Raw genomic sequence first — 49,833 nt, 5'->3', positions numbered from 1 at the left:
GTGCAGGAGGCTGAGGTCTGGGAGGCTGGGGCCGTGGAGGTTCGGGCCTGGGCGGCTGGGGCCTTGGAGGCTGAGGTCTGGGAGGCTGGGGCCTTGGAGGTTCGGGCCGTGGAGGCTGGGGCCTTGGAGGTTCGGGCCTTGGAGGCTGGGGCCTTGGAGGTTCGGGCCGTGGTGGCTGGGGTCTTGGCGGCTGAGGCCGGCCTGGCCTGTCAGGCATAAACGGAGGCGCAGGGCGTCCCATTCCTTCCTGGGCAGTGAATTCCATGGTATCCTCAGAATCATCAAAGACGGTATCGTCAAAATCTTCTAATATGGTGTCCTCAGCCTCTTCCAGGATATCGTCAACCTCATCAAAGACATCATCAGGGTAAGGTATGATAGGTTCTAATTCCTGTGAATACACCCACTCAACGGAGTCTTCTGCCTGGGGATGAGATTCAGAATAGGCAGTGGGATAGTAGTAAGGATCTTCCGTCAGCGAAGGGTTGTAAGTGTTGTTGTACATAAGGTTACCTTTCAAAGTATTCTTTGCCATATCTTATGCGGCAGAATGAGATTGGTGTGTGGCGGACAGGGATAACCTGTATGCACCGGCATTTTGATTTAGAACAGTACAAGGGATGAAATATAATGAAAATGTAACTGTTCAGACGGCGGGAGAATGAAATGAATAAATCCATGGGGAGTGGCAGAAGATATAAGGGAAATAAGGAGACAGAAAATGCAGTCAAACAGCAACACGGAAAATGAGATCCAAACAAATGAGATCCTGGACTACTATGCAGGTCTGCAAAACCGTTCCTCCCAGGAAATGATCGTGGAAATGCTGCGGGAACTCCAGGAAGTGAACGGTTGTATCGGTCCCGGACTCCGGGAAATGGCGGCGCAGGCAGCAGATGTAAAGGTATCCACCATACAGGCCATCATAAAGCGGATTCCCAGTTTAAAGGAATCCGCTTATAGGCATGAGATCGTCTTCTGCATCGGAAAAAACTGTGCAGCAAAGGGCAGTCTGGATGTCCTGCAGAAGCTAAAACAAAAGCTGGGAATCAACGGGGATGGGATATCCAGGGATGGGACCGTGTATCTGAAAACCAGGTCCTGCTTAAAGCATTGCCGTACGGCTCCCAATGTGATGGTGGACGGATGCCTCTGCTGCGGAAAAAGTGCGGAGGAGATCGCAAAACTGGTATCCGGTTAAATCAGGTGCTGCAATTACTTTAGGGCATGGATGATCCTCTTTTGTATGCCGGCAGGCAGGTGGGATCTTCCTTTTGCCCCCGCAAATGCAACCGTTCCCAGTTTTTTCATGCCGGAAGTCTTAAAAAATTCATTCATAGCCCGGATGGCCCCCCTGCTCTGGCCAAAGATCCATGAAAAAGGATAGGGAGTGTTACAGGCTGTCAAAAGCAGATAGCCCTGGCCGGGGGAAAGCCGGGGGCGGGGAAATGCAGCGGTTTCTTCCATGGCGGTTCCAAGGAGACGGTCAAACAGGTTCTTGACAACCGCTGGTACATTGGCCCAGTAAGTCGGGGCAGCCAGTACAACACGGTCGCAGGATTTGATAAGTCCGGCGATTTCCTGCAGGTCATCATGATGTACACAGATCCCGGTACCCATACACGCCCGGCAGCCCTGACAGTACCCGATCTGCTTCTCATACAGATGGATTACCGTGACCTCCCATCCATTTCCCATTGCTTCTTTTACGGCACAGTCTAACATGGATGCGGTTGAGCCGGTTTTATGGGGGCTTCCCAAAAGCGCGACCATTCTTTTTTTCATATCACACCATTCCTTTCAATCATCCGGTACAACTTATCAAATCCAAAATCCAAAAACTGCTGCTTTGACAATTGCATGGCTTTCTCAAGATAAAACTGTTTGTTTGAGGCAACCTGGACCAGGCCTGACAGCGCTGACCAGAATAAAAAAACAGTTTCCGGAACCGGCAGATCGGGCAGAAAGTCCCCGGTCTCCATCCCTTCACGTATAAATGAGGCAATGATTTCGATGATCTGTTCCCCGGCCTGGTAAATCTCCTTTTCCACCGGAAGAAAGTCACCGTGATCAAAATCCACATTGATCTCGCTCAGGGTAAAGGAAAAATACAGAGGATACTGTTCATGGTACTTCCACAGTGCGGTACATATGCTGTTGTACCTATCCCTTATGGTTCCCTGCCCTAAAGCGCTGTCGGAAAGGCTTTGACAGAGAAGTTTCATGCTTTTTAGGGCAAGATATCCCACGATTTCCTCCTTGTTTGCAAAATACACATACAGGGTTGCCTTGCTGTAGCCGGATTTTTTAGCAATGTCATCCATGGTGGCAGCCTGTATCCCTTTGTGCACGAACAAGTCTTCGGCGGCAGAGGCAATGGCCTCACGGTGCACATGCTCCGGTTCTTTTTTTCTTCGTCCCATCTTTTCCTCCCGGCGGGGATTTTCCATACAGTTAATTAATTAAACTAATAGTTTAATTAATTTTATCACAAACCTGCGCACAATACAAGCCAGATGACGCAATGTTACAGGAAAAATTTAGAATAACGTAAATAAATAGTAATATTGTGGAAGCAGCCATATGGTAATATTTAACCATATGCGGGATCATTAATTTTGCAGCAGGAGGTGGATGGATCATGTATATGGATTCGTTCTTTTGGGGAGGCGGGTTTGATATTCTGTTTTTCCTTATATTCACCATTATTATTGTAATGTTTGTGGTTGGAGCCGTTCGGGGGATCGGGCAGTGGAATAAAAACAACCATTCTCCCAGATTATCCGTGACAGCCCGGGTAACGGCAAAACGCACCAACGTGGTCCGCCGCCAGCATGCCAATGCAGGGGATATGACAGGAGCCCACGGATTCCATTCCTCCTCATCCACCAGTTATTATGTTACATTTGAGGTGGAAAGCGGTGACCGGATGGAACTGTCCGTGAGCGGTTCGGAATATGGGATGCTGGCAGAGGGAGATACCGGGACATTGAAGTTTCAGGGGACCAGGTATCTGGGGTTTGAGAGACATAATAGTTGAGGGACGGAAGGCAGGATCCGTAGAATTAACAGGCAGGACGTACAGGCAGAAGTAAAACAATCTGTCTGTACGTCCTGCTTTCTGTCATATATATTTCCCGATTCCATACAGGCAATGTAGAATATGGGATAAAAATGTGGTAAGCTAAGAGCGTACGTTCGGATTCTCCTCCACACCCATGGCTGCGGCTGATTTTTGGCCGGCTGCATACCCGGATGAGATTCAAAAGCTTCCCCCAACCGTATGCCGGGACGGAAGCTGTGTTGTGCATCCCTATGGAATTTGATGTCTGGGGGCATTATGCAAGACCTGACGTGCTTGAACTGAAGAGACATGAATAATACAGCTGGCTAAGCGGGGAGGTGTATGGTCATGCCGGCATATTTTAATTTGAGTATCCAGTTTCAGAGAGAGGACCTCTATCCCTTGTTTGTAACGGATTTTCATACGGCTTTGGAAAAGGCCGGCCTTATATTTAAAAGCGGTTACTGGAATTCGGAGGATAACAGCTTTGCGGAGATAGCCGCCTTTAACCAGAGGCTGTTGGAGCAGGATTTTAAACTGGGGTTCACGGAAACATATCTTCATAATTACAAGCAGATCTTGTTTGATTACAGGGGATTTTCCCATGTCAGGGGATTTTGGATGAACCGTTATCCGGAAGACGGACAGTTCAGTTTTGAAATCATCATCCCTGAAAGTGAAGTGCTGAAAGCGGAAGGACCCTGTTCCTTTATAGGTGACAGGGTACAGGATGTGGTCGAATGTGCAGGGGAAATCTGGAAATTTGATCCGGTAAAGGCTATTCAGACAGGCCTTGAAGCAGATGATGCCAGTGTGGGGCTTACAGCCATAGAGCAGGGGAAGGTCCCTAAGACCATACCCTTTGCCATTGTGGACCGAAGGCTTGCAGAGCATATGGATCTTTCGGAATACACAAAAGAACAGATAGGAACGTCCGGCATCCTGATTCAGGATTTTCACCGGTGGGATTATTAGGAGGAAAGTGGGGAAGTGGAGGAGAACAGGGAAAAGGAAGTCATGGAGGTGTCGCTTCAGGCAGGTCATCTGCTGCTGGAAAATGGAGCCGAGATCTCCCGGGTGGAAGAAACCATGGACCGGATCTGCAACTATTATGGTGTCCGTTCCGGAAATGCATTTGTGCTTTCCAATGGTATATTTACAACGGTAGGGGACAGGAACGAGTCGTTTTTTGCAAAGGTGGAGCACATTCCGGTCAGCGGAACCCATCTGGACCGTGTGGCGGCTGTAAACCAGCTTTCCAGAGAGATAGAGGAAGGAAGATATACCATAAAAGAAGTGGGGGAAAGGCTGGAGGATATAAAAAGAATGCCGGGTAAGACCCGGCTTATGCAGGTGATGGCATCCGGCTGCGGAAGTGCCGCATTCTGCTATCTGTTTGGAGGGAGTCCCTGGGACAGCACTGTTGCACTTTTAGCAGGGCTGGCCCTGTATCTGTATGTGCTGTATGTCAGCGGCCCTCATCTGTCCAAGATCGTGGCAAATATCAGCGGCGGGGCACTGGTCACCATCCTGTGCAGCGCCATGTATCTTCTGGGGGTGGGGCAGCATCTCAACTATATGGTGATCGGCTCCATCATGCCGCTGATACCCGGAGTGCCCTTTACCAATGCCATCAGGGATATTGCCAATGGTGATTATATATCAGGATCGGTCCGTATGCTGGACGCCCTTTTGGTGTTTTTCTGCATTGCCATAGGTGTGGGCGTGGGATTCACCGTGATCGGATGGCTGAAGGGGGGTACGCTGCTATGATACTGCAGATTTGTGTTGCCATGGTGGGGACGGTGTCGTTTTCTCTTCTGTTTGGAGTCCCAAGGGTATTCTACCCATGGTGCGGGGCCATTGGAGGAGCCGGATGGGCCGTATATGTGCTGACAACATCCGGCGGCTGCGGACCGGCGGGGGCATCCTTTATTGCCACGGTGGTGGTGATTTTCCTGTCCAGGTCCGCCGCTGTGCGAAACAGGTGTCCGGTTACCATTTTCCTTGTATCAGGCATCTTCCCTCTGGTGCCCGGGGCAGGTATTTACTGGACCGCGTACTATCTGGTGACAGAACAGCTCCGCCTGGCCGTATATACGGGATATGAGGCGGTGAAGGTGGCGGTTGCCATTGTGCTGGGGATTGTATTTGTGTTTGAACTGCCCCAGGGAATGTTTCGGTGGGCGGCAAAAAAGGGATATCATGTCTGATGTCCCTTTTTTATAAGTCCCTTTTTATAAGACAGGAATTTTAATCTTGACGTATCTATATTCAGATGCTACCCTCAGTGGACAAGGGGATCTTATACACATGATTTCAAACGGCGTTCTGCCAATGATGATCAAACGGGCTGGCAAAGGCGCAGTTGGTTCAATGGGCCCCGGAGGGCGGTCCGCTGATTACCAGCGGGCCGCATATTTATTCAGCATAAAGGCCGGATAATAGGACTCCTTTGCCTTTCTCAGGTTTTCCATGCCCATATCTTCTTCCCGGTTGATATAGCGAAGCCCCGGATGGGTCTTAAGAAGATGGCGGACAAATTCCCGGTTGATCATCTGGTATGTGCCGTGGACTGAGATGTCGGCTTTTTCAAACCTTACATCAAACCCGTTCCTGCCAACAGGCTCCCCCAGTGTAAATGCCAGCAGACGGTCCCCGCCATAGATGACGCCGCCTTCCAGCCCCAGCTGGTCGTAATGCTTAAAGGCTGTCAGAATGGCTTCTTTTTCCGCCTCGGCCATACCGCCTTCCTGCCCACTGTGATCTTCTTCCCAGCTGTTTAGCAGATCAAGGCAGGATTTGGCATGTTCTTTGCCGAGCTGTTCAAAGCGCCAGTCCGGGCACTCCTGTTCAAACCGGTTGCAGTGGTTGCGCTTATTGTGCAGTTTTTTGCCGCCCAGCCCTGCAAGGACTTCTGCTTCGTAAATATAATCCGCACTGCTGCGAACCTCCTCAAAGGTGAACTGGGCCGGGAACTCTTTTTCCAGGCGGTTTTTCTGCTCTTCGGTCATGCCCCTGATCAAAAGGGGCTGTCCCTGCTGTTCTGACAACCGTTTCATCTGAAGGATTGCCGGTTTGAGGGGACCGCTGCCCGATGGAAAGGAAAAGAACAGCCCCTCCTTTGTGCTATACTTTGGGATCATCCTGTTGTCGATCCTGGCTGCCGTCATTCCATATGCGCTGCCCCAAAGAAAGAAGGTCCCAAAGCATCCATCGGATGCCAGACTGTCTTCCGCTGCCAGAATGGGAGCAGCCCAGGTGCGGTCATGTATGGTCAGTTTCCTGAATTCCAAAGGACTGGTATGGATGATGCTGGGAATATTCAGTTCCCATTCCTTAGAAAGAGCCGTATTTCCTGAAACCGTGTATTGTCTGCTTTGTGTGTCGTGCATGTCCGCCTGTGTCGTGGTGTGCTTTTTAGATTGTACTGTATTCATAAATCTCCTTTTTAGTGTTAATACTGGAATCGTCTGCTTTATGGTCCATTGACTTTTCCATTACAACATATTATAATTTTAACAGTACCATTATAAAAAGCAAGTACGAACATTCAGGTGAGATACTAACTTTAAAGTTAGATACTAAACTAAAAGTTATATACTTACCTAGAGGAGAGTGTGAAATGGAAAAATGCCGTATATCCCAGGCATGTCTGGGAGACACTGGTTTCAGCTATACCCTGTCTCTGATCAATGGAAAATATAAGATGACGATCCTCTACACTTTAATGGAATTTGGTGTGGTGCGCTTTAATGAGATGAAAAAGTATATTGGTGAGATATCATATAAGACACTGAGCGTCACCCTGAAGGAACTGGAGAGCGACCAGCTGGTACACAGGGAGGAGTATCCCCAGATCCCGCCGAAAGTGGAATACAGCCTGACAGAGCGGGGAAGGTCACTGATCCCCATTCTGGATATGATGTGTGCATGGGGGGATAAGCACCGTCTGCCCTCCCGGAGAACGGGTGAATCTGAAGCCTGAGATGTGAAAAAAGGGGTTGACAGATAGGGAATTACCGAATAAACTGGTAAAGGATATATAAATTTGGACCCGGTATCCAATGTACACGTCCGATACAATTACAACAGGGAGCTTGTAGCGCAGGCTGAGAGGAAGTAATCGAACTTCGACCTATTATACCTGATTTGGATAATGCCAACGTAGGGAAATATGGAACATACAGGAATCGCGCGGAATATGCGAGGTTGCTGTACAGCATGAGTGATTCATGGCCCATTCCTTAACGGAGCGGGCCATTTTTATTTTCCACAAAAGAAAATAAGGAGGAGAATCATGAACTACACAACGCAGATGGATGCAGCCAGAAGGGGCATCCAGACAAAGGAATTAAAAAAGGTGGCTGAAAAGGAGAAGTTTGATATTGCAGAGCTGATGAAGCTGGTGGCGGAAGGCAAAGTGGCCATTCCCGCCAATAAACGCCACCAATGCCTGGAGGCAAATGGGATCGGCTCCATGCTGAAAACAAAGATCAATGTAAATCTGGGCACATCCAGGGACTGCATGGATCTCAACATGGAACTGGAAAAGGTAAATGACGCAGTGCGGATGGGGGCAGAGTCTATTATGGATCTCAGTTCCTTTGGGGATACCCGTACCTTCAGGAAGAAACTGACCAGGGAATGCCCGGCCATGATCGGCACGGTCCCCATCTATGATGCGGTGGTATATTACCATAAGCCCTTAAAGGATATCACATCCCGGGAATGGATCGATATTGTAAAAATGCATGCGGAGGACGGCGTGGATTTCCAGACCATCCATATTGGGATCAACAGGAGAACGGCAGATCGGTTTAAGAAGGCGAAGCGTCTGACTAATATCGTGTCCAGGGGAGGTTCCATCATCTTTGCATGGATGGAGATGACCGGACAGGAGAATCCCTTTTATGAGCATTTTGACGAGATACTGGATATCTGCCAGGAATATGATGTGACCCTGAGCCTGGGAGACGCCTGTCGTCCGGGATGTATCGCTGATGCCTCGGACATTTCACAGATAGAGGAACTGGTAACGCTGGGTGAGCTTACACAGAGGGCGTGGGATAAGAATGTTCAGATTATAATCGAAGGACCGGGACATATGCCGTTAAACCAGATCGAGGCCAATATGAAGATACAGCAGACCATCTGCAAGGGAGCGCCGTTCTATGTACTGGGCCCCCTGGTAACAGATATTGCCCCTGGATATGACCATATAACAGCAGCCATTGGGGGAGCCCTGGCAGCGGCCAGCGGCGCATCCTTTCTCTGCTATGTGACTCCGGCAGAGCACTTGAGGCTGCCGGATGTAAATGATGTAAAGGAGGGAATCATTGCATCCAGGATCGCGGCCCATGCGGCGGATATTGCAAAGGGGATCAAGGGGGCTGCCCAGTGGGATCATGAGATGAGCACTGCCCGCAAGAATCTGGACTGGGAGCGGATGTTTGAATTGTCCCTGGATCCTGAAAAGGCCAGGAGCTACAGGGAATCCGCAAAACCGGAAAAGGAAGATACATGCTCCATGTGCGGCAATTTTTGCGCGGTTAAAAATATGAACCGGATACTCAATGGTGAGATTGTCAGTATATTTGATGAATGATGATCATTTTACATAAGAAAAAGGACTTGACATTGCAGGAATTATTATATAGAATTAAAACCAGAGAAAAACTTAGAAAAGAAAACTTATGTGACTAGGGAGTCACGAAGTGAGTATGTTACTGGTATGCAGGCAGAACTCAGATTACACTGAAAATTTTTATTTTCCGTGTAGTTTGAGTTTTTTTTTCTGGAAAGGAGGATCTATTGTGAAGATAAGTCAGATTTTAAATAACAATGTTGCAGTGGTAAAAAAAGGGGGCAGTGAGCTGATCGTCTACTCCAAGGGCATATCATTCAGAAAAAAGGCTGGCCAGTCGATAGGGGAAGAGGAAATCGAAAAAACATATGTTTTGGATTCCAATGATATGCTGGAGCATTTCAGTTACCTGCTTGCCAATACAGATGAAGAGTATCTGAACATTGCCAACAATGTCATTGCTTTTGGCGAGATCCTGCTGGGGCAGAAGGCAAATGATTATTTATATCTGACTTTATTGGACCATATTGACTTTGCCCTGAAAAGGGCGGGAAAAGGGCAGTTTATCCGCAGCCCCCTGACATGGGAGGTGAAGAAATTCTACCCGAAACATTTCCAGATCGGCCTGCATGCCCTGAATCTGATGAACCAGCGCTTTGACGTGGGATTTCCTGAGGATGAGGCGGTTTCCATTGCCCTTCATTTTGTCAATCTCCAGTCAGAGGGACACGATCTGAAGGAGACCATAGAGGCCATGCAGGTGTTAAAAGATATCCTGTCCATCATACAATACCATTACAGCCTGCGCCTGGACGAGTCGTCAGTGAATTATATGCGGCTCATTACCCATCTGCAGTATTTTATCCAGCGGCTTCAGACCGGACAGGTATTTGAGGACAATGACAAGGCGTTGAATTCCCAGGTGAGGGTCCTGTACCCAAGAGCCTATGAGTGTGCGGTGAAGATCAGGGCGTACATTAAAGACAGTTTTAAAATGGAACTTACAATTGATGAGGAAACATATCTGATCCTGCATATACACAGGGTCGCGGACAGAAATGAAAAAAAGGAGTAAAAGCCATGAAATATCAGGCATTAAATGAATCGATCATCCGCTTAGTGGGCGGAAAAAATAATATCAGCGCAGTGGTGCACTGCATGACAAGGCTTCGTTTTACACTGAAGGACCGGAGCCTGGCGAAAACAGATGAGATCAAGGCTTTGGATGGGGTGATTGACGTGGTATCCAATGATGTGGCATATCAGATCATCATCGGAACCCAGGTATCGGAGGTACACGAGGAGCTGACCGCCATGCTGGGACTTGGCAGTGAGACCGGGGATCCGCAGCCCAAAGGAAAGAAGAATCCCTTTAAGGCGGCCCTGGACCTGGTGTCGGAATCCATGACACCTTTGCTGGAGCCCATTATCGCAGCGGGCATGCTGGCAGGACTGCTGTCCCTGGTAGCCCTGACAGGGCTGGTATCAGCGGACAGTCCAACCTATATTGTGCTGGATTCCATCAGGGGAGCCGTGTTCTTTTTCCTCCCCATTTTTATGGCCATGGCATGTGCCAAGCGTCTGAACGCCAGCCCGTATCTGGCCGTGGCATTGGCGGCAACCCTGCTGTCCTCCTCCATTAACGGGGTGGAAGGGCTCGGTGTGTTTGGAATCCCCCTTCCTGCCATTACCTATTCCAGTTCCTTTATTCCCATCCTGCTGGCCGTATGGTTTATGGGATATGTGCAGGCGTTTCTGAAAAAGGTCATCCCTAATCTGCTGCAGTATTTTCTGATCCCGGTACTGACCCTGGTGATCACCCTCCCTGTTACCCTAATGTTTTTTGGCCCTATCGGGACCTGGATCGGGGAGGGGATCAGCTTTGTATGCACCTTCCTGGCCAATACGCTGGGCAACTGGAGTGTGGTGGCCTTCTATGCGGCCATCCAGCCGTTCCTGATCATGATGGGAGCCGGAAACTTTATCATGCCCGTGGTCATGGCATTCCTGGCTGAAATGGGTTATGACCCCCTGTTCCTGGCAGCCTGCACCATTTCCGATATTGCTGTGGGCGGCGCCATGTTCGGATACTTCCTCCGGGCAAAGGATCCAAAACAGAAAGAACTGTTTGGTACGGTCAGCTTTTCCGCGATCTTAGGCTGCACAGAGCCGGCCGTGTTCGGTGTGTTTGTAAAATACCGCCGTCCGTTCCTGGCCGTTATATTCGGCGGAGGTCTGGGAGGACTGTTTGCAGGCCTTATGCAGGTAAAAACATATACCATGGCATGGGGACTGGCCGGACTTCCCTCCTATATCGGGGTAAATGATTTTAACAATTTCTATTACATGATAGCGGCCGTGCTCATCGGATTCGTGGCAGCGGCCATTGCGGGATTTGTTCTGTGCGCGCCCGGGGGGGAGACGGAGAAAGAGCGTACAGTCAGCCCGGATGCAGCTCCTGTACCGGCGGATACCAGCGGGCTTCAGAAGGAACTTCTGAGCACTGTGGCGGAAGGAACCGTGGTTCTGCTTTCACAGGTAAATGACAAGGCATTTTCCAGCGGCGCCATGGGAAAGGGGATCGGAATCAAGCCGGCAGCCGATCAGGTCTACGCTCCTGTAAGCGGACAGGTGGTATGCCTGTTCCCCACCAAACACGCTATTGGGATCAAAAGCGATTCCGGCGTGGAGCTGCTGGTCCATATCGGGATCGATACGGTCCAGCTGGACGGTAAATATTTTACCGCCCATGTGGAGCAGGGGCAGCGTGTGGAGCGGGGACAGCTTCTGGTGGAAGCGGACATGAAGGCCATTGAGGCAGAAGGGTATGATACCACTGTCATGGTCATTATCACCAACACGGCCCAGTTCCTGGATGTGATCCCCACTACGGCTGAGAATATCCATCTGGATGAAGAGTGCCTCAGTGTTGTGTTTTAGAACGTAAAGGAGCTGATAAGGATGAGAAAAGACTTTTTATGGGGAGGCAGTATAGCGGCCCATCAGTGTGAGGGCGCTTGGCAGGAGGGCGGAAAGGGAACCGCTATTATGGATCTGGTGACCAGCGGCTCCCATGAAGTTCCAAGGGAAATCTGTACGGAGATAGAGGAGGGAAAGTATTATCCCTCCCACAGGGGAATTGATTTTTACCATCGGTACAGGGAGGACATTGGTCTCTTTGCCCAGATGGGGTTTAAGACACTGCGGATCTCTGTGGACTGGTCCAGGATCTATCCCATGGGTGACGAGGAACAGCCCAATGAGGAGGGGATCCGGTACTACAGGTCCGTGGTGGATGAACTGCGCGCGCAGGGGATCGAACCCATGGTTACCCTGTATCACTTTGAAATGCCTTATCATCTGGTGACGGAATATGGTTCCTGGACCAACAGGAAAGTGATTGACTTTTATCTGAAGTACTGTGAGACCATGTTCCGTGCACTGAAGGGAAAGGTCAGGTACTGGGTCACGTTTAATGAGATGAACCATATTGATCCGGCCACAGAGGCATCGGATATTTTCACTTATATCATTGCGGGCCTTAAGTTTTCACAGATGGAAGAACCTGCCAGGACCTTGGCCGCGGTGGGATATAATATGACAGCGGCAGGGGTGAAGGCAGTGGAACTGGGCCACAGGGTGGACCCGGATAACCAGATCGGATGTGTGTTCGGCCTTCAACCCGTGTACGCCTATAACTGTAAACCGGAGAATGCGTTCCAGGCATTTAAGGAAATGTACCGGGATTTTTATCAGGTGGACGCCATGTGCAACGGATATTTCCCCAGGTATAAGCTGAAGGAATACGAAAAAATGGGCATTGTACCGGAGGGTGTAGAGGAGGATGAGGAAGCATTTAAACAGGGCGTCATTGACTTTATCGGCGTCAATTACTACTCCTCCAGCGTGGGCCATCATGATGGGGAAGAGGGGGAGGAGACCCTGTTTGGGGGTGTGCAGAACCCATACCTGGAGCAGAGCAGGTGGGGGTGGTCCATTGATCCCAAGGGACTGCGCTATCTGCTGAACGCAGTGTACAAAAAGTACGGGAAACCCCTGATCGTTACGGAGAACGGTCTGGGCGCGGTGGATATCCTGAGTGAGGACAAGACCGTGGATGACAGCTACCGCATTGAGTACCTGAGGCTTCACCTGGAGCAGCTGAAACTGGCGGTTGAGGAGGATGATGTGGAATGCTTCGGATACCTTATGTGGGGGCCTATTGATTTGGTTTCCGCCACCACAGGGGAGATGAAAAAGCGGTATGGTTTTATCTACGTGGATCAGGAGGATGACGGAAGCGGTACCGGGGAGCGGTATAAGAAGAAATCATTTGACTGGTTCCGTCATGTGATTGAGACCAATGGGGAAGAATTGGGACAGGAATAAGTCCGGATAGAAAAATTATAGTGGAAAGAATATCGCAAAAAGGGTTCCGGACAAAATTGCCGGAACCCTTTCCTTGTTGTGTGTATCATTCAGTATGTGTATCATTCACTTAAATCAATCCTCCGTATTGCAGGAACAGAGGGGCGAAAACAAGGGACACAATGGTCATCAGTTTGATCAGGATATTGATGGAAGGTCCTGAGGTATCCTTAAATGGATCGCCTACCGTGTCACCTACTACAGCTGCCTTGTGGGCCGTGCTTCCCTTTCCGCCGTGGTTGCCCTCCTCTATGTATTTCTTTGCATTGTCCCAGGCTCCGCCGGAGTTGGACATAAAGATTGCCATGAGGACGCCGGTGACAAGGGAACCGGTGAGAAGACCGCCCAGGGCATCCGGTCCCAGGATAATTCCGGTGGCCAGGGGCGCCAGCACTGCCATAAGTCCCGGCAGGAACATTTCCCTGAGGGCAGCCGTGGTGGAGATGGACACGCAGGAAGCGTAGTCGGGGCGGGCATTTCCCTGAAGGATCTGCGGATTCTCACGGAACTGGCGGCGCACCTCCTCGATCATCTGGTGAGCTGCCTTGGATACGGATTCCATGGTCATGGCAGAGAAGAGGAAGGTGAGCATCCCGCCGATGAAAAGGCCCACAATGACATGGGCATTGAGGATATCAATGGTGGTGAGCTTAACTGCCTCGGCATAGGATACGAACAGGGCCAGTGCGGTGAGGGCAGCGGAGCCAATGGCAAAGCCCTTGCCGATGGCAGCCGTGGTGTTTCCCACGGAGTCAAGCTTATCGGTGATCTCACGGACGGATTTGTCCAGTCCGGCCATTTCCGCTATACCTCCCGCATTGTCTGCAATGGGTCCGTAAGCATCGATGGCAACTGTTATTCCGGTGGTTGACAGCATACCCACTGCGGCCAGGGCAATTCCGTAAAGTCCCATAAGGCGGTTGGAGATCAGGATGCCGATACATACCAGAAGGATGGGAACAGCGGTGGACTGCATACCCACTGCCAGGCCGCTGATAATGGTGGTGGCGGAACCTGTCTCAGACTGGCCGGCCACTTTTTTTACAAACCGGTAATCCCCTGACGTATAGATCTCAGTGACAAATCCAATGAGCACACCCACAAACAGGCCGGTGATCACGGTCAGGGCAGCCAGGTAATTGCCGAAAAAGGTGCGGCTCAGCGCCAGTGCAGCGATAACAACCAGTGCGGTAGCGCTGTATTCCCCTGTCTTTAGTGCCTTGTGGGGATCCGTGCCCCCGATGGCCTTGACAAGCAGGGTTCCTATGATAGAAGCCGCAATGCCGCATGCGGAGAGCAGCAGTGGGAAAATGATGCCGGATTCCTGATAGAATACAAGGCCCAGGGTCAGTGCGGAGATCAGGGAACCCACATAGGATTCAAACAGGTCAGCGCCCATTCCTGCCACATCACCAACATTGTCGCCCACGTTGTCGGCGATCACGGCCGGGTTGCGGGGATCATCCTCTGGGATGCCTGCTTCCACTTTTCCCACCAGGTCAGCGCCCACATCCGCGGCTTTGGTATAGATGCCTCCTCCCACACGGGCAAAAAGGGCGATGGAGGATGCTCCCAGGCTGAAGCCGGAGAGGACGGACACGTCCCGTGTGATCATATAGAGGGCTCCAACCCCCATCAGTCCAAGGCCGACCACAGCCATTCCCATGACACTGCCGCCTGAAAATGCAAGTGCCAGGGCGCTGCGCATGCCTGAGGTGCGGGCCGCATTGGCGGTACGGCAGTTGGCGCGGATGGCAGCGCTCATTCCAAGATAGCCGGCTGCTGTGGAAAAGAAACTTCCCACCAGGAAGCATCCTGCAGTGACCCAGCTGCCTGTTCCAAAGCCGATGACAATAAACAACAATGCAACAAAGACAATAAGTATACGGTACTCTGAGGTGAGAAAAGCCCTTGCGCCTTCTGCAATGGCGTCAGCGATCTCCCTCATTTTCTGGTTTCCGGGATCCTGCTTGATAACATGCAGCCTTAACATGATGGCAAACAGAAGCCCCAGCAGTCCTATGATGGGGACTATAAGTAACATTTGATTCATAATACCCTCCTATTTTTTGGTTAAAATAAATCCCTCCTAAATGGATTGTAACAAACTTCCAGGAGTTTATCAACAAAAATTTTTAGAATAACTAAAAGATTTTGCACATTTTTAAGTACAGGAAGGACTGTTCACAAAATGGATATTGCTGTAAATGGGATTTTAGTATATGATTAAGAGATAAGAACACGAACATGTGGGAAACGGCAGGTGGAAACGGTGAAGTGGAATATTGCTCCGGAAACAATATCATTGGTTATCCTGGGAATCATATGGGTATATTCCCGAAAAGGCAGCCATATTCCGAGCCTGAAGAACAGGATGTTCCAGGGATGCCTGACCATCACCTTTGCGGCCATGACAAGCAACATCCTGTCCACCTTTATGCTGTACCGTTACATCCCCTCACCCCTGTGGCTGACCTGGGCGGTTACCACGGTCTATTTTATACTGACTCCTTTAATGGGCCTGATCTATTATCTTTATGTGGTCTCCATCATATATGAGGAGCGCCCCAGGTTAAGGCAGATGATCCTGGCCGGAAGTATTCCCGCAGTCCTTTATACCATGCTGGTATTGTCCAATTCGTTTACAGGATGTATGTTTGCCATAAACAGCGACCAGGGATATGTGAGAGGCGGCTGCATTTTCCTGACCTATCTGATTTTTTACGCATACTGTATTGCATGTATTGTGGTGGCGGTCAGGAACCGGCATAAGATTGACCGGCAGATCTTCCATATCCTGGCGGCTTTTCCGGTGCTGGCCGTGCTGGTCATCCTGTTCCAGCAGCTGTATCCTGATATCATCCTGTCAGGCTCCGCCGCCACATGTGCGCTTCTGATCATCTACCTACATTTGCAGAACAAACAGATATCCATGGATTACCTGACCGGTGTACCCAACCGCCAGGAGCTTTTGAATATGCTGGACCTGATGTTTAAGAAATATCCGGACAAGGAATTTACCCTGATGGTGGTGTCGATCCGGGATTTCCGTCAGGTCAATAACATATGCGGGCAGCACAGCGGGGACGAGTTTCTTAAATCGGTGTGCCGGTTCCTGTGTGAGATCGGTCCCCGGGAAAATGTCTACCGGTACAGCGGGGATGAGTTTGCCCTGCTGTTCACGGACGGGGATGGGGAGCGCATCCGCCGGTGCGTGGGTGAGATACAGGAACGCATGGCTAAGCCATGGCAAAACCGGGATTATCAGTTTATCCTGCCGGTGGCCATAGGCATTGTCAGGCGGTCCGAGTATGTGAACACGCTGGAGAAAGCGGTGAGCGCCATTGAGTATGCTGTTTACCAGGCCAAAACCGGAAAATATGGGGAGGTCCTATACTGCGACCGCAGTATGCTGGGAAAACTGGAGCGGAGAAAACAGATCATCCAGATCTTGAAGGATCAGCTGGCCGGCGGGGATGTGGAGATGTACTATCAGCCCATCTATTGTGTGGATTCAGGGAAATTCATGTATGCAGAATCCCTTATGAGGATGAACAACACTCCCATCGGCCCGGTGTATCCCTCGGAATTTATCCCCATTGCTGAGGAGACAGGCCTTATCATTGAACTGACCTATCTGATCCTGGACAAGGTATGTAAATACATCAACCGCCTCCGGGCACAGGGGCTTCCCATTGAAGCCATCCATGTGAATTTCTCGGCCATCCAGTTTTCACAGCCGGACCTGACCGCAAAGGTACTGGATATCATACAGCGCAACGGGACCCCTATGTCCATGGTCAAGCTGGAATTTACAGAGAGCACCCTGGCGGAGAACCCCCAGGTGGTGACGGATTTTGCCATTGAGATGAAACGCCACGGCATCATAATGGGTCTGGATGATTTTGGGACAGGATACTCCAATATTGCCACTGTTATCAGCATTCCCTTTGGAACCATAAAGCTGGATAAAAGCCTTGTGTGGGCATCCATGGACAATCAGACATCGGCCCTGGCGGTAAAGCATCTGGTGGAAACCTTTAAGGACCTTGGGATGGCCGTGGTGGCGGAGGGGGTGGAGACCGAGGAGCAGAGGCAGCTGGTGATCGATTTTGGGGTGGAGCAGATACAGGGGTATTATTACTCAAAACCATTGTCACAGCAGGGGATGGAAGAATTTCTGCGGAAAAACGAAGGATATTTATAGCGGAGGTTCTTTGTAACAGAGTTTTTTATAATGGATGAATCTTGATCACGGGGAAATGCGGTTCACAGGGAACTGCAGGATGCCGCCGGTACCATTGTGTGCCGGCGGCATTTTCGTATGGTGACCGCACTCTTGTATTCCGGCGAATTCCCTGTATGCTGGCGGCAGTCCAGCCGCCAGACCCGCCTCCGGGCACTCCGGCTTCCGGACTGCTTTTTGTGGTTTGTTTTTTCAACATTTTAGGTTTGTATTCTGTGTTTCAGCCCGGCCCTGTTTTTACTATAATGACATCAACAGGTGTACTCTCTGAGACTCCGAGCGTACACAACAGCAGAAGGGAGGTAATAAAGTGTCATATTTTAACGAGATAACATTAGGGGTGTGTTATTATCCGGAACACTGGAAAGAGGAATTATGGCCGGAGGATCTAAGGCGTATGAGGGATGCCGGGATAACAATGATCCGGATCGGGGAGTTTGCCTGGAACAAATTTGAGAACCAGGAAGGGGTATTTGATTTCAGCTTTTTTGACCGTTTCCTGGATGTGGTCCGGGCAACGGATATCAAGGTTATCTTCTGTACCCCCACGGCGACCCCGCCGGCATGGCTTACGCTAAAATATCCTGAGGTGCTGGCCGTGGACCTGGATGGCAGGAAACAGTATCATGGGGCAAGAAGACATTACAATTATAATTCCCCCATATACAGGGAGAAGACCAGGATCATCACGGAACAGCTGGCCAGACACTATGGGGAACACAAATGCATCATCGGATGGCAGATTGATAATGAATTAAACTGTGTCACCAATGAGTTTTATTCCGAATCCGACCATGAAGCCTTCCGCACATTTTTACAGGAACGGTACGGCACCCTGGAGCAGCTGAACAGCGCGTGGGGAACCGTGTTTTGGAACCAGACTTATACGGAATGGGAGCAGGTGTACCTGCCGCGCCACACACAGAGGGATACCTGTAATCCCCATCTCAGGCTGGATGCCGTCCGGTTTTTCTCGGAAAGCTGTATCTCCTATTGCAGATTACAGTATGAGATCCTGAAACAATACCTGCCGGACCATGTGTTTGTCACAACCAACGGATTGTTCGGACACGTGGATTATAACAGGATGGTCAATGAGGCGCTGGATTTCATTACATATGACAGCTATCCTGAGTTCGGGTTAATGGAGGGAGCCGATCATCTGAAGGACAGAAAGTGGAGCATGAACTTGGCCAGGGCACGGGGGACCGGAAAGGGATTCGGTATCATGGAACAGCAGTCAGGCCCCGGAGGATGGTATAATTTCAGGGTGGCGCCCTCGGCAAAGCCCGGCCAGATCCGGCTGTGGACCTTCCAGTCCATTGCCAACGGCGCTGATTTTGTAAGTTACTTCCGCTGGAGGACCTGTTCCTTTGGGACGGAGATATACTGGCATGGGATCCTGGGCTATGACAATCTGGACAACCGGAGGCTGGAGGAGATCAGGAACCTGTCCAAGGATATAAAGAAAATAAGCGGCATGGCGGGAAGCAGATATCAGGCAAAGGCAGCTATCCTGTATGATTATGATAATGAATGGGATGGGGAAACGGATGTGTGGCATGGACCCTTAAGAAGATACTCCCACCTTGGACTTTTCCAGGCGCTTCAGGAGGAACATATCCCCTTTGATTATGTCACCGTCACCCCGGAAATGGATGTACACACCCTGCAGCAGTATGAAGTGGTATTTGCACCCCACATGACCATAGTAAATCCAGCCCTGGTACAGGTGATCAGGGAATATGTGGAAGGCGGGGGCAAGTTCATTACTGGCGCCAGGACGGGATATAAGGATATGAACGGAAGGTGTCCCATGGAGATCATGCCCATCCGGATGACGGATCTGTTTGGGATCCATATCCTGGATTTTACAGCTGTTATGCCGGATTCCACGGACCAGTATGCCCAGATGGACGGGCAGAAGATTTACATGCCGCTGTTTCATGATATACTGACACCTGTGGATGAGGCATGTGAAATAGTTGCAACCTACTGTTCCGGTTATTACCAGGGAAGTCCGGCCATTGTCAGGAAACGTACCGGCGCAGGTGAAGCATATTACTTTGGGGCTGCCTTTGACTGCAAGACTGTAAAAACCCTGCTTCGGTCAGCCGGGGTCAGCAGCGGCCTGAGCTGTTGGGCCAGCGTGCCGGAATGGTGTGAGACCGCTGTCAGGGAAGGGGACCGGGGAGCCTGCCTGTTCATACTGAATTATGAAGATAAGTGGACGGAGATCCAGCTGAGAAGGACAATGAAAAATGTGCTGACCGGAAATGAAGAAAGCGGGACGATCAAACTGGAGCCCTTTGGGGTTCTTGTATATGAGATATAAGGGAGGATGGGGAACTATGAAACGAAGATTAGGTATAGGGTTATCAGTTCTTATGGCAATGGGTATTTTGGCGGGCTGCGGCAGTTCAGCGGCGGCCGATGGAGACAGCGGGGCGGTCAGCAAGGCCAAGACAAAAACAGAGGATGTGGTGGAGATGACCATGACCACACTAAACGGGGGCACCAATGATGTGTTTGCAGAGGCCATCCAGAGAGAAGTGGATAAGTTTAATGAAAGCAATGAGTATAATGTAAGGATCAAGCTGGAGTGTTACTCCAATGACAATTATAAGACAAAGCTCACCACCTTGATGGCGTCCAATGCCCAGCCGGATATCTTTTTTACATGGGAGTCCGGATTCCTTCAGCCCTTTGTGGACGGTGACAAGGTATATCCCGTAGGGGACATCCTTGTAAATGATGAGGAGTGGTATGGGGCGTATCCGGACAAAAGCGTGTTTGGTCCCCTTACATTCGGGGATGAGATATGGGCGGTGCCGAATTCCAAGCAGGTCGTGGTAGTGGCTTATAACAATAAGCTGTTTCAGGATGCGGGTACCAAAGTCCCCGCCACATACAGCGAATTCCTGGAAACGTGTGAAGCGCTGAAACAGGCCGGGATCAGCCCGTTAGCCATCCCCTGCGGGGAAGCGTGGTACGGAGGACAGATGCTTCAGCAGCTGTGTAATGTACTGGGGGGCGAGGAGTTTTACAATTACACCATCAGCGATGAGGTGCAGTGGAACCACAAGACGTTTGTGGAAGCGGGAACGCTTCTGAAACAGATAATGGACCAGGGATATCTGGTGGACGGATTTTTAGGAATGTCCCCAAGTGAAGGGTTTGAATTATTTAACAACGGTGATGTGGCCATGTTCATGTGCATCACATCAGGGGTTAACAAGCTGGATGTCCCGGAGAACCCCTACTACAATGATATTGATTTCTTTCTCCTGCCTTCCGATAACCCGGATTACAACGGTGTGAATGTAGGTTCCATCGGACAGACCTACGCCATCAGCAGCCAGGCGGAGAACCCCGGGGCAGCGGCAGCGTTTTTAAAGCAGATGACACTGGGGGATTACCAGCAGGTACTGACGGACAATGCCCAGATAACAGCAACCAATGTACAGGTAAACCTGGATAATCTCAGCGAGATGACGGTCCGGTCCAGGAAAATGTTTGACCAGATGAAGGTTTATACGCCCTGGCTGGACAGGATTTACGGGGCAGGTGAGGGCGTGGAGTTTAATAATGCATCGGTTTCTATTTTAGGCGGCACAGATCCACAGGAGGCAATGGACAATTTACAGCAGTTTGCCATTGATAATGCAAATAATTAATGAGCCCACAGGAGTGCTGCTTTTGCGGCACTCCCTGTTTATACAAGGAGGGTGTGTATGAATAAGGTATTGAGTAATAAGAAAACAATTGCAATATTTATATTGCCGGCATTTCTGCTTTATGGGGTATTTGTCCTGATACCCATCATCTATAACATATATCTGAGCATGTTTCAGACGGATCTGATGGGAAAAAAGAATTTTGTGCTTTTCCGCAATTACATGAATCTTTTAAATGACAAGATATTCCTGAAAGCCCTAAAAAATAACGGAATGCTTGTGGTTGGTTCACTCCTTGCCCATTTGCCCCTGGCGCTGCTGTTCGGAAATTTTATCTTTATTAAGATCAGGGGAAGCCGGTTTTTTCAGTCTGTATTCTTTCTTCCCTCTGTTATCTGCGGAGCCGGTGTGGGACTTCTGTTTAATATGATATATAATTCGGAATTCGGCCTCCTCAACACATTCCTGGATCTGATCCGCCTAAGCGGTCTTAAACACGCATGGCTCAGCGAGGAGAAGACGGTAATGCTTGCCCTCATTATTGTGGTGATGTGGAAGTATGTGGGATACCATATGGTCATACAGCTGGCGGCCATGAAATCCATACCCGACAGTCTGTTTGAGGCTGCCAGGATTGACGGGGCCACCACCTGGCAGCAGTTTACCAAGATCACATATCCACTGATCAAGCATGTGATCAAGATCGATGTGGTGCTGATCATCACAGGCTCCCTGAAATACTTTGATCTGGTGTGGACCATGACAAAGGGGGGACCCAACCATGCCAGTGAGGTGATGGCAACCTATATGTATTATCAGGGATTTAGGACCATGAAATTCGGTTATGCCAGCGCCATCGGCCTGGTGCTCCTGGTGCTGTGCATGCTGGTGATATGGGGCGTCAACCGTCTGATCCGGACTGAGAAGCTGGAATATTAGAGAGGAGACCGACTATGAAGAGAAACATATTTCGTCTGGCCGCATTCCTGGTCATGGCAATATTTGCAGTGTGCTGCCTGTATCCCATCATCTGGCTGATGATCAATTCCTTTAAGACAAATAAGGAGCTGTTTTATAATACATGGGGCCTGCCGGAAACCATGCAGCTGGATAACTATGCAAGGGCTATTTCCAAAGGAAATATTGGAAGCAGCTATATAAGTTCCGTGCTGATCACATCCGCATCAGTATTTCTTACCGTGTTCTTTGGAGCCATGGTTTCCTATGGAATCACCAGGCTGCGGTTTCCAGGCGTTGATATGGTGAGGGGCCTGTTTTCCATGGGAATGAGTATCCCGGCCTATGCGGTCATCATCCCTATGTTTGCAATGTTTAACCAGATGAAGCTGTTGGATTCCTTTACATCCGTTATCATTGCCCATGTTGTATTTGCTTTTCCCATTACGATCTATATCCTTACAGGTTTTTTTATGACCATTCCCAGTGAATTGGAGGAGGCTTTTATCATGGATGGGTGTACAATCCTGAAAGGATATTATAAAATAATATTACCCATTGCAAAACCCTCCATTGCAACGGTGTCTGTCATCAACTTTATCACGGTCTGGAATGATCTTTTGTTCCCGCAGATTTTCCTGACAACCATGTCAAAGATGCCTTTGCCCGTCATATTGACCCAGTTTGCGGATCTTGATTCCGTGGACTATTCAGGTATGCTGGCAGCTGTTGTCATGACGGTAATTCCAACCATTGCAGTCTACATCGTTTTACATGATAAGATCATTGAGGGTATGACAGCCGGAGCAGTGAAAGGGTGACGGAATTAGACTATGGATCCATATAAGCTTTTAATTGCAGATGATGAGCCCCATATACGGGCGGGGATCAGTGCCCTGGACTGGGAGAGTATCGGTGTCCGGGTCTGCGGAATCGCCAATAACGGAAAGGAAGCCATTGACATGGCTTCTTTGTGCATGCCGGATATCATTCTCACTGATATAAGGATGCCCATAACGGACGGACTGGAAATGGCGGAGCAGATCCTGGCCCGCAACAGTGATTGTATGATCATTTTTCTCAGCGGTTATGAGGATTTTGAGTATGTAAAGCGGGCCCTGAAAATGGGGGCATGTGATTATATCCTAAAGCCAGCGGCGCCCGGAGAGATACTTAACTGCTGCAGGGAGGCGCTTAAGCAGCTCAGGGACAAACGGGAGCATATACAGGCATATCAGGACTTAAGGTCCATGGTGGCCCGGAATGAGGACGGCAGGGAAGAAGGTAAGGAGACCCGGGAACATCATGGGGATTTAAGGGAGAGCAGGATAAACAGTAAGGAGATACGGTTTTATATTGAGAACAATTATGGGAAAGATCTATCTTTAAACGACTTGTCGGAGTTGTTTCATTTTAATTCCATCTACATTAACAGGATACTGAAAAAGGACACGGGCTATACGTTCCTTGAGATCCTTAACAATAAGAGAATGGCCGTGTCACTGAGGCTTTTGGAGGAGACGGACCTGAAGGTGAGCCGGATAGCGGAACAGGTGGGGATTCCGGACCAGCGTTATTTCAGCACCATGTTTAAAAAATATTATGGCTGTTCCCCCAAGCAATATAAACAGAACATGAAACGGAAGGGCATATGAAAAAACACAGGCGGAGGCGGTTCCAGCGAAAACTGAAGTATAAGTATATGGCCGCGTGCATCGGTATAAGCCTGTTCCTGGTCCTCATACTGACAGGCAGTTATTACGGATATTTTAACAAGCTGTTTGTGACCCAGACCCAGGATTATGTATTTAATATGGCGGAACAGTCAAAGGACAGCCTTGAACTTACCATGCGCCAGATCGACAGTGTGATCCTCAGCATCCAGAGCGAGACCATGGTCCAGGAGTTCCTGACAAAGATAGACAAAGGGACATATGGGGCTTATGAGGAATATCTGGCCAGGGAAAAGGTACGCCAGGGAATCTATGCGGATATCATGTGGGAGGATTCCGTGGTCAATGTTTATCTGGAATCAGACCAGGGATATTCTGAAGTGTGGGAAAAGTCAGGGGGCGGCGTCATATGGAATAAGCAGAAAAAGGAACAGATCTATGGGGGAAAGGGCAGGACCGTATGGCTGGGGGTGGATGAATCCGGTAAGTTCATGCAGGCCGGGGCCCAGATCAACAGCACAAAAAATTTAAAGCCCCTGGGTTTTGTAATGATACAGATGCCCGTGGAGGACTTTGAGAACCAGATCAACAAGTATTCCTTTATACGGAATGGGCTGACCATGATCATCAGCCGGTCGGAGGGGGTGATCGTGACCACGGATCCGGCGTTGTCCGCTGACGGACTTGACACATTGGGCCGGCGGTTTATGTCCGGCCATGTCAGGGAGGATGTGTATTCCGTTGACTTTGGGGGAGAGAAGTATTATGCGGTGATATCAGATCTGAGGTACAATGACTGGAGGCTGATCACGCTGATACCAAAGATGAATTACAGTGAGGTTTTATATGAACTGAGATTTTATATTTTTGCAGTAGTCATGGTGGTTCTGTTTGTCTCCTTTATCATTATACTGATCCTGGCGGAGCGGTTTACGAAAAACATCAAGGAGCTCCAGGGAGCTATGGAACGGTTTGGGGAAGGGGACTTTAACGTCATTTGCGCGGTCCACTCCGATGACGAGGTGGGGCAGCTGTCCCAGCATTTTAACATGATGGTGTACAATATCAATGATCTCATTGACAGGGTCTATAATGAGACTATGCTGCGTCAGGAAGCGGAACTCAAGTCACTGAGGATGCAGATCAATCCTCATTTCCTTTACAATACCCTGGACATGATGAGCTGGATCTCCCGGAACAGAGGTGTTCCGGAGGTGGGGGAGGTGGCGGTTTCGCTGGGTAATATCCTACGGTATACGATCAACGGGTCTGACTTTGCCACCATTGGGGAAGAACTGGAACATATCAGGAATTACTTTATGATACAGCACTGTAGGTATGGAGACCGGATCCATTTTAACATTGATGTTCCCCGGGAGGTTCTGGACATCCAGATCCCCAAACTGCTGATCCAGCCTTTGATCGAGAATGCAGTGGTACATGGGGTGGAGAACCTGGAAGCGGACGGGGTTGTGACCTTAAAGGCAGACTTAGACCGGCAAAACCTTTACATCTCTGTTATTGATAACGGGGTGGGGATGAGCCAGGAAAAGATAGACGCCATACTCAATGATGACAACGGCATTCCTCTGGAAGTCAGGGAATCCATTGGCCTTAAAAACGTAAACAGGAGACTTAAGATCCGCTACGGGGAATTTCACGGGCTCAGGATGCGCAGTGTCCTGGGAAAAGGGACAGAGGTTAAGATGTGCATACCATACCTGTCGTGATACAGATATAAATAGATTCAGACATTCGTAGATTCAGGCATTCGTAGGTTTAGGCATACAAAAAATCCCGGTTTCCGGACCCGGTTCAGGGTTCCGGAAAAACCGGGATTTCTATTATCACTGCTTTACAATGGTATACTTTGACAGGTCCGGATTAAAAGTATCCTTATCCGAATCCCAGGCGCCGTTGGCACCCAGCCAATAGTAGAAATTCATCTCTCCTGACTTGATATAGCAGTTGGTCAGCATATAGCCTTCGTAATTAAAATAATACCACTTGTTGTTGATGCATCTCCAGGTGTTGGTGGGATATGCCTTGTTCTTGTAAACGTACCGCCTGCCCAGCCTGTTCCGCTCCCAGCTGCCGTTGTCAATATACCAGGCATCTTCAGGCCGGATCTTATTCTCCTCCGAGAGTTCAGACCAGGGACTTGCCTGTGATTTATAGGTTCCGAAGGCCCTTACGCGGAATGTGTACACACCTTCCACATTGATATATGACTTGAAATCATAGCGGTCATGCTTGGCTGTTACCGTGGCCATCAGGCGGTTATCCTTATAAAGCTGGATCTCATAACTCTTGGAACCTTCCACCTCATCCCACACAGCTGTATTATTGTTCCAGCTCACTGCTGTGGAAGCAGGAAGGATGCTGTCAATGGTAGGAAGGGTTACCTGCAGGATCAGGGAATTCCCATCCCCGTCCATGGTGGCTTTTTTGTACTGTGCCCCGCATCCGAATAAGGAAAAGTATGTTCTGCCAGTGCTGGTAAAGCTGTACCCGCTTTTGGCGGATAACTCTATTTCTACCACAGGCCTTTCGCCGAAAACCCATGTATCATCTCGTTTAACATAGGAAGCGCCCTCCACAACAAAATGCTTATTGCTGGAAGTGGCATATACTTCACCAACCAGGTCTCCGGCTTTTGGTGCTCGGTCCCACGAAATGGACAGGGGGACGGAATCGATGAGACTCTCTTCACCATAAGCGGGTACCAGGATGCCTAAAGACAGGAGCGATATCAAAAAAACCAGTAAAAATGTCTTTTTTGACATGGCATGTACCTCCTCTTAATGTGCTTATAACTATTGTACATTAGATAGGATGAAAAGTCCAAGGATTATTTTCTTAAGAAATTCGATAGAAATACGTGAGTAAATCTTCATAAATTGAACGTACCCTCAGTGGACAAGGGGACACACGCCCCTTGTCCACTGAGGGTCGTTCCCATGAAAGATCTCAATACAGCCCTGATATGAGACTGCTGCATTGCTCAATGCCCAAAACCCCGCTGTCCAGTGTGACATGGTAGTTACGGGCAAGCCCCCACTGGGTGTCGGTATAAAACTGGTAGTAGGCGGCCCGGCGTTTGTCCTTGTCAGCCAGTCTCTTTTGTGTGGGCACATCCGTTTCTCCGTAAAGGCTTACGATCCGCTGGGCGCGCTTATCAAAGCCGGCATGGATAAACACCTTCAGACAGTCGGCCGCATCCTTTAAGATATAGTCTGCGCACCGCCCCACGATTACACAGGATTCCCTGGCTGCCAGCTCCAGGATGATGCTCCTCTGGATGATCCAGAGATAGTCCTGGTTGGAAACCCCGTTTAGTGAGCGGCCGGAAAATGCATTGGCAAACCATCCCTTATGGGCGCTGGATTCATCCTGCTCCCGGATATAATCCTCTGTAAAACCGCTGTCCTCAGACAGCTTTTCGATCAGCTCCTGGTCATAACAGGGGATTCCCAATGTTTCTGCTGTCATTTTCCCTATGGTGCGTCCCCCGCTTCCAAATTCCCTGCTGATGGTTATGATCCTGTTTTTCATTGTCCTTCCTCCTGGCTATTTTAATGTTTTATATGTCCTGCCTATTACAATGGCAGAGATGATAAATGTGAGCACATCCGATACTGGCATGGAATAGAGCACGCCGTCCAGTTCAAAGAACACGGGCAGCAAAAGGGCAAAGCCAACGCCGAACACCACCTCACGGACCATGGAGAGAAGGGTGGATACCAGAGCCTTTCCAAGGGACTGGAGGTAAATGAAGGTGGCTTTGTTGACACATGCCAGGATGAGCATACAGAGGTAAATGCGGAATGCCCTTACCGCGAACTCCGTATAATATATGCTCTCATTGGATGCGCCGAACAGGGCAATGAGCCGGCCGGGAAAGAGTTCCACGATCCCCAGTGCCGCTGCGCCCACTGCGGCTTCCAGGGCCAGCAAGAGGGTGAACAGGCTTTTGGCCCGGTCCCTGCGCCCGGCACCCATATTATAGCCCACAATGGGAATGCACCCTGCGGCCATGCCCACGGAGATGGATATGACGATCTGAAAGAACTTCATCACAATGCCCACCACGGCCATGGGAATCTGGGCGTATACGGGCTGGCTGAACACCGGGTCCAGGGCTCCATAGGTGCGGATCATGTTGTTAATGGCAGCCATGGAAGCCACCAGGGAGATCTGGGACAAAAAGCTGCATATGCCAAGGGGCAGGAAACGCTTCATCAACCCTCCATGCAGGCCAAAACTCTGCCTGTGCAGGGTCACTGCCTTCATGTGACAGAGATACCATACGGCCAGCACCGCGGTGAGGACCTGGCCGATAACAGTGGCCACAGCGGCTCCCATCATCCCCCATCGGAAAATAAAAATGAACACAGGATCCAGGATGATGTTTGCCACCGCGCCTGCCAGGGTGGAGACCATGGCAAAGCCGGGGCTGCCGTCAGAACGGATAATGGGGTTTAGCGCCTGGCCAAACATGTAAAAGGGGATGCCCATGGTGATATAGGTAAAGTACTCCTTGGAATGTAAAAAGGTTTCCTCATTGATCCGTCCCCCAAACAGGGTAAGGATGGGATCCTGAAACAGGAAATAGAGAGCGGTGAGGACCAGACCGGCCGCAATGCAAAGGACAATGGCATTGCCGATGCTGCGGTGGGCATTTTCCTTTTCATTGGCCCCCAGGCACAGGCTTACAAAGGCACAGCAGCCATCCCCGATCATTACCGCGATGGCCAGGGCCACCACGGTTAGGGGAAATACCACCGTATTGGCTGCATTTCCGTAGGAACCCAGGTAATCCGCATTGGCGATAAAAATCTGGTCCACAATGTTGTACAGGGCGGCCACCAACAGGGAAATGATGCAGGGAACCGCATATTTCCCCATCAGGCTGCTGATTTTTTCTGTCTCCAGAAATGAATTTGATCGTTGTTCCATAAAATGTTTCCTCCTTTATTGCAAAAAAATAAAGCGTGGGGCCTGAAAGCTGGATTTACGCTGTGGGCGACACGCTTTGATGCATGGGTGATGCATAAATATAGGATTAAAATAACTGTTCACAATGTCCTGAACTGTTACGATTAAAATAAAAAAGAGCAGCTGACAACCGGATTTACGCAGTCAGCTACTCATTGCATCCATATTATAGCAGGTATTTTTGAAAAATTCAAATGTTTTTTGTGCAAAAATAATCCCCAAAAACAGACCATTTAATTTCTGAATAGCAGTATTTAATATAGATATTTCAAATTCAAGGGATTTAATGTTATTATTTTAACAAGAGAGGCGCGGACAGATGCGGTTACGATCTCTGCGCCGACATATTACATTTTAACAAGATAACAGGAAAGGAGAATCATGAAAAAAGATTACAAAAAAGCCCCCTTTACAAAATTCCATATGATGCTGTATGTCTGTACGGTTTTAGGCCAGATTGCATGCGGATATGCCCTGGGAATTGCGGGGACTGCAGTCACACAGGCACAGGATAAGCTGGGGTTAAGCACCTTCTGGGTGGGCCTGCTGGGAGCCGGAACACTGATCGGACTTGCCGGAAGCCTTGTTGTAGGCAACATTGCCGACAAAATCGGCAGGAGCAAATTGATGCTGGCGGATATGGCGCTATTTTCCGTATGTTCGGTCCTTCAGCTTTTTACATCCAGCGTGGGGGTATTAATGTTCCTGCGCATCTGTATCGGCCTTTGTATTGCAGTTGATTACACAGTGGGAACTACCATTATTTCAGAATGGTTTCCGCCCAAAGACGGACCTGTCTACCTGAGCCGGTTTATTATTTTCTGGACCTTCGGCTATGTGGCTTCCTTTTTTGCAGGGCTGATCATGGGGAATCTGTCCATGGATTACCATATCATTTTTGTAACCTCTGTTATTCCGGGTGTGATCGCCGCCATTGCGAGAATTGTGATAGGAGTGCCGGAATCGCCTACATGGCTGGCTGCAATTGGCCGTTCGGATGAGGCTGACAAGTTGATCGCGAAAAAACTGGGAGACGGATACTGCGTTGTGGCGGAGGACAACAATGCATCCAATGAAAAAGTATCCGTAATAGAACTCTTCAGCCCAAAGTACCGCAGAAACACGCTGGTAGGCGGTGTTTTCTATGCATGTCAGGTGTTCCCTTACTTTGGAGTGGGTATCTTCCTTCCGATCCTGATCGCCAGTCTGAACATGGGGGACGCAAATACATCCAGTATTTTATACGATGTCTTCTGTATGGCCGGAGCGTTCATTGGAACATATTTGTGCAACAGAATATCGCGGAGACGTTTTCTTTGTTCAACCTTTTATATTTCAGCCATTGCACTGGGGGTAATGATCGTGGGCCATGGCGGATCCATGGTAGTTACCGTGGTTTCATTCTGTGTGTATGCATTGTCCATGTCAATTGCGGTCGTAATGGAAAATCCATACCCGCCGGAGCTGTTTGATACCCGCGTAAGAGGCACCGGGGTTGGCATCGTGATCGCCTTTAGCCGGATCGGGGCAGCTGCTGGAACCTTCTTACTGCCCATTTTAGTGGAACGCATTGGAGTCTACGGCACCTTAGGCGTGTGCCTTGTTATCCTGCTGATTGGCGGGGTGGTATGCCAGCTGTTTGCGCCTGAAACGTTTATAAAGGAAGTCCATACCGCGGAAATGAATGAAAATTTAGCGGCAAATTAATATAAAGATCATAAAGGAGAGCGTATCATGTCAAAAGATTATATGAAAAGGATCCAGGCGCTGAGAGAGAACTATATGTCTCGCCGTGTTGAGATGGATATTCTGGATGCTTACTATGTAACACAGGGCTTTAAAGCCACGGAAGGCCAGCCGTGGCAGATCCAGAAAGCAGTTGCTATGAAAACTGTTTATGAGAATAAGCCCATCTTTATCCAGGACCATGAGCTTTTAGTCGGCGGCGTGGCATTCAAGCCGCGTGCAGGTATTCTCAACCCGGATTCCGCATGCTCTGTGATCGAGAAAGAGTTAGATACGATCAGTACCCGCAAATACGATCCATTCTACCTTTCTGAAGAGAACAAGAAACTGTTTATGGAAGAAGTGGCTCCTTACTGGAGAGGCAAATGCGTTCTGGACCGATGGAACGCAATGATGCCGGAAGATGTAAGGACAATGCGCGATGGCGGCATGTTATATGTTGATAAGAAGTTTGTCCGCGGATACGGTGAGAACACACCCGGCTGGAGAACCCTTCTTGCAAAGGGGATCACCGGCATCAAAAAAGAGGCGGAAGAAAAGCTTGCCGCTCTCGATGATGCACATGGAGAGGATGTGCTGAAACAGATCATTTTCTACAAGTCCCTTATTATTTCAGCCGAAGGCATCATTGCGCTTGCGAACCGCCACGCTGATCTGGCTGAGAAGATGGCTGAAAAAGAGGCGGATGAGAAGCGCAGGGCAGAATTGCTGAAGATCGCGGAAGTTAACCGCAATGTTCCTGCCAATCCGCCCCGTAACTTCTATGAAGCGCTGCAGAGTATGCTTACCTATGAGTTCTGTATTTTTATGGAACAGAATGCGTCTTCTTACAACCTGGGCCGTATGGATCAATATCTGATTCAATATTACGAAAAAGATTTGGCGGACGGCACCATGACACAGGACGAAGCCCAGGAGCTTATGGACTGCTTCTGGATCAAAATCTCGGAAATGGGATTGTTCCAGGACGGTGAGAGCGCTGCCTTTTCTGCGGGTTATAATATGACGGTTCAGGTTTGCGCCGGCGGTATTGACCAATATGGAAATGACGCCGTCAACGACCTGTCCTATATGACGATCCAGGCCACACAAGACACTGCTCTTAAGGAACCCAACATGACGGTCCGCTACAGCATTTCCAAAAATCCGGATTCCTTTTTGCGAAAAGCCGCAGAGTGTATCCGCATGGGACGTACAATGCCGGCCGTCTACCATGACGATGCAGGAATCAAGATGCTTCTCAATAAAGGAATCCCAATGTCACAGGCATGGGACTGGACTCCATGCGGCTGCGTGGAGACGAACCTGGAAGGCCGCCTTAAATCCTATACCGACATCGGCGAGATCAGCATGGGCGGCGTGGTGGATATGGTTATGAATAACGGAAGGAGCCGTAAGACAGGAGAACAGATCTCCATTCGGACCGGTGATCCGCGTGATTTCAAAACGTTTGATGACTTTATGGCAGCGGTCAAAAAGCAGATTGATCATTTTGTACATACAATGGCAACCATGAACTCGTATCTGGATTATCTGAGCGAGAATTACCGTCCGGTGCCGGCCCTTTCTTTGACATATCCCAACTGTATGGCGGTTGGAAAAGATTACGCAAACGGCGGCGCTGAGTTTAATGTGGGGAATGGGATCAATATCATCGGACAGGCGGACATTATCAATTCCGTGGCAGATATTAAATATCTTGTTTTTGATGAAAAGAAAATATCCATGGATGAGCTTTGCAGGGCATTGGATGCGGACTTTGAGGGATATGAGCACATCCATAAAATGTGCATGGATGCGCCAAAATACGGCAATGATGATCCGAAGGCCGACTTCTGTGTGGGAGAGATCTATAACTACCTTGTGGATCAGATTGAGCAATACGATTCACCATTCGGCAAGCTGACGGCAGGTATGCTTCCCGTATCCGGCAATGTGCCCATTGGACAGAGCGTGGGTGCGCTTCCTTCAGGACGGAAAGCGTGGACGCCTCTCGCTGACGGCATCGGGGCCACTGGCGGCACTGATATCAATGGAGCCACAGCCCTTTTAAAATCCATCAGTAATCTGCCCCATGCGCGTTTTACGCAGGGAACACAGATGAACCTGAAGATCGATCCCAAGCTTCTTGAGGGGGAGCGCGGGCTGAACAGCATGATGGTCCTGCTTAAGACTCAGTGCACACTGGATATCTATCACACCCAGTACAATGTCATCAATCCGGAGATCCTTATGGATGCGCAGAAAAATCCAGGGGACCACAAAGATCTGTTGGTCCGGGTTGCGGGATATACGGCATTCTTTGTAGAACTTGGCAAGGACATTCAGGATGATATCATCCAGCGAACGGAAATTGAAAACTGGGGTTGATGGAAAGGGCAGTCGAATGGAAGATCTGATTTACGAAAACATGGATATGCCGGGTTCCGTACTCAGAATTGAAAAAAGTTCCATTTTCGATGGAGATGGACTTCGTACCGTTGTATTTATGAAAGGATGCCCCCTGCGGTGCTGGTGGTGCTCAACGCCGGAGAGTCATCATAAGGAGATCCAGACAACCCTGGACAAAAAGATCACCTATGGCCGCATAATGACGGTTGAAGAGGTTCTGGTGGAAGTCCGGAAAGATATTCCCTTTTATTTCCACTCAGGGGGCGGAATGACTATATCAGGGGGAGAGATTCTTACACAGCCGGAGTTTGTGTATCATTTGCTGCATCGTGCAAGCTGGGAAGGCATCAACACCTGCATTGAAACCTCCTTTTATGGAGGGTGGGATAAGATCGAGCCTATTTTAAGCAGCACCGATACCGCGTTTGTGGATATAAAAGTAATGGATCCCAAAGCCCATAAACAATATGTGGGGGTGGATAATGAGGTGATCCTCAGTAATATCCGCAGAGCCGGGGCCAGAAAAGGCGGCACGAAGCTGATCATCCGCAGCCCGCTGATCCCGGGAGTCAATGATTCTGAGACGGATCTTAAGCTTCTTGGCGGATTCCTTGCAAAACTGCCGGGCGTGGATCATCTGCAGCTATTGCCTTATCACCGTCTTGGAACAGATACCTACCGCAAGTTGGGACTTACATATCAGCTTCCTGATGCCAGGACCCCTTCACAGGAGTACATGGAGCGGTGCGCGCGCATTACAGGTAAATATGTCAAAACGATTATTTAGTGTCCCCCCGGAGTCTCACCGGTATCCGGATTTGGGGGAGTACACTTTAAAAGAAAGGTGGAAACAATCGTGTTACGATATGGATTTATTGCAGCAGGAAATATTATCCGTGCAATGCACAGGGGAGGGGAGCTTCATGCGGATTACAATCCCTCGGAAATTGGAATTTTTGATATTAATGAGAATGTGCGTAAGGATTACGCGTCCAGAGGTTATAAAACATTTGACAATATGACGGAATTGGTTAATAATTCAGAGATGATCGTTCTTGGGGTAACGCCCAAGGTCGTTGGATTGATCATTGATGAACTGAAAGCATGCTACCGGCCGGGACAGCTGATGTTAACCGTGGTAACGGGTGTTGAACAGCCCTGGTATACGGAACATCTCGGGGAGGACTGTAAGGTTGTGATCTGTATGCCGAACATGAGCTCACAGGTAGGGGAAGGCGCATTTGCGGTATCACGCAATACAAACTGTACAGATGAGGATGTGGAGCGTGTCACAGCGATCCTCAGATCATGCGGTCTTGTGGAGGAGATCCCGGATGGAATGATGGCGGAAATCCTTCCGTTTAATGGTTCGGCGCCTGGATTCTTTTATCATATTTCCAATTTAATGGTAAAGGAAGCGGAAAAATATGGACTGGATCCTGACACGGCGATCCGTTTATTTGCCCAGACCATGAAGGGAAGCGCGGAAATGATCCTCTCTTCCAATATCAGCTTACAGGAGCTTGAAGCCGCACTCAGACTGCCGGGCGGAGCAACTGTAACGGCTTTGGAAAAAATAGAATCCATGGGATTTGACGCAATGTACGATGAATTTGTAAGAGTTTCAGTGGAACGTTGTAAGGAACTTGGCAGACAATAGTGATCTAAAATAGGATGAAGAAAAGAGGAGGATCAATATGATCAGGAATCACGACAGAAAATTTAAAATCGGAATGCATAGTTACACATTACACCTTTCAGGGTTTGGCGAGAGCTGGGGATTTCAGGAATACGGCGAGCACCATGCATTTGAGCAGGTGGCAACATTTAAGGACCTGGTAGACATTGCGGTAGAAGTTGGACTTGATGTTCTTCATATCACATTGGTGGATATCCAGAATGATACATCCGATGCCCATCTGGCAGAGTGCCGTAAAATTGCGGAAGAAGCAGGTATTGAACTGGAACTGAATGTTTCGTTTAATGCGCCTTCAGATCCCCGTGTAAACTGTGATGTTGAAAACTCTTTACATATTGCCCGTAAGCTGGGATGCAATCTTGTAAAATACAGCACAGACGTGGAGCATCCGGAGAAATCGTCCCACTCATGCTTAGCGCCTTCTGTCATGAAGCAATTGGTTGAAATCTACGGTCAGTTTGAGAAAAATCTTCCACTGATCGAAAAATACGGCATGAAGATCGCCATTGAGAACCACTGTGACCTGTTCGCAGATGAAGTGATCTGGCTGGTGAAACAGTTAAACCATCCGTTGGTCGGCGCATGCTGTGATACGATCAATTCTTTAATGGTGATGGAAGGAATTGCGGAGTGCGTCCGCAAAATGGCGCCGTACTGCTACTGCGTACATTTCTGTGATAACAGGGTATTTGCCGATCCTGATGGAACACATTCACTTGGTACAGCCATTGGGGCAGGTAATGTTGACTGCAGGGCGATCATGGATATTCTGAGGGAGGAGGCTCCTGATGGTCTGGATACCATTGACCTTGAAATTGAATTGCCTCTTTCCGGTTATTCGATTGAAGAAGGCCGTGAGATGGAATTAAAGGGCTTGCGTGAGTCTGTTGAATACATGTATAAAGAGTTGGGGATCGGCCGCAATCCTGCAAAGATCTATGGCCCCAGTAATTACTTTTTAAATAAATGATCCGATGAAATATCAATGTGAGTGAAAGGGAGCTGTGAGACATGACCGGGTGATCGATGAAAAGTCGTATATCTGGTCATGTTGTCGTATGGGCGGATGATGCGGGTGAGGATCATGGGATGTGTAGGGAGAGGGGCAGATGAAGCAAATGAAGACAAAACATTATGTAAAGGGAAGCATACATAAGGAGGTTCTGGGCGCAGTAGGTATTTTATTCATGATTGAGCTTATATTGGGGGTGTTTTTTACAGATGCCTTTGGCGCTGTCATGTCACAGATGACCTACCTGATCGGGGACAATTTCGGCTGGTGGATCGATCTGTGTGTGGTATTGGCGGTTATTCTGGGGCTTTGTTATATAATCTTCCGTTATGGGGATATACGGATCGGCGGGGAAGATGCGGTTCCGGAATATTCTACATGGCAGTGGTTTTCTATTTCTATCTGCGGCGGGATCGGGTGCGGTCTTTTATTCTGGGCCATGGGGGAACCAATCTATCATTTTATGCATCCTCCGGTGACCGCGGGGATCGAAGCTGAGAGCAAAGCGGCTGCAGTTTTTGCAGTAGGGCAGACCATGTTCCACTGGTCGTTTGTCCAATATTTTATTTATGCGATTCCGGCAGTGGTGTTTGCGCTTCTTGCCTATAATTGCAAAAGACCTCTTTCCTTCCGGTCTTGTCACGGAGGTAACGGGAAAAGACAGGATATGGCTGACAATACTGCTGCACATTTTTTGCGGCTATGCAGTGGCAAGCGGGGTATCTAATTCAATGGCAGCGGGAATGATGCAGATCAGCGGGGGACTCAACTCTGTTTTCGGACTTCCCCAGGATGAGAAGATATATCTTTTGATCGCTGTTTTTGTAGGTGCGTTTTTTATCCTGTCTTGTCTGACCGGGATCAATAAAGGGCTCACCTACGTCTCAATGGCATGTATGATTTGTTTTCTGGGTTTGATGATCTATGTTGTGATTGCCGGAGACGGGCAGTTCATCGGAAAACTTGGAATGGAGTCCTTTGGCAATATGCTGGACAATTTTTTCAGCAAGATCACCTATAACAATGCATTGTCTGAACATGACCAATGGGCAAATGAATGGCCCATTACCTTTTGGAATTCCTTCTTTATTTATGCTCCCATTATGGGAATGTTCCTGGCAAGAATGGGAAAAGGAAGAACCGTGCGAGAGTTCCTGCTGGTGGAGATCCTTGTGCCGTCCTTATTCTGCTGTCTGTTCATCGCCATCTTTGCAAGCACCACAATGCAGATGCAGGTCAGCGGAGCAATTGATATATGGGCCAATGTTCAGGAACTTGGCATGCAGACGGCTTTGTATCAGGTGCTGGGGGCAATGCCGGGAGGCAGGATCGTTCAATTCGTGTTCCTGATCACCGTCTGTTTATCCTTTGTAACATTGGCGGATCCCAATACTTCTGCAATGGCAACCCTGTGCGTACATGGACAGCAGATCGATGAAGAGCCTCCTAAAAACATTAAGATCATAATAGGCATAGCAGTTTCTGTGGTGGCCTATCTGCTGGTTGTCTCAGGTGGGGTGAATGCAGTTAAGGGTCTTTTAAACGCAGGCGGCCTTCTGATGACGGTCCCCACTGTATGGCTGTTTGTAAGCCTGCCTAAAATCGGCGGAAAGCTGCTAAGGTGTAAGAAGTATGTGGTGGATGGAGAAACGTTAAAATAGCGGGGATGAGTACCAGGGGACCGTCCCCTGACCTTTCTGGACCTTGCTTGCATCATATTGAAAATTCCCCATTTATATGATATAGTATAAAATATTTTGGCGGCTCATATACAATCATGACCAATGGGGAGGTTACTATGACATTGTTACAGCTCCAATATTTTATTACTGTTGTTGAGACAGGGAATTTCACCCATGCGGCCAGACAAGCCTATACATCCCAGCCCACCATAAGCCGTCAGATACAGATGCTGGAGGAGGAATTAGGGTATTCTCTTTTTAATCGGAACAGTAAACCGCTCCGTCTTACCGAACCCGGACAGATATTGTATGAAGGGATGAAAGAAGCCATTTCCCGGATCAATGATACCCTTGAAAAGGCCAGAATTGTTTCGGAGGGAAAAGAGGGGGTATTATCCATCTCCTTTCAATCCGGTTATTTTTCGGAATATATGTTTTTCTCCACCATCAACAAACTGCGTGAAACCAGCCCTGCATTACAGATACGAAGTAATAAATTGTTTTCATGGGACCAGATCAAGGGTCTTAAAAATGAGAGCATAGATGTTGCCGTTGGCCTTGAATTCCCTCACTGGAACGAATTGGGCTTTACGGTCAGAAAGTTGAAAAAAGTAGAAACCCTTATTGTGATGTCTACCAATCATAGATTGGCAAAAAAAGAAACCCTTGAATATAACGACCTTTGCGGGGAAACATTTTTTCTCACCGCGCCCAACGGATATCAGGTGGATAAAATCTTCAAACACCGTTTTTGCCTGGATGATGTTCATCAGGTGGAAGTGTCCTCATCAGAAAATGCCTATTTTAAGGTATTATCCGATAATGGACTCACGATCTCAAATCCATATGATCCGGTGCTGTTGGACAGCCCCCATTACCATGCTGTAAAATTTGATTCTGAATATGCCGACTCCTATGTTTGTGTAACCAATCCTGATAATACCAATCCTGCAATACAGCTTTTTTTGGATCTGATCCAAACGGACTGCGAATCCGGTAAGTGACGATCTGCGTTACGGTGATGTCTCGACTGATGCCTCCTCTTGTGATATACTACCCTCAGTGGATAAGGGCGTGTTCCCTTATCCGACCAGGGATACAACGTATATTTTACAAGGAGGCATTTTTTATGGGCGGACAGGCGGAGGATAAAACAAGGGAAAGAATATGTGTTGGCCTGCTGGCTCATGTGGATGCGGGAAAGACAACTCTGTCAGAGGCGCTGCTGTATCTCACCGGCAGCATACGGAAAATGGGACGGGTGGATAACCAGGACGCGTTTCTGGACACATATGCCCTGGAACGGGCCAGAGGAATTACAATTTTTTCCAAACAAGCCGGAATAGAGTGGAAAGGTATGTCTATTACACTGTTGGATACGCCGGGACATGTGGATTTTTCAGCTGAGATGGAGCGCACCCTGCAGGTCCTGGACTATGCGGTTCTGGTGATCAGCGGCAGCGATGGGGTCCAGGGGCATACAGCCACATTGTGGCGCCTTCTTTCAAAGTACAGGGTGCCAACCTTTGTTTTTGTCAATAAGATGGATCAGCCGGGAACCGACCGGGATTCCCTTCTCCTGGAGGTACGGGACAGGCTGGATGACGGCTGTGTGGATTTTACACAGGCGGGCACCATGGAATGTCTGGAGCAGGTGGCCATGTGTGACGAAACGGTGCTGGAGCATTTCCTGGAAACAGGGAACGTGGAGGAGGGGGAGATTGGCCGCCTGATATGTGAGCGGAAGCTGTTTCCCTGTTATTTCGGCTCGGCCTTAAGGCTTAAGGGAGTGGAGGAGCTTTTGGAGGGCATCAGGGCCTATGGAAAGATGCCGGCTTATCCGGACCAGTTCGGCGCAAAGGTGTTTAAGATCACAAGGGATGACCAGGGCGGCCGCCTGACCCATATGAAGATCACCGGCGGAAGCCTGAAGGTGAAAAGCCTGTTGTCCGGCGGGAGGGAGAAGGGGGAGGAGTGGCAGGAAAAGGTGAACCAGATCCGTCTGTATTCCGGTGAAAAATATGAGCCGGTACCGGAGGCGGAAGCAGGATGTATCTGTGCGGTAACCGGACTTCTCCGGACGTTTCCGGGGCAGGGACTGGGGATGGAACAGGCATCCATGGAACCTCTTTTGGAACCTGTGCTCACCTATGAGGTAAAGCTGCCCCAGGGCTGTGACAAGGCCGTGATGCTTCCCAAACTCAGGGAGCTGGAGGAGGAGGACCCGCAGCTTCACGTGGCCTGGGACGAGCACCTTCAGGAAATCCAGGTGCAGCTCATGGGCGAGGTGCAGATTGAGGTATTAAAGAACCTGATTTCTGAGCGGTTTGGCGCAGAGGTGGAATTTGGCCGTCCCAATATTGTTTATAAGGAGACAATAACGGGACCGGTGGAGGGAGTGGGACATTTTGAACCCCTGCGCCATTATGCAGAGGTGCACCTGCTTCTGGAGCCGGGGGAGCGGGGCAGCGGACTGCAGTTTGCCACGGGGTGCAGCGAAGATATCCTGGACCGGAACTGGCAGAGGCTGGTGATGACCCATCTGGAGGAAAAGGTGCACAGGGGAGTCCTTATAGGCGCTCCTGTTACGGATATGAGGATCACGCTGGTGGCGGGAAGGGCCCATATCAAACATACGGAGGGCGGTGATTTCCGGCAGGCTACTTACAGGGCTCTCCGCCAGGGCCTTATGGAGGCTGACAGCCTGCTTTTGGAACCCTGGTATGATTTTTGCCTGGAGATACCTGAAACAGCCATTGGCCGGGCCATGACGGATATCGAAAAACGAAAGGGGAGCTGTGTCATCGCCCATACGGAGGGCGGTCAGGCCCGTTTGACAGGAAGCGCTCCCGTGTCGGCCATGGGAGATTACCAGACTGAGGTGACTGCTTACACAAAGGGATGCGGCCATCTGACCTGTACCTTCAGGGGATATGAACCATGCCATGATCAGGAGGAAGTGGTGGAAGCGTCCGGTTATGACCCGGAACGGGATGAGGACAATCCGTCCGGGTCTGTGTTCTGTGCCCACGGGGCCGGGTTCGTGGTAAGCTGGGACCATGTGAAGGAGTACATGCATATGGACAGCGGGATTTTTAAGGAGAACCAGGGAACCGGCCCGGAAGTATTTAAAGGGCCGGCCAAAAACGCGCCTGAGGGTTCCGGGAAGGAAGAAATATGGCTGGGCACGGATGAGATCGATGCCATACTGGAGCGGACATTTTATTCCAACAGCCGCGGCAAGGCCAGGCAGAAGAACGGGATACCCGGAAAGGGCGCGGGCCGCAGGACCTACAGCCCGCCTGAGACCCGCACCTATCGCCCGGCAGCAGTCCGTCCCCAGCCTGCAGAGGAATATCTGCTGGTGGACGGATATAACATCATCTACGCCTGGGATGAGTTAAACAGCCTTGCGGAGGACAATATGGAGGGGGCCAGAGGGCGGCTGATGGACCTGCTGTGTAATTACCAGGCAGTGCGCAGATGCAATCTGATCCTTGTGTTTGATGCCTACAGGGTCAAGGGCCATGCAACCGAGATCCTGGATTACCATAACATCCATGTGGTCTACACAAAGGAGGCCGAGACAGCGGACCAGTACATTGAGAAGTTTGCCCACGAAAATGCCCGCAGATTTGACATATCAGTGGCAACCTCAGACGGTCTGGAACAGGTCATTATCCTAGGACAGGGCTGCCGCCGTGTCTCTGCCAGGGAGCTTTGGGAGGACCTGGAGCGGGTCAAGGGAATGCTCAGGGAAGAGTATTTGGAAAAGCCGCGGCTGAAGCGCAACAGTTTGCTGGAGGTGCTGCCGGAAAAGGCGGCCAGGGAGCTTGAGAAGCTGAAGGACAAAGAACAGGAATAAATTCTGGAGGTGGGATCCATGAAAGGTGTAAGAGCAGCCAAATCTGAGGACAGGGAGCAGATCTGTGTCCTGATCACTGCCCTGGAGGAAACAGAGATAGACAGGTCAGCTTTTTTTGAAATCTTTGAGGCAAACAGGACAGATCCGGCCATACATTATTTTGTCTATGAGGAGGAGGGCCGGGTTGCCGGATTTGCCAGCCTGTACGTGCAGAGACTGCTTCATCACACCGCCTATGTGGCTGAGATACAGGAATTGGTGGTGGACCGGGACAGAAGGGGAGCCGGCATTGGCAGTCAGCTGTTTCAGGCAGCAAAGGAAGCTGCCCTGGATCACGGCTGCATCCAACTGGAGGTGTGCTGCAATAAAAAACGAAAACCCAGCCATGGGTTCTATGAGGCGCAGGGGATGAAGAACGACCATTACAAGTTCTGCATGTCCCTTTCCAACGAATCATAGGTGTACGCCCACGGATTCCGAGCGTACACATAAAGAAGGGGGAGGTAAGATGGAGCGGTGCAGCTGGTGTTTATGCAATGAGAAGATGATGAGATACCATGACGAGGAGTGGGGCACGCCCCTTCATGACGACCAAAAGCAGTTTGAGTTTCTCATGATGGAGGTGATGCAGTGCGGCCTGAACTGGAATATGATGATCCAGAAGCGGGAGATATTCTGCCAATGCTTTGACGGGTTTGACTATGAAAAGATCGCCCTGTACGCTGAGGCGGATGTGGAGCGTATCCTGGCGTCCGAGGGCATGATACGATCACGCAGAAAGGTGGAGGCAGTGATCCACAATGCCCGGTGTTTCCGGGCGGTGAGAGAGGAATTTGGCTCCTTCAGCAGGTATCTGTGGGGGTTCTCCAAAGGAAAGACCCTTCTGTATTCAGGCCATCAGAAGGGAAAGATACCTGCCAAAAACAGTCTGTCCGATGAAGTGAGCAAGGATCTGAAACATCGGGGTTTTAAGTATCTGGGGTCGGTCACCGTATATTCCCACCTTCAGGCCTGCGGGATCATTAACGACCACAGGAAGGAGTGCTTCCGCTATCGGGAGATCGTGGAACAGTATCCGGTTGTGAGAAAGCGGGACCAATAGAAAATACGTAACTGTTCAGGGCGGCTCATCATCTTGACCGGAAAAGATACTATTTTTTGTCACCCCATATCACGTTGGCGGCAGCGCACAGAAGGCCGCCAATGGGGAAAACTACCCATGCAATACGGAACATATCCAAGACCAGTCCAAAATAAAAGAAAATTGCCGTGGCTAACAGCATGATCACACCGGAGATCTTTCCGGTCAGTTTCGCACCGCTGTCCTGCTCGCCGCGGTTTTTTTTATTGTATTCCCCTACTTCATATTTTGCTCTCTGTACCCCAAAATAGATAAAGATCCACACGGCGGCTGCTACAAAGAACAGTTGGATCCCGCCGCCCGCCTCTTCAAGCACAGGATCTTCCAAAAGCTCCAGCCCCATATTTAAGCAGAGTCCAAAGAGGATCAGGCATACACCGGCAGCAATGGCCACTGCAAACTTCCTGTTAAATCGGTAGCGCTCTTCTTCCGTATAGAAATCCTGGACGGTTGAGTATCGTTTCTTAAAATATTTATGGTTGATACCGGACACGATCAAGATGGAGACTGCTATCCCCACCATAGCAAACATCCCTATGGCCATCACATCCTCGTGTACGATCCCCTGGAGCAGGACTTCCAGGATCACCATCAGCCCCACGGACGCAATGATCATGGCAACAGAACTGGCAGTGAGCAGGGAGAAACGGTTCATCTGCTGGTCATAACCGTACAGATCTTCCTTTTCTTCCCTGGTCACATTCCCCTTGATCAGGGTATCCAGGTTACAGCAGAACATTTCACAGAGCTGGAGTATCTTCTCCATTTCCGGATAGGACTGCCCGGACTCCCACTTGGACACGGCCTGCCTGGAAACATTCAGGCGTTCCGCCAGCTGTTCCTGGGTCAGGTTTTCTTTTTTTCTCAAATACTGCATATTTTCTGAAAAACTCATTTATTATTCCTCCTGTACACTGAACTTGATAGGTTTATTCTACAGTTGCCCTGAAGCCACTGCCACCAACTTCATGTTTCCTTTTACATTTTTGACGCTACTTTTAGTTGCCCCCTTTATTTTACAGGGAAAAAACATAAATAGCCAGAAAAACCCGGAAAATAATCGCAGGGTAAGATATCTGTAATTAAGTGGAAATAGAAGCGGCATAGTGGTAAAATAGAGAAAATACAGTTATTTAAAAACAGGGGAGAATGACGGATGAACTGTTTGCCCAGATACGGCTGGCCGTGCTGTACGCGGTCAATGAGTGAGACTCAACGGGAGGGACAGATGAAATATTTTGGAAGTGGTTTAAGTGAAATACATAAGGAACTGAGCCGTATGATACGGAAAACAGATCGCCTGGAGGAAGCAAAACAGCTGTTTATGGAGCTCCACGGAGCGCTGCATCTTACAGGTATGCCTGGAACTGACAAGGCTGACGGGGATCAAAGGTGCCAGGTCCCCAATGAGGTAGACAAGCTGTTTAATGACCTGTCCACAGATGAATATGCGGTCATGCCCACTGCAAAGGACGAAACCATTGCCTGGGCGCTCTGGCATATTGCAAGGATCGAAGATCTGACCATGGGGATGCTGGTGGCGGAACAGGGACAGCTGTTTGACCAGGAGTGGAAAGAGAGGATGAGGGCCTCTATTACAGATACAGGAAATGCCCTTACCGACAGTGAGATCATAGGCTTAAGCAGGGAACTGGATATGGAGGAACTGCTCCAATACCGCAACTGTGTGGGAAGACGGACTAGGGAGATCGTTACCAATCTTACGCCGGATGATATGAAGCGCAGGGTATCTCCTGTGCAATTGGAACAGATTCTTAAGGAGGGTGGGGTGACAAAGCAGGAGGAATCCCTCTGGCTTTTGGATTACTGGGGCCAAAAGGATGTGGCAGGCCTTTTGTTAATGCCTCCCACCCGTCATGTGATCCTCCATCTGAATGACTGCTGCAGATGGAAGGAATGGATCAGGACAAGAAAGAGGAAGATCTGAGCACCAGGAGATTTTAAAAGTACACATATGGGAGAAGGAGGGAATTACTCATGAGACAAATAGACGAACAGCGGATCACGGCCATGGCGCCCAATGCCAATGCGGTGAATAATGCCAGGAAGATATCCCGGGGCAATGGATTTATCAAATGGGAACGTTCGGCGGATGATACATATTACGCGGGCCAGTGTAAGGGCAGCGGCAGTTCAGTGTACACCGTGTCCGCGGACTTTATAGATGGGTCGGCACCCCTGTGCCGGTGCAGCTGCCCCAGCCGCCAGTTTCCCTGCAAGCACGGGCTGGCGCTCCTTATGGAAATGACCCAGGACCGCCAGTGGGAATTGTGTGAGATACCTGAGGATATTCTGTCCAAACGGGCAAAGAAGGAAGCCAGGGAAGCCAAAAAGGAAGAACATGGGGAAGAATCGTTTGGGGATGGAGCCGTCCGGGGTAGGGAGACAAAAAAGGTCAACAGGACTGCCCGGATAAAAAAGCTGAATAAGCAGCTGGAAGGGCAGGATCTGACCGCGTTTCAAAAGGAATTTGAGAAAAAGGAAGGATGACTTACCGGAACCGGAGGCCGAACTCCCGGTTCAGGTTTTCGGCCTGAGCCACGGTTCCATAAAAGAAAATGATCCCCAGGTGGGAATTGTCTGTAAAAATGCGCTGTTCCCCCTTGCAGAAGCGGTTCAGGGCAGTCCCGATCCGGTGGTCGGCCCAATCCCTCTGCCTTTTTCCTCTCCAGTAAAAGGTCCTTCCCTTCAGCTGCCAGGAAACCGTATGCCGTCCAGGGCAGGTGATATGGGTGATATCCAGGCCGGAGATATCTGCCAGCCCTTTCAGGATCTTTCCGTATTCATCGTCATAGATACATTCCCTGTCGATGATGCCGTAAACATTGGCAAGGATCCCCCTGGCCCCGGCATCGGTCAGCAGTGCATAATAAGGATGGGCTGCATAGTACTCATTGCCTGAATGGTCAAATATAAATTCCTGTTCCAGGGCCTCGGTGCGAAATGTGATGCCGGCCTCCTTCAGGTTCCGTATCTGGACCAGCTTTGGAATCTCATCTTCCGGTGCCGCCCCGATCATTTCATCAGCCATCTGCACGGCCCTTGAGACCGCAATCTGATACAGGGCGAACAGCACCAGGACGATCAATATAACCCAATATAAACTCCACATACCTAAGACCCTCCTTTTGCTTATTTAATCAACGTACACACCGTGTACGCCTCATAAATTGGTGCACAACTGATTAAAAATCATCTCACAAATCTGAGTACCGGGAGATTCCGAGCGTACACTATTAGAATTAACTCTACCACAAATTGACTGAATAATAAATATGATGTAAGATAATAAAAGCATCAAAATCTTAGAAATGAAAGGAGGTGGACTCAATGTTTGAACTGGGAAAGTGTATCCTGGTCACCAACAATGACCGGGCGGCCGGGAAGTGGGGGGACAGCGTGAATCATGTATTTATGATGGATACCTACGAGGAGGTGCTTAAGAAAGCCAGGGATCTGATCCATACCGGGCACAAGCTTCTGACCCATCCTCAGGCATCCAGCTTAAAACCCAATCAGACGCCCTACAGGACCATACTGTTATACGGCGTACAGGGAAGCAGTGAGGCGGAGGATGTGTGCCTCATAGAAAAAGCCCTGGAGACTTATGAGAAATGGAATTCCATAAAAAGAATCCCGGAGTATGATGAGAAGACGGCTTATGACTATAAGACCATTGATCTGTCGATGATTGAAAATGTGATTCCAAGGCTGTAGGGGACAGACTGCAGTGATTGACGGGGAGCGGAGTGTGAGAAACCATGAAGAAACGATCAGGAACGTCCTATTTTAAGGATCTGAGCAGAAAAGATTACGTGGAATTGGCAAGCAGGATTATTAAGGAGGAGGGAGTCGGGGCGGTCAGCATACGCCGCATGGCATCGGAACTGGGATGCTCTTCTGCCAGCATGTACCGGTACTTTGACAATCTGGACGAGCTTTTGTTCTATGCCCAGCTGGATGCCCTCAATGAATATATCCTGGACCTTTCCATTCGGGAAAAGGAATGGAAGGATATGTGGGATGTGCATTTTGGCATATGGCGTTCCTACGCAACGGAGGCCTTCCGCAATCCGGAGGCATTTGAGTCCGTGTTCTATCAGAATATCAACAGGGACCTGGGGGAGGCGCTGAAGGAATATTATGAGATGTTCCCGGATGCCATCATACGGGTCAGCCCTCTGGTCAAGGAGATGCTGGAGATCCCCGGATATTATGACCGGGATTATTTTATCTGCAAACATCTTGTGGCGGAAGGCAAGATCACGGAGGAAAACGCCGGAAAGCTGAACCACATCCTTTGTACACTGTTTCTGGGATATTTTAAGTTTGTCCAGGAACACGGCGTGGAGCTGGAAGAGATACCTGAACTGGTGGAACGGTTTATCTCAGAGAGCAAGGAGATCACCAGGCTTTATGCCAGTGACTTTGTTCCCCAATAGTTTTAGTGGTAAAAATGTACAAAAACAATGTCAAAAATATAACAAAATGACGAAAAACAGGTTTCCTACAAAAAGTAACAAAAGACTTCATTAAATCCATTGATAATCGCGATAACATATGTTATATTCTATACATAAGTTATCGCGATTACTATTTTAAAACTATGATTTTTACACAATAACAAATTTTGTCAATTGTAAAAATGCTGTAATTTTGCCGGAGTGGGTGAAAGAATGCCGGGAAAAGGACAGTAAATCATAAAGAAGTGGGAGGTATTTTATATGAAGCTTGAATTGGGAAAAATCTTTATAAAAGATATCCGATTCGATGACAAGACTCACGTGAAGGACGGCGTCCTCCATGTCAGCAAAAAGGAAGTTGAAACCCTTGTCCTGGAAGACGACAAGCTGGCAGGCTGCCATGTTGACATTGCGAGGCCGGGTGAGTCGGTAAGGATCACCCCTGTAAAGGATGTGATCGAACCAAGGGTCAAGGTCAGCGGAGGCGGAGAGATTTTCCCGGGTGTGGTGGGCAAGGTAAGCCCTCAGGTGGGCGCCGGAAGGACCCATGCCCTGGAAGGATGCTGCGTCATAACAGCAGGCAGGATCGTGGGATTCCAGGAAGGCGTGATTGATATGAGCGGCCCTGCCGCGGATTACTGCCCCTTCTCCAAGACCAATAATCTCTGCCTGGTGGTGGAACCGGCCGATGGCCTGGAGACCCATGTGTACGAGAAGGCGGCACGCATGGCAGGATTAAAGGTAGCCGCCTACCTTGGCGAGGCAGCAAGGGACCTGGAGCCGGATGAGATCGTCACCTATGAGACAAAACCGATCTTTGAGCAGGCGGCCATGTATCCGGACCTTCCAAAGGTAGGTTACATCCACATGCTGCAGTCCCAGGGACTTCTCCATGATACATATTATTACGGAGTGGATGCCAAGCAGTTTGTTCCCACCTTTATGTATCCCACGGAGATCATGGACGGAGCCATTGTCTCAGGCAACTGTGTGGCTCCCTGTGACAAGGTTACCACATACCATCATTTCCACAATCCGGTGATCGAGGACTGCTTCAAACATCACGGCAAAGACATCAACTTCATGGGAGTGATCCTCACCAATGAGAATGTATTCCTGGCAGATAAGGAGCGCCATTCCGACATGGTTGCAAAGCTGTGCAGTTGGATGGGCCTGGACGGTGTCCTGATCACCGAGGAGGGATATGGAAATCCGGATACAGACCTGATGATGAACTGCCGCAAGGTGGAGAATGCGGGGACCAAGGTGGTTCTGATCACAGATGAGTTCCCGGGCAAGGACGGCAAGTCCCAGTCACTGGCGGATGTGTGCCGGGAAGCGGATGCGCTGGCATCCTGCGGTCAGGGCAATGCCACACTTATATTCCCTGCCATGGATAAGGTCATCGGCACCCAGGAATTTATCGAGATGCAGATCGGGGGCTGGGACGGGTGCAAGAACCCTGACGGCAGCTTTGAGGCGGAGCTTCAGATCATCATCGCCTCCACCATTGCCAATGGTTTTAACAAGCTGGCAGCAAGAGGATATTAAATCAATCAAAGGAGATGGAAACATGGCTAAATATAAAGTAGTACATTATATTAACCAGTTCTTTGCCGGTATCGGCGGGGAAGAAAAGGCCGACCATATGCCTGAAGTCCGCCAGGGCGCTGTAGGACCGGGCAGAGGGCTTCAGGCCGCGCTGGGAAGTGACTATGAGATCGCGGCTACTGTTATCTGCGGCGATAACTATTTTGGGGAAAACCTGGATGCAGCTACGGATACCGTTATTGAGATGGTAAAGAAATACGGACCGGATGTGTTCGTGGCAGGGCCTGCATTTAACGCCGGACGTTACGGCGTGGCCTGCGGCACGATCTGCAAAGCGGTGGAAGAACGCCTTATGATACCGGTCATCACCGGAATGTACGAGGAGAATCCCGGTGTGGATATGTTCCGCAAGGATCTTTTGATCGTGAGCACTCCAAATTCCGCGGCCGGTATGCCCAAGGTGCTTCCCGTTATATCAGCCCTGGTCAAGAAGCTGGCCCAGGGGCAGGAGATCCTGGGACCCTCAGAGGAAGGATATCTTGAAAGAGGGATCCGGGTGAACTATTTTGCGGAAAAGAGAGGTTCTGAGCGGGCGGTTGAGATGCTGGTGAAAAAGTTAAAGGGCGAGGCCTTTGAGACAGACCTGCCCATGCCCAAGTTTGACCGGGTTGAGCCTGCAGCTCCTATTAAGGATATAAAGAAAGCCAGGATCGCGGTTGTCACCTCCGGAGGGATCGTGCCCACAGGCAACCCGGACCACATCGAGTCATCCAATGCCACCAAGTGGGGCAAATATGACATGACCGGAATGGACCGGCTGTCACCGGATGATTTCACATCCATCCACGGCGGATATGACCGCCAGTTTGCCATCGCGGACCCCAATGTGGTGGTCCCCTTAGATGCGCTCAGAGAGCTGGAAAGAGAAGGTGAGTTCGGAGAACTTGTCAACTATTTCTGTGCTACTACCGGTACCGGAACAGCCACCGCGTCAGCGGCCAGGTTCGGGACCGAGATTGGAAAAATGTTTGTTGATGAACATGTGGACGGGGTCATCCTCGTCTCCACCTGAGGGACCTGTACTCGTTGCGGTGCAACGATGGTGAAAGGTATTGAGAAGTATGGTCTTCCTGTAGTTCATATGGCAACCGTTGTTCCTATCTCCCTGACGATCGGTGCCAATCGTATCATCCCCGGCATAGGTATCCCCTACCCACTGGGCGACCCGCCGCAGGGTGAGACTGACAGCTACAAACTCCGCTTATCCATGGTGAGAAGGGCGCTTAAAGCCCTGGAAACACCGGTGGAAGGACAGACAGTGTTTGAAAAATAATTGCTGAAGGCTGCTGTGGCGTGGCAGAAAGCAATTTTCAGACACGCTCCGGGATCCGGCCTAAACAGCCGTTTCCCGGACGCTGCTGTGCCCCTGCGGCAGCCAGGTCTGCTAAGAGGAGAAGACATATGGAAAATGATCAGAAAGTTAACTGGAGCCGGGTGCTGATACTTGCGGGGGCGGTGATAGCATTTACCATCGGCTCAGGATTTGCCACAGGACAGGAAATTATTCAATATTTTACTGCATATGGCGTGCAGGGGATCCTGACAATATTACTGTTTGCGGTCTGCTTTATC

General features: G+C 49.6%; 44 protein-coding genes and 1 riboswitch. Of the genes, 35 read left to right on the top strand and 9 right to left on the bottom strand.

Annotated features, from left to right (window positions below; translation table 11 throughout):
• A partial coding sequence (locus CLFS41_RS29980) for a hypothetical protein (protein ID WP_161797471.1) occupies window positions 1-219 on the top strand: 219 nt, incomplete at its 5' end.
• Window positions 220-721: 502 nt separating this feature from the next.
• Window positions 722-1,201 carry an NAD(P)H-dependent oxidoreductase subunit E gene (locus CLFS41_RS02020; RefSeq protein WP_007858968.1) on the top strand — a complete coding sequence of 160 codons (480 nt, stop codon included), beginning with the start codon at window positions 722-724 and terminating at the stop codon, window positions 1,199-1,201.
• A 14-nt stretch (window positions 1,202-1,215) separates the two neighbouring features.
• Here the strand turns inward: CLFS41_RS02020 and CLFS41_RS02015 are convergent, their stop codons facing one another.
• Both CLFS41_RS02015 and CLFS41_RS02010 read right to left on the bottom strand, forming a co-directional pair.
• Window positions 1,216-1,785 (bottom strand): flavodoxin family protein, encoded by a 570-nt coding sequence (locus tag CLFS41_RS02015; protein WP_045091303.1) that lies wholly within the window; start codon window positions 1,783-1,785, stop codon window positions 1,216-1,218.
• Window positions 1,782-2,423, bottom strand: a complete 642-nt coding sequence (locus CLFS41_RS02010) for a TetR/AcrR family transcriptional regulator (RefSeq protein ID WP_007858964.1) — start codon at window positions 2,421-2,423, stop codon at window positions 1,782-1,784. Before CLFS41_RS02010 ends, CLFS41_RS02015 begins: the two co-directional genes overlap by 4 nt.
• Window positions 2,424-2,641: 218 nt before the next feature.
• On the opposite strand from CLFS41_RS02010, the gene CLFS41_RS02005 reads away from it, so the two are divergent.
• The 4 genes from CLFS41_RS02005 to CLFS41_RS01990 all read left to right on the top strand — a co-directional run bounded on the left by CLFS41_RS02005 (window position 2,642) and on the right by CLFS41_RS01990 (window position 5,277).
• Window positions 2,642-3,040 carry a DUF2500 domain-containing protein gene (locus CLFS41_RS02005; protein ID WP_007858962.1) on the top strand — a complete coding sequence of 133 codons (399 nt, stop codon included), beginning with the start codon at window positions 2,642-2,644 and terminating at the stop codon, window positions 3,038-3,040.
• A gap of 372 nt (window positions 3,041-3,412) precedes the next feature.
• Window positions 3,413-4,039, top strand: coding sequence for a hypothetical protein (locus CLFS41_RS02000; protein ID WP_045091302.1), 627 nt, complete (start codon window positions 3,413-3,415; stop codon window positions 4,037-4,039).
• 15 nt (window positions 4,040-4,054) lie between these two features.
• Entirely contained in the window at window positions 4,055-4,837 is a 783-nt protein-coding gene (locus tag CLFS41_RS01995) for a threonine/serine exporter family protein (protein ID WP_007858958.1), read from the top strand.
• Window positions 4,834-5,277, top strand: a complete 444-nt coding sequence (locus CLFS41_RS01990; protein WP_007858956.1) for a threonine/serine exporter family protein — start codon at window positions 4,834-4,836, stop codon at window positions 5,275-5,277. The genes CLFS41_RS01995 and CLFS41_RS01990 overlap by 4 nt, the downstream gene beginning before the upstream one ends.
• A gap of 189 nt (window positions 5,278-5,466) precedes the next feature.
• Here CLFS41_RS01990 and CLFS41_RS01985 read toward each other — a convergent pair whose 3' ends face one another.
• Window positions 5,467-6,504, bottom strand: coding sequence for a phosphatidylglycerol lysyltransferase domain-containing protein (locus tag CLFS41_RS01985; protein ID WP_007858954.1), 1,038 nt, complete (start codon window positions 6,502-6,504; stop codon window positions 5,467-5,469).
• Between the two features lie 185 nt (window positions 6,505-6,689).
• Between CLFS41_RS01985 and CLFS41_RS01980 the strand changes: the two genes are divergently transcribed.
• The 5 genes from CLFS41_RS01980 (at window position 6,690) to CLFS41_RS01960 (ending at window position 13,040) form a co-directional block, all read left to right on the top strand.
• Window positions 6,690-7,052 (top strand): helix-turn-helix domain-containing protein, encoded by a 363-nt coding sequence (locus CLFS41_RS01980; protein WP_045091301.1) that lies wholly within the window; start codon window positions 6,690-6,692, stop codon window positions 7,050-7,052.
• A 94-nt stretch (window positions 7,053-7,146) separates the two neighbouring features.
• Window positions 7,147-7,256, top strand: a riboswitch (TPP riboswitch).
• A 108-nt stretch (window positions 7,257-7,364) separates the two neighbouring features.
• The gene (thiC, locus tag CLFS41_RS01975) at window positions 7,365-8,672 is read left to right on the top strand and encodes a phosphomethylpyrimidine synthase ThiC (protein WP_007858949.1); all 1,308 of its coding nucleotides are present in this window, start codon (window positions 7,365-7,367) and stop codon (window positions 8,670-8,672) included.
• A 208-nt stretch (window positions 8,673-8,880) separates the two neighbouring features.
• Window positions 8,881-9,726, top strand: a complete 846-nt coding sequence (locus CLFS41_RS01970) for a PRD domain-containing protein (protein WP_045091300.1) — start codon at window positions 8,881-8,883, stop codon at window positions 9,724-9,726.
• A 5-nt stretch (window positions 9,727-9,731) separates the two neighbouring features.
• Window positions 9,732-11,591, top strand: coding sequence for a beta-glucoside-specific PTS transporter subunit IIABC (locus CLFS41_RS01965; RefSeq protein ID WP_045091299.1), 1,860 nt, complete (start codon window positions 9,732-9,734; stop codon window positions 11,589-11,591).
• 21 nt (window positions 11,592-11,612) lie between these two features.
• The gene (locus tag CLFS41_RS01960; RefSeq protein ID WP_082082474.1) at window positions 11,613-13,040 is read left to right on the top strand and encodes a family 1 glycosylhydrolase; all 1,428 of its coding nucleotides are present in this window, start codon (window positions 11,613-11,615) and stop codon (window positions 13,038-13,040) included.
• Between the two features lie 109 nt (window positions 13,041-13,149).
• On the opposite strand, the gene CLFS41_RS01955 is transcribed toward CLFS41_RS01960, so the two are convergent.
• Window positions 13,150-15,132 carry a sodium-translocating pyrophosphatase gene (locus CLFS41_RS01955; RefSeq protein ID WP_007858945.1) on the bottom strand — a complete coding sequence of 661 codons (1,983 nt, stop codon included), beginning with the start codon at window positions 15,130-15,132 and terminating at the stop codon, window positions 13,150-13,152.
• 219 nt (window positions 15,133-15,351) lie between these two features.
• Between CLFS41_RS01955 and CLFS41_RS01950 the strand changes: the two genes are divergently transcribed.
• The 7 genes from CLFS41_RS01950 to CLFS41_RS01920 all read left to right on the top strand — a co-directional run bounded on the left by CLFS41_RS01950 (window position 15,352) and on the right by CLFS41_RS01920 (window position 25,362).
• Window positions 15,352-17,286 carry a GGDEF domain-containing phosphodiesterase gene (locus CLFS41_RS01950; protein ID WP_007858944.1) on the top strand — a complete coding sequence of 645 codons (1,935 nt, stop codon included), beginning with the start codon at window positions 15,352-15,354 and terminating at the stop codon, window positions 17,284-17,286.
• Between the two features lie 349 nt (window positions 17,287-17,635).
• The gene (locus tag CLFS41_RS01945; protein ID WP_045091297.1) at window positions 17,636-19,660 is read left to right on the top strand and encodes a beta-galactosidase; all 2,025 of its coding nucleotides are present in this window, start codon (window positions 17,636-17,638) and stop codon (window positions 19,658-19,660) included.
• A gap of 16 nt (window positions 19,661-19,676) precedes the next feature.
• Complete coding sequence (locus CLFS41_RS01940) at window positions 19,677-21,002, top strand: extracellular solute-binding protein (protein WP_045091296.1); 1,326 nt, start codon at window positions 19,677-19,679, stop codon at window positions 21,000-21,002.
• A 57-nt stretch (window positions 21,003-21,059) separates the two neighbouring features.
• Complete coding sequence (locus CLFS41_RS01935) at window positions 21,060-21,941, top strand: sugar ABC transporter permease (RefSeq protein ID WP_007858934.1); 882 nt, start codon at window positions 21,060-21,062, stop codon at window positions 21,939-21,941.
• Between the two features lie 14 nt (window positions 21,942-21,955).
• The gene (locus tag CLFS41_RS01930; RefSeq protein WP_007858932.1) at window positions 21,956-22,780 is read left to right on the top strand and encodes a carbohydrate ABC transporter permease; all 825 of its coding nucleotides are present in this window, start codon (window positions 21,956-21,958) and stop codon (window positions 22,778-22,780) included.
• 12 nt (window positions 22,781-22,792) lie between these two features.
• Window positions 22,793-23,614, top strand: a complete 822-nt coding sequence (locus tag CLFS41_RS01925; RefSeq protein WP_007858930.1) for a response regulator — start codon at window positions 22,793-22,795, stop codon at window positions 23,612-23,614.
• Entirely contained in the window at window positions 23,611-25,362 is a 1,752-nt protein-coding gene (locus CLFS41_RS01920; RefSeq protein ID WP_045091295.1) for a histidine kinase, read from the top strand. The genes CLFS41_RS01925 and CLFS41_RS01920 overlap by 4 nt, the downstream gene beginning before the upstream one ends.
• A gap of 117 nt (window positions 25,363-25,479) precedes the next feature.
• On the opposite strand, the gene CLFS41_RS01915 is transcribed toward CLFS41_RS01920, so the two are convergent.
• The 3 genes from CLFS41_RS01915 to CLFS41_RS01905 form a co-directional block, all read right to left on the bottom strand.
• Complete coding sequence (locus CLFS41_RS01915; RefSeq protein ID WP_007858926.1) at window positions 25,480-26,418, bottom strand: hypothetical protein; 939 nt, start codon at window positions 26,416-26,418, stop codon at window positions 25,480-25,482.
• A 184-nt stretch (window positions 26,419-26,602) separates the two neighbouring features.
• Window positions 26,603-27,187, bottom strand: coding sequence for a cytidylate kinase-like family protein (locus CLFS41_RS01910; RefSeq protein ID WP_045091294.1), 585 nt, complete (start codon window positions 27,185-27,187; stop codon window positions 26,603-26,605).
• 15 nt (window positions 27,188-27,202) lie between these two features.
• Window positions 27,203-28,591, bottom strand: a complete 1,389-nt coding sequence (locus tag CLFS41_RS01905) for an MATE family efflux transporter (protein ID WP_007858922.1) — start codon at window positions 28,589-28,591, stop codon at window positions 27,203-27,205.
• A gap of 420 nt (window positions 28,592-29,011) precedes the next feature.
• Between CLFS41_RS01905 and CLFS41_RS01900 the strand changes: the two genes are divergently transcribed.
• The 11 genes from CLFS41_RS01900 to CLFS41_RS01855 all read left to right on the top strand — a co-directional run bounded on the left by CLFS41_RS01900 (window position 29,012) and on the right by CLFS41_RS01855 (window position 42,127).
• The gene (locus CLFS41_RS01900) at window positions 29,012-30,337 is read left to right on the top strand and encodes an MFS transporter (RefSeq protein ID WP_007858913.1); all 1,326 of its coding nucleotides are present in this window, start codon (window positions 29,012-29,014) and stop codon (window positions 30,335-30,337) included.
• Window positions 30,338-30,364: 27 nt separating this feature from the next.
• A complete protein-coding gene (locus tag CLFS41_RS01895) occupies window positions 30,365-32,746 on the top strand; it encodes a pyruvate formate lyase family protein (RefSeq protein ID WP_045091293.1) in 2,382 nt (793 codons plus the stop codon).
• A 16-nt stretch (window positions 32,747-32,762) separates the two neighbouring features.
• Complete coding sequence (locus CLFS41_RS01890; RefSeq protein ID WP_227161196.1) at window positions 32,763-33,554, top strand: glycyl-radical enzyme activating protein; 792 nt, start codon at window positions 32,763-32,765, stop codon at window positions 33,552-33,554.
• A 69-nt stretch (window positions 33,555-33,623) separates the two neighbouring features.
• Window positions 33,624-34,427, top strand: coding sequence for a pyrroline-5-carboxylate reductase dimerization domain-containing protein (locus CLFS41_RS01885; RefSeq protein ID WP_048930201.1), 804 nt, complete (start codon window positions 33,624-33,626; stop codon window positions 34,425-34,427).
• 37 nt (window positions 34,428-34,464) lie between these two features.
• Entirely contained in the window at window positions 34,465-35,436 is a 972-nt protein-coding gene (locus tag CLFS41_RS01880) for a sugar phosphate isomerase/epimerase (RefSeq protein WP_195415212.1), read from the top strand.
• Between the two features lie 139 nt (window positions 35,437-35,575).
• Window positions 35,576-36,205 carry a BCCT family transporter gene (locus CLFS41_RS30945; RefSeq protein WP_052665581.1) on the top strand — a complete coding sequence of 210 codons (630 nt, stop codon included), beginning with the start codon at window positions 35,576-35,578 and terminating at the stop codon, window positions 36,203-36,205.
• Window positions 36,186-37,139: a BCCT family transporter gene (locus tag CLFS41_RS30615; RefSeq protein WP_278279989.1), complete on the top strand. Its 954-nt coding sequence runs from the start codon at window positions 36,186-36,188 to the stop codon at window positions 37,137-37,139. Before CLFS41_RS30945 ends, CLFS41_RS30615 begins: the two co-directional genes overlap by 20 nt.
• Window positions 37,140-37,276: 137 nt before the next feature.
• The gene (locus CLFS41_RS28845) at window positions 37,277-38,164 is read left to right on the top strand and encodes a LysR family transcriptional regulator (RefSeq protein ID WP_007858907.1); all 888 of its coding nucleotides are present in this window, start codon (window positions 37,277-37,279) and stop codon (window positions 38,162-38,164) included.
• Window positions 38,165-38,289: 125 nt separating this feature from the next.
• Window positions 38,290-41,025, top strand: coding sequence for a TetM/TetW/TetO/TetS family tetracycline resistance ribosomal protection protein (locus CLFS41_RS01865; RefSeq protein ID WP_045091291.1), 2,736 nt, complete (start codon window positions 38,290-38,292; stop codon window positions 41,023-41,025).
• An 18-nt stretch (window positions 41,026-41,043) separates the two neighbouring features.
• A complete protein-coding gene (locus CLFS41_RS01860; protein WP_007858905.1) occupies window positions 41,044-41,484 on the top strand; it encodes a GNAT family N-acetyltransferase in 441 nt (146 codons plus the stop codon).
• Window positions 41,485-41,533: 49 nt separating this feature from the next.
• Window positions 41,534-42,127 (top strand): DNA-3-methyladenine glycosylase I, encoded by a 594-nt coding sequence (locus CLFS41_RS01855; protein ID WP_007858904.1) that lies wholly within the window; start codon window positions 41,534-41,536, stop codon window positions 42,125-42,127.
• Window positions 42,128-42,176: 49 nt separating this feature from the next.
• Here CLFS41_RS01855 and CLFS41_RS01850 read toward each other — a convergent pair whose 3' ends face one another.
• Window positions 42,177-43,061, bottom strand: coding sequence for a helix-turn-helix transcriptional regulator (locus CLFS41_RS01850; protein WP_045091290.1), 885 nt, complete (start codon window positions 43,059-43,061; stop codon window positions 42,177-42,179).
• A gap of 333 nt (window positions 43,062-43,394) precedes the next feature.
• Here CLFS41_RS01850 and CLFS41_RS01845 point away from each other — a divergent pair, with 333 nt between their 5' ends.
• A complete protein-coding gene (locus CLFS41_RS01845; protein ID WP_040414902.1) occupies window positions 43,395-44,114 on the top strand; it encodes a DinB family protein in 720 nt (239 codons plus the stop codon).
• A gap of 50 nt (window positions 44,115-44,164) precedes the next feature.
• Complete coding sequence (locus CLFS41_RS01840; RefSeq protein ID WP_007858877.1) at window positions 44,165-44,677, top strand: SWIM zinc finger family protein; 513 nt, start codon at window positions 44,165-44,167, stop codon at window positions 44,675-44,677.
• Between the two features lies 1 nt (window position 44,678).
• Here the strand turns inward: CLFS41_RS01840 and CLFS41_RS01835 are convergent, their stop codons facing one another.
• Complete coding sequence (locus tag CLFS41_RS01835) at window positions 44,679-45,299, bottom strand: hypothetical protein (RefSeq protein WP_052665578.1); 621 nt, start codon at window positions 45,297-45,299, stop codon at window positions 44,679-44,681.
• A gap of 218 nt (window positions 45,300-45,517) precedes the next feature.
• Here CLFS41_RS01835 and CLFS41_RS01830 point away from each other — a divergent pair, with 218 nt between their 5' ends.
• From CLFS41_RS01830 to grdF, 4 genes are all read left to right on the top strand, one after another.
• Entirely contained in the window at window positions 45,518-45,904 is a 387-nt protein-coding gene (locus tag CLFS41_RS01830) for a GrdX family protein (protein ID WP_045091289.1), read from the top strand.
• 44 nt (window positions 45,905-45,948) lie between these two features.
• A complete protein-coding gene (locus CLFS41_RS01825) occupies window positions 45,949-46,629 on the top strand; it encodes a TetR/AcrR family transcriptional regulator (protein ID WP_045091288.1) in 681 nt (226 codons plus the stop codon).
• A 282-nt stretch (window positions 46,630-46,911) separates the two neighbouring features.
• Window positions 46,912-48,201, top strand: coding sequence for a sarcosine reductase complex component B subunit alpha (gene grdG, locus CLFS41_RS01820; RefSeq protein WP_007858867.1), 1,290 nt, complete (start codon window positions 46,912-46,914; stop codon window positions 48,199-48,201).
• 22 nt (window positions 48,202-48,223) lie between these two features.
• Window positions 48,224-49,534, top strand: coding sequence for a sarcosine reductase complex component B subunit beta (grdF, locus tag CLFS41_RS01815; protein ID WP_082082472.1), 1,311 nt, complete (start codon window positions 48,224-48,226; stop codon window positions 49,532-49,534).
• The last annotated feature ends 299 nt before the right edge of the window (window positions 49,535-49,833 follow it).

The sequence above is a fragment of the Clostridium sp. FS41 genome, from assembly GCF_000954015.1.
In the GTDB taxonomy this organism is placed as follows: domain Bacteria; phylum Bacillota; class Clostridia; order Lachnospirales; family Lachnospiraceae; genus Enterocloster; species Enterocloster citroniae.
This window is presented reverse-complemented; position numbering and strand designations above follow the sequence as displayed.

Bases quoted from the DNA above. Each gene is read 5' to 3' on its own strand.
- CLFS41_RS01825 (WP_045091288.1), top strand. From the start codon at position 45,949: ATGAAGAAACGATCAGGAACGTCCTATTTTAAGGATCTGAGCAGAAAA.
- CLFS41_RS01865 (WP_045091291.1), top strand. From the start codon at position 38,290: ATGGGCGGACAGGCGGAGGATAAAACAAGGGAAAGAATATGTGTTGGC.
- CLFS41_RS01850 (WP_045091290.1), bottom strand. From the start codon at position 43,061: ATGAGTTTTTCAGAAAATATGCAGTATTTGAGAAAAAAAGAAAACCTG.
- CLFS41_RS02010 (WP_007858964.1), bottom strand. From the start codon at position 2,423: ATGGGACGAAGAAAAAAAGAACCGGAGCATGTGCACCGTGAGGCCATT.
- CLFS41_RS01965 (WP_045091299.1), top strand. From the start codon at position 9,732: ATGAAATATCAGGCATTAAATGAATCGATCATCCGCTTAGTGGGCGGA.
- CLFS41_RS30945 (WP_052665581.1), top strand. From the start codon at position 35,576: ATGAAGCAAATGAAGACAAAACATTATGTAAAGGGAAGCATACATAAG.
- CLFS41_RS01955 (WP_007858945.1), bottom strand. From the start codon at position 15,132: ATGAATCAAATGTTACTTATAGTCCCCATCATAGGACTGCTGGGGCTT.
- CLFS41_RS01880 (WP_195415212.1), top strand. From the start codon at position 34,465: ATGATCAGGAATCACGACAGAAAATTTAAAATCGGAATGCATAGTTAC.
- CLFS41_RS01925 (WP_007858930.1), top strand. From the start codon at position 22,793: ATGGATCCATATAAGCTTTTAATTGCAGATGATGAGCCCCATATACGG.
- CLFS41_RS01985 (WP_007858954.1), bottom strand. From the start codon at position 6,504: ATGAATACAGTACAATCTAAAAAGCACACCACGACACAGGCGGACATG.
- CLFS41_RS01835 (WP_052665578.1), bottom strand. From the start codon at position 45,299: ATGTGGAGTTTATATTGGGTTATATTGATCGTCCTGGTGCTGTTCGCC.
- CLFS41_RS01920 (WP_045091295.1), top strand. From the start codon at position 23,611: ATGAAAAAACACAGGCGGAGGCGGTTCCAGCGAAAACTGAAGTATAAG.
- grdG (WP_007858867.1), top strand. From the start codon at position 46,912: ATGAAGCTTGAATTGGGAAAAATCTTTATAAAAGATATCCGATTCGAT.
- CLFS41_RS28845 (WP_007858907.1), top strand. From the start codon at position 37,277: ATGACATTGTTACAGCTCCAATATTTTATTACTGTTGTTGAGACAGGG.
- thiC (WP_007858949.1), top strand. From the start codon at position 7,365: ATGAACTACACAACGCAGATGGATGCAGCCAGAAGGGGCATCCAGACA.
- CLFS41_RS02005 (WP_007858962.1), top strand. From the start codon at position 2,642: ATGTATATGGATTCGTTCTTTTGGGGAGGCGGGTTTGATATTCTGTTT.
- CLFS41_RS01860 (WP_007858905.1), top strand. From the start codon at position 41,044: ATGAAAGGTGTAAGAGCAGCCAAATCTGAGGACAGGGAGCAGATCTGT.
- CLFS41_RS02000 (WP_045091302.1), top strand. From the start codon at position 3,413: ATGCCGGCATATTTTAATTTGAGTATCCAGTTTCAGAGAGAGGACCTC.
- CLFS41_RS02020 (WP_007858968.1), top strand. From the start codon at position 722: ATGCAGTCAAACAGCAACACGGAAAATGAGATCCAAACAAATGAGATC.
- CLFS41_RS01980 (WP_045091301.1), top strand. From the start codon at position 6,690: ATGGAAAAATGCCGTATATCCCAGGCATGTCTGGGAGACACTGGTTTC.
- CLFS41_RS01915 (WP_007858926.1), bottom strand. From the start codon at position 26,418: ATGTCAAAAAAGACATTTTTACTGGTTTTTTTGATATCGCTCCTGTCT.
- CLFS41_RS01840 (WP_007858877.1), top strand. From the start codon at position 44,165: ATGAGACAAATAGACGAACAGCGGATCACGGCCATGGCGCCCAATGCC.
- CLFS41_RS01845 (WP_040414902.1), top strand. From the start codon at position 43,395: ATGAAATATTTTGGAAGTGGTTTAAGTGAAATACATAAGGAACTGAGC.
- CLFS41_RS01930 (WP_007858932.1), top strand. From the start codon at position 21,956: ATGAAGAGAAACATATTTCGTCTGGCCGCATTCCTGGTCATGGCAATA.
- CLFS41_RS01830 (WP_045091289.1), top strand. From the start codon at position 45,518: ATGTTTGAACTGGGAAAGTGTATCCTGGTCACCAACAATGACCGGGCG.
- CLFS41_RS01935 (WP_007858934.1), top strand. From the start codon at position 21,060: ATGAATAAGGTATTGAGTAATAAGAAAACAATTGCAATATTTATATTG.
- CLFS41_RS01940 (WP_045091296.1), top strand. From the start codon at position 19,677: ATGAAACGAAGATTAGGTATAGGGTTATCAGTTCTTATGGCAATGGGT.
- CLFS41_RS01855 (WP_007858904.1), top strand. From the start codon at position 41,534: ATGGAGCGGTGCAGCTGGTGTTTATGCAATGAGAAGATGATGAGATAC.
- CLFS41_RS01900 (WP_007858913.1), top strand. From the start codon at position 29,012: ATGAAAAAAGATTACAAAAAAGCCCCCTTTACAAAATTCCATATGATG.
- CLFS41_RS01960 (WP_082082474.1), top strand. From the start codon at position 11,613: ATGAGAAAAGACTTTTTATGGGGAGGCAGTATAGCGGCCCATCAGTGT.
- CLFS41_RS01910 (WP_045091294.1), bottom strand. From the start codon at position 27,187: ATGAAAAACAGGATCATAACCATCAGCAGGGAATTTGGAAGCGGGGGA.
- CLFS41_RS01990 (WP_007858956.1), top strand. From the start codon at position 4,834: ATGATACTGCAGATTTGTGTTGCCATGGTGGGGACGGTGTCGTTTTCT.
- CLFS41_RS02015 (WP_045091303.1), bottom strand. From the start codon at position 1,785: ATGAAAAAAAGAATGGTCGCGCTTTTGGGAAGCCCCCATAAAACCGGC.
- CLFS41_RS01905 (WP_007858922.1), bottom strand. From the start codon at position 28,591: ATGGAACAACGATCAAATTCATTTCTGGAGACAGAAAAAATCAGCAGC.
- CLFS41_RS01890 (WP_227161196.1), top strand. From the start codon at position 32,763: ATGGAAGATCTGATTTACGAAAACATGGATATGCCGGGTTCCGTACTC.
- CLFS41_RS01895 (WP_045091293.1), top strand. From the start codon at position 30,365: ATGTCAAAAGATTATATGAAAAGGATCCAGGCGCTGAGAGAGAACTAT.